Origin of the sequence: Streptomyces sp. NPDC005576, from assembly GCF_042871745.1 — a bacterium.
Lineage (GTDB): Bacteria > Actinomycetota > Actinomycetes > Streptomycetales > Streptomycetaceae > Streptomyces.
Genome location: NZ_JBIAJC010000005.1, coordinates 112,292 through 166,452 on the forward strand (window position 1 = coordinate 112,292; position 54,161 = coordinate 166,452).

General features: G+C 68.7%; 61 protein-coding genes and 3 tRNA genes (1 of these 64 cut by a window edge). 13 read left to right on the plus strand and 51 right to left on the minus strand.

All coding sequences use genetic code 11. From position 1 onward, the window contains the following. The 22 genes from secY to rpsJ form a co-directional block, all read right to left on the minus strand. Window positions 1–66: the start of a preprotein translocase subunit SecY gene (secY, locus tag ACFYPN_RS10540; protein ID WP_358755906.1), read on the minus strand. 1,254 nt of this gene lie to the left of the window's left edge; the window shows 66 of its 1,320 coding nt (coding positions 1–66); it begins with the start codon at window positions 64–66; its stop codon lies beyond the left edge, outside the window. Window positions 67–299: 233 nt separating this feature from the next. After that, window positions 300–755 carry a 50S ribosomal protein L15 gene (gene rplO, locus ACFYPN_RS10545; RefSeq protein ID WP_358755904.1) on the minus strand — a complete coding sequence of 152 codons (456 nt, stop codon included), beginning with the start codon at window positions 753–755 and terminating at the stop codon, window positions 300–302. Between the two features lies 1 nt (window position 756). Next, window positions 757–939, minus strand: coding sequence for a 50S ribosomal protein L30 (rpmD, locus tag ACFYPN_RS10550; RefSeq protein WP_219611742.1), 183 nt, complete (start codon window positions 937–939; stop codon window positions 757–759). Then, window positions 939–1,544 carry a 30S ribosomal protein S5 gene (gene rpsE / locus ACFYPN_RS10555; RefSeq protein ID WP_266705207.1) on the minus strand — a complete coding sequence of 202 codons (606 nt, stop codon included), beginning with the start codon at window positions 1,542–1,544 and terminating at the stop codon, window positions 939–941. Before rpsE ends, rpmD begins: the two co-directional genes overlap by 1 nt. Window positions 1,545–1,591: 47 nt before the next feature. Continuing rightward, window positions 1,592–1,975 (minus strand): 50S ribosomal protein L18, encoded by a 384-nt coding sequence (gene rplR, locus ACFYPN_RS10560; protein WP_358755902.1) that lies wholly within the window; start codon window positions 1,973–1,975, stop codon window positions 1,592–1,594. A gap of 2 nt (window positions 1,976–1,977) precedes the next feature. Continuing rightward, a complete protein-coding gene (rplF, locus tag ACFYPN_RS10565) occupies window positions 1,978–2,517 on the minus strand; it encodes a 50S ribosomal protein L6 (protein ID WP_275493830.1) in 540 nt (179 codons plus the stop codon). 22 nt (window positions 2,518–2,539) lie between these two features. Continuing rightward, window positions 2,540–2,938: a 30S ribosomal protein S8 gene (gene rpsH, locus ACFYPN_RS10570; protein ID WP_266705211.1), complete on the minus strand. Its 399-nt coding sequence runs from the start codon at window positions 2,936–2,938 to the stop codon at window positions 2,540–2,542. A 223-nt stretch (window positions 2,939–3,161) separates the two neighbouring features. Next, window positions 3,162–3,347: a type Z 30S ribosomal protein S14 gene (locus ACFYPN_RS10575; protein ID WP_024491590.1), complete on the minus strand. Its 186-nt coding sequence runs from the start codon at window positions 3,345–3,347 to the stop codon at window positions 3,162–3,164. Window positions 3,348–3,349: 2 nt separating this feature from the next. Beyond that, on the minus strand, window positions 3,350–3,907 hold the full coding sequence (gene rplE, locus ACFYPN_RS10580; protein ID WP_037688009.1) for a 50S ribosomal protein L5: 558 nt from the start codon (window positions 3,905–3,907) through the stop codon (window positions 3,350–3,352). After that, window positions 3,907–4,230, minus strand: coding sequence for a 50S ribosomal protein L24 (gene rplX / locus ACFYPN_RS10585; RefSeq protein ID WP_275493828.1), 324 nt, complete (start codon window positions 4,228–4,230; stop codon window positions 3,907–3,909). The genes rplE and rplX overlap by 1 nt, the downstream gene beginning before the upstream one ends. Window positions 4,231–4,232: 2 nt before the next feature. Next, window positions 4,233–4,601: a 50S ribosomal protein L14 gene (gene rplN, locus ACFYPN_RS10590; RefSeq protein ID WP_003966950.1), complete on the minus strand. Its 369-nt coding sequence runs from the start codon at window positions 4,599–4,601 to the stop codon at window positions 4,233–4,235. Window positions 4,602–4,709: 108 nt separating this feature from the next. Next, window positions 4,710–4,994: a 30S ribosomal protein S17 gene (rpsQ, locus tag ACFYPN_RS10595; RefSeq protein ID WP_275493827.1), complete on the minus strand. Its 285-nt coding sequence runs from the start codon at window positions 4,992–4,994 to the stop codon at window positions 4,710–4,712. Then, on the minus strand, window positions 4,994–5,218 hold the full coding sequence (gene rpmC, locus ACFYPN_RS10600) for a 50S ribosomal protein L29 (protein WP_275493826.1): 225 nt from the start codon (window positions 5,216–5,218) through the stop codon (window positions 4,994–4,996). Before rpmC ends, rpsQ begins: the two co-directional genes overlap by 1 nt. Next, window positions 5,218–5,637, minus strand: a complete 420-nt coding sequence (gene rplP / locus ACFYPN_RS10605) for a 50S ribosomal protein L16 (protein WP_014047785.1) — start codon at window positions 5,635–5,637, stop codon at window positions 5,218–5,220. The genes rpmC and rplP overlap by 1 nt, the downstream gene beginning before the upstream one ends. 5 nt (window positions 5,638–5,642) lie before the next feature. Then, on the minus strand, window positions 5,643–6,485 hold the full coding sequence (rpsC, locus tag ACFYPN_RS10610; RefSeq protein WP_358755897.1) for a 30S ribosomal protein S3: 843 nt from the start codon (window positions 6,483–6,485) through the stop codon (window positions 5,643–5,645). After that, entirely contained in the window at window positions 6,485–6,832 is a 348-nt protein-coding gene (rplV, locus tag ACFYPN_RS10615; protein WP_026290933.1) for a 50S ribosomal protein L22, read from the minus strand. Before rplV ends, rpsC begins: the two co-directional genes overlap by 1 nt. Window positions 6,833–6,874: 42 nt before the next feature. Next, entirely contained in the window at window positions 6,875–7,156 is a 282-nt protein-coding gene (gene rpsS / locus ACFYPN_RS10620; RefSeq protein WP_023539342.1) for a 30S ribosomal protein S19, read from the minus strand. 12 nt (window positions 7,157–7,168) lie between these two features. Continuing rightward, window positions 7,169–8,005: a 50S ribosomal protein L2 gene (gene rplB, locus ACFYPN_RS10625; RefSeq protein ID WP_358755895.1), complete on the minus strand. Its 837-nt coding sequence runs from the start codon at window positions 8,003–8,005 to the stop codon at window positions 7,169–7,171. A 50-nt stretch (window positions 8,006–8,055) separates the two neighbouring features. After that, entirely contained in the window at window positions 8,056–8,379 is a 324-nt protein-coding gene (gene rplW, locus ACFYPN_RS10630; protein WP_275493822.1) for a 50S ribosomal protein L23, read from the minus strand. Beyond that, the gene (rplD, locus tag ACFYPN_RS10635) at window positions 8,379–9,029 is read right to left on the minus strand and encodes a 50S ribosomal protein L4 (RefSeq protein WP_358755892.1); all 651 of its coding nucleotides are present in this window, start codon (window positions 9,027–9,029) and stop codon (window positions 8,379–8,381) included. The genes rplW and rplD overlap by 1 nt, the downstream gene beginning before the upstream one ends. A gap of 4 nt (window positions 9,030–9,033) precedes the next feature. Beyond that, window positions 9,034–9,678, minus strand: a complete 645-nt coding sequence (rplC, locus tag ACFYPN_RS10640) for a 50S ribosomal protein L3 (RefSeq protein WP_266705248.1) — start codon at window positions 9,676–9,678, stop codon at window positions 9,034–9,036. A 13-nt stretch (window positions 9,679–9,691) separates the two neighbouring features. Continuing rightward, window positions 9,692–10,000, minus strand: a complete 309-nt coding sequence (gene rpsJ / locus ACFYPN_RS10645; protein WP_003948644.1) for a 30S ribosomal protein S10 — start codon at window positions 9,998–10,000, stop codon at window positions 9,692–9,694. Between the two features lie 542 nt (window positions 10,001–10,542). Here rpsJ and ACFYPN_RS10650 point away from each other — a divergent pair. Beyond that, window positions 10,543–10,935 (plus strand): hypothetical protein, encoded by a 393-nt coding sequence (locus ACFYPN_RS10650; RefSeq protein WP_358755890.1) that lies wholly within the window; start codon window positions 10,543–10,545, stop codon window positions 10,933–10,935. A 52-nt stretch (window positions 10,936–10,987) separates the two neighbouring features. Here ACFYPN_RS10650 and ACFYPN_RS10655 read toward each other — a convergent pair whose 3' ends face one another. From ACFYPN_RS10655 to ACFYPN_RS10670, 4 genes are all read right to left on the minus strand, one after another. After that, complete coding sequence (locus ACFYPN_RS10655) at window positions 10,988–11,302, minus strand: hypothetical protein (protein ID WP_358755888.1); 315 nt, start codon at window positions 11,300–11,302, stop codon at window positions 10,988–10,990. A gap of 137 nt (window positions 11,303–11,439) precedes the next feature. Further along, the gene (locus tag ACFYPN_RS10660) at window positions 11,440–12,174 is read right to left on the minus strand and encodes a helix-turn-helix domain-containing protein (RefSeq protein WP_358755886.1); all 735 of its coding nucleotides are present in this window, start codon (window positions 12,172–12,174) and stop codon (window positions 11,440–11,442) included. Next, entirely contained in the window at window positions 12,171–12,905 is a 735-nt protein-coding gene (locus ACFYPN_RS10665) for an NUDIX domain-containing protein (RefSeq protein WP_358755884.1), read from the minus strand. The genes ACFYPN_RS10660 and ACFYPN_RS10665 overlap by 4 nt, the downstream gene beginning before the upstream one ends. Then, the gene (locus ACFYPN_RS10670) at window positions 12,902–13,276 is read right to left on the minus strand and encodes a DUF4406 domain-containing protein (RefSeq protein ID WP_358756095.1); all 375 of its coding nucleotides are present in this window, start codon (window positions 13,274–13,276) and stop codon (window positions 12,902–12,904) included. The genes ACFYPN_RS10665 and ACFYPN_RS10670 overlap by 4 nt, the downstream gene beginning before the upstream one ends. Window positions 13,277–13,445: 169 nt before the next feature. On the opposite strand from ACFYPN_RS10670, the gene ACFYPN_RS10675 reads away from it, so the two are divergent. Beyond that, on the plus strand, window positions 13,446–14,207 hold the full coding sequence (locus tag ACFYPN_RS10675; protein WP_358755882.1) for a DeoR/GlpR family DNA-binding transcription regulator: 762 nt from the start codon (window positions 13,446–13,448) through the stop codon (window positions 14,205–14,207). A 187-nt stretch (window positions 14,208–14,394) separates the two neighbouring features. On the opposite strand, the gene ACFYPN_RS10680 is transcribed toward ACFYPN_RS10675, so the two are convergent. Genes ACFYPN_RS10680 through ACFYPN_RS10690 form a run of 3 tightly spaced genes read right to left on the minus strand, consistent with a single transcriptional unit; the run spans window position 14,395 to window position 15,698 of the window. Then, window positions 14,395–14,601, minus strand: coding sequence for a DUF397 domain-containing protein (locus ACFYPN_RS10680; protein WP_358755881.1), 207 nt, complete (start codon window positions 14,599–14,601; stop codon window positions 14,395–14,397). 18 nt (window positions 14,602–14,619) lie between these two features. Next, entirely contained in the window at window positions 14,620–14,823 is a 204-nt protein-coding gene (locus ACFYPN_RS10685) for a DUF397 domain-containing protein (protein ID WP_358755880.1), read from the minus strand. Next, window positions 14,820–15,698: a helix-turn-helix transcriptional regulator gene (locus ACFYPN_RS10690; protein ID WP_358755879.1), complete on the minus strand. Its 879-nt coding sequence runs from the start codon at window positions 15,696–15,698 to the stop codon at window positions 14,820–14,822. The genes ACFYPN_RS10685 and ACFYPN_RS10690 overlap by 4 nt, the downstream gene beginning before the upstream one ends. Window positions 15,699–15,841: 143 nt before the next feature. Here ACFYPN_RS10690 and ACFYPN_RS10695 point away from each other — a divergent pair, with 143 nt between their 5' ends. From ACFYPN_RS10695 to ACFYPN_RS10725, 7 genes are all read left to right on the plus strand, one after another. Next, window positions 15,842–16,261 carry an ATP-binding protein gene (locus tag ACFYPN_RS10695; protein WP_358755877.1) on the plus strand — a complete coding sequence of 140 codons (420 nt, stop codon included), beginning with the start codon at window positions 15,842–15,844 and terminating at the stop codon, window positions 16,259–16,261. 377 nt (window positions 16,262–16,638) lie between these two features. Continuing rightward, window positions 16,639–18,075 (plus strand): hypothetical protein, encoded by a 1,437-nt coding sequence (locus ACFYPN_RS10700; RefSeq protein WP_358755876.1) that lies wholly within the window; start codon window positions 16,639–16,641, stop codon window positions 18,073–18,075. A gap of 289 nt (window positions 18,076–18,364) precedes the next feature. Then, window positions 18,365–20,071, plus strand: a complete 1,707-nt coding sequence (locus ACFYPN_RS10705; RefSeq protein WP_358755874.1) for an RNA ligase family protein — start codon at window positions 18,365–18,367, stop codon at window positions 20,069–20,071. Next, window positions 20,071–22,590, plus strand: coding sequence for an RNA repair domain-containing protein (locus ACFYPN_RS10710; protein WP_358755872.1), 2,520 nt, complete (start codon window positions 20,071–20,073; stop codon window positions 22,588–22,590). The genes ACFYPN_RS10705 and ACFYPN_RS10710 overlap by 1 nt, the downstream gene beginning before the upstream one ends. Before the next feature lie 106 nt (window positions 22,591–22,696). Beyond that, entirely contained in the window at window positions 22,697–23,104 is a 408-nt protein-coding gene (locus ACFYPN_RS10715) for an SHOCT domain-containing protein (RefSeq protein WP_358755870.1), read from the plus strand. Window positions 23,105–23,209: 105 nt separating this feature from the next. Then, window positions 23,210–23,704, plus strand: coding sequence for a GNAT family N-acetyltransferase (locus tag ACFYPN_RS10720; protein ID WP_358755868.1), 495 nt, complete (start codon window positions 23,210–23,212; stop codon window positions 23,702–23,704). A gap of 250 nt (window positions 23,705–23,954) precedes the next feature. Beyond that, complete coding sequence (locus ACFYPN_RS10725; protein ID WP_358755866.1) at window positions 23,955–24,926, plus strand: ABC transporter substrate-binding protein; 972 nt, start codon at window positions 23,955–23,957, stop codon at window positions 24,924–24,926. Window positions 24,927–25,121: 195 nt separating this feature from the next. Here ACFYPN_RS10725 and tuf read toward each other — a convergent pair whose 3' ends face one another. The 14 genes from tuf to ACFYPN_RS10795 form a co-directional block, all read right to left on the minus strand. Further along, on the minus strand, window positions 25,122–26,315 hold the full coding sequence (gene tuf, locus ACFYPN_RS10730; protein WP_266705279.1) for an elongation factor Tu: 1,194 nt from the start codon (window positions 26,313–26,315) through the stop codon (window positions 25,122–25,124). A gap of 160 nt (window positions 26,316–26,475) precedes the next feature. After that, a complete protein-coding gene (gene fusA / locus ACFYPN_RS10735; protein ID WP_358755864.1) occupies window positions 26,476–28,602 on the minus strand; it encodes an elongation factor G in 2,127 nt (708 codons plus the stop codon). A 39-nt stretch (window positions 28,603–28,641) separates the two neighbouring features. Further along, window positions 28,642–29,112 carry a 30S ribosomal protein S7 gene (gene rpsG, locus ACFYPN_RS10740; RefSeq protein WP_358755862.1) on the minus strand — a complete coding sequence of 157 codons (471 nt, stop codon included), beginning with the start codon at window positions 29,110–29,112 and terminating at the stop codon, window positions 28,642–28,644. A gap of 2 nt (window positions 29,113–29,114) precedes the next feature. Further along, complete coding sequence (gene rpsL / locus ACFYPN_RS10745) at window positions 29,115–29,486, minus strand: 30S ribosomal protein S12 (RefSeq protein ID WP_003948652.1); 372 nt, start codon at window positions 29,484–29,486, stop codon at window positions 29,115–29,117. A 573-nt stretch (window positions 29,487–30,059) separates the two neighbouring features. After that, on the minus strand, window positions 30,060–33,959 hold the full coding sequence (locus ACFYPN_RS10750; protein ID WP_275493793.1) for a DNA-directed RNA polymerase subunit beta': 3,900 nt from the start codon (window positions 33,957–33,959) through the stop codon (window positions 30,060–30,062). Between the two features lie 129 nt (window positions 33,960–34,088). Continuing rightward, window positions 34,089–37,574 (minus strand): DNA-directed RNA polymerase subunit beta, encoded by a 3,486-nt coding sequence (gene rpoB, locus ACFYPN_RS10755; protein ID WP_358755860.1) that lies wholly within the window; start codon window positions 37,572–37,574, stop codon window positions 34,089–34,091. A gap of 600 nt (window positions 37,575–38,174) precedes the next feature. Continuing rightward, on the minus strand, window positions 38,175–38,555 hold the full coding sequence (gene rplL / locus ACFYPN_RS10760; protein ID WP_358755858.1) for a 50S ribosomal protein L7/L12: 381 nt from the start codon (window positions 38,553–38,555) through the stop codon (window positions 38,175–38,177). Window positions 38,556–38,637: 82 nt separating this feature from the next. Continuing rightward, window positions 38,638–39,195, minus strand: a complete 558-nt coding sequence (rplJ, locus tag ACFYPN_RS10765; RefSeq protein ID WP_358755856.1) for a 50S ribosomal protein L10 — start codon at window positions 39,193–39,195, stop codon at window positions 38,638–38,640. 325 nt (window positions 39,196–39,520) lie between these two features. Next, complete coding sequence (locus ACFYPN_RS10770) at window positions 39,521–40,435, minus strand: LppX_LprAFG lipoprotein (protein ID WP_358755854.1); 915 nt, start codon at window positions 40,433–40,435, stop codon at window positions 39,521–39,523. 176 nt (window positions 40,436–40,611) lie between these two features. Next, window positions 40,612–41,334: a 50S ribosomal protein L1 gene (rplA, locus tag ACFYPN_RS10775; RefSeq protein ID WP_358755852.1), complete on the minus strand. Its 723-nt coding sequence runs from the start codon at window positions 41,332–41,334 to the stop codon at window positions 40,612–40,614. An 83-nt stretch (window positions 41,335–41,417) separates the two neighbouring features. Next, window positions 41,418–41,852 (minus strand): 50S ribosomal protein L11, encoded by a 435-nt coding sequence (rplK, locus tag ACFYPN_RS10780; protein WP_073740413.1) that lies wholly within the window; start codon window positions 41,850–41,852, stop codon window positions 41,418–41,420. Between the two features lie 176 nt (window positions 41,853–42,028). Further along, window positions 42,029–42,952 (minus strand): transcription termination/antitermination protein NusG, encoded by a 924-nt coding sequence (gene nusG / locus ACFYPN_RS10785; RefSeq protein ID WP_358755850.1) that lies wholly within the window; start codon window positions 42,950–42,952, stop codon window positions 42,029–42,031. Window positions 42,953–43,025: 73 nt separating this feature from the next. Further along, window positions 43,026–43,310, minus strand: coding sequence for a preprotein translocase subunit SecE (gene secE / locus ACFYPN_RS10790; protein WP_327176216.1), 285 nt, complete (start codon window positions 43,308–43,310; stop codon window positions 43,026–43,028). A 108-nt stretch (window positions 43,311–43,418) separates the two neighbouring features. Further along, window positions 43,419–43,491 (minus strand) — tRNA-Trp (locus tag ACFYPN_RS10795). Between the two features lie 278 nt (window positions 43,492–43,769). Between ACFYPN_RS10795 and ACFYPN_RS10800 the strand changes: the two genes are divergently transcribed. The 3 genes from ACFYPN_RS10800 to ACFYPN_RS10810 all read left to right on the plus strand — a co-directional run bounded on the left by ACFYPN_RS10800 (window position 43,770) and on the right by ACFYPN_RS10810 (window position 47,365). Continuing rightward, entirely contained in the window at window positions 43,770–44,996 is a 1,227-nt protein-coding gene (locus ACFYPN_RS10800; protein ID WP_358755847.1) for a pyridoxal phosphate-dependent aminotransferase, read from the plus strand. Window positions 44,997–45,132: 136 nt separating this feature from the next. Then, on the plus strand, window positions 45,133–46,155 hold the full coding sequence (locus tag ACFYPN_RS10805; protein WP_389297715.1) for an adenosine deaminase: 1,023 nt from the start codon (window positions 45,133–45,135) through the stop codon (window positions 46,153–46,155). Between the two features lie 610 nt (window positions 46,156–46,765). Further along, window positions 46,766–47,365: an SRPBCC family protein gene (locus tag ACFYPN_RS10810; protein ID WP_389297717.1), complete on the plus strand. Its 600-nt coding sequence runs from the start codon at window positions 46,766–46,768 to the stop codon at window positions 47,363–47,365. 72 nt (window positions 47,366–47,437) lie between these two features. Here the strand turns inward: ACFYPN_RS10810 and ACFYPN_RS10815 are convergent, their stop codons facing one another. The 8 genes from ACFYPN_RS10815 to ACFYPN_RS10850 all read right to left on the minus strand — a co-directional run bounded on the left by ACFYPN_RS10815 (window position 47,438) and on the right by ACFYPN_RS10850 (window position 52,397). Beyond that, complete coding sequence (locus ACFYPN_RS10815) at window positions 47,438–48,493, minus strand: UDP-N-acetylmuramate dehydrogenase (RefSeq protein WP_389297719.1); 1,056 nt, start codon at window positions 48,491–48,493, stop codon at window positions 47,438–47,440. Window positions 48,494–48,576: 83 nt separating this feature from the next. Next, window positions 48,577–50,022: an MFS transporter gene (locus ACFYPN_RS10820; protein ID WP_389297721.1), complete on the minus strand. Its 1,446-nt coding sequence runs from the start codon at window positions 50,020–50,022 to the stop codon at window positions 48,577–48,579. Between the two features lie 173 nt (window positions 50,023–50,195). Then, the gene (locus tag ACFYPN_RS10825) at window positions 50,196–50,762 is read right to left on the minus strand and encodes a TetR/AcrR family transcriptional regulator (RefSeq protein ID WP_389297917.1); all 567 of its coding nucleotides are present in this window, start codon (window positions 50,760–50,762) and stop codon (window positions 50,196–50,198) included. 184 nt (window positions 50,763–50,946) lie between these two features. Further along, window positions 50,947–51,375: a MaoC family dehydratase gene (locus tag ACFYPN_RS10830; RefSeq protein ID WP_389297723.1), complete on the minus strand. Its 429-nt coding sequence runs from the start codon at window positions 51,373–51,375 to the stop codon at window positions 50,947–50,949. Beyond that, complete coding sequence (locus tag ACFYPN_RS10835; protein ID WP_389297725.1) at window positions 51,375–51,827, minus strand: MaoC family dehydratase N-terminal domain-containing protein; 453 nt, start codon at window positions 51,825–51,827, stop codon at window positions 51,375–51,377. Before ACFYPN_RS10835 ends, ACFYPN_RS10830 begins: the two co-directional genes overlap by 1 nt. 124 nt (window positions 51,828–51,951) lie before the next feature. Continuing rightward, a complete protein-coding gene (gene rpmG, locus ACFYPN_RS10840; protein ID WP_003956487.1) occupies window positions 51,952–52,116 on the minus strand; it encodes a 50S ribosomal protein L33 in 165 nt (54 codons plus the stop codon). 89 nt (window positions 52,117–52,205) lie between these two features. Next, window positions 52,206–52,278: transfer RNA gene (locus ACFYPN_RS10845), tRNA-Met, on the minus strand. Between the two features lie 46 nt (window positions 52,279–52,324). Next, window positions 52,325–52,397 (minus strand) — tRNA-Thr (locus ACFYPN_RS10850). A 395-nt stretch (window positions 52,398–52,792) separates the two neighbouring features. Between ACFYPN_RS10850 and ACFYPN_RS10855 the strand changes: the two genes are divergently transcribed. Further along, window positions 52,793–54,160, plus strand: a complete 1,368-nt coding sequence (locus tag ACFYPN_RS10855) for an amidohydrolase family protein (protein ID WP_389297727.1) — start codon at window positions 52,793–52,795, stop codon at window positions 54,158–54,160. Window position 54,161: the final 1 nt, after the last annotated feature.

Sequence of the window (54,161 nt, forward strand, 5' to 3'; positions counted from 1 at the left end):
GAGCGTGAAGAGCAGCTTCTTGCGCAGGTCGGGCGTCTTGAACGCCCGGGCGAACGCGGTGAGCACGGTGCCTCCTGCGACCCCCGCGCTATGCGTAGAGGTGACGGTCTTGAGGTTCGACGGATAAGACGGGATACAAAAAAGTCAGCGTGTCCCCGGGGGAGTGCCCGCGGGTTTAGCACACACGACGCACGCCACCTTACCGGCGACCATGCCCCCCTAGGAACGACCAACCGGGGATGCCTCTTGAAGAGGCATCCCCGGTCGGGTGTTCAGACCATCGAGTTGTCCGAGTTGTCTCAGACGAGCTCGGTGACGCTGCCGCCGGCGGCGGCAATCTTCTCCTTGGCGGAGCCGGAGACGGCGTCAACCGAAACCTGCAGCGCCACGGAGATCTCGCCCTGTCCGAGGACCTTGACGAGGTGGTTGTTGCGCACGGCGCCCTTGGCGACCAGGTCGGCCACCGTGACCTCTCCACCCTCGGGGTAGAGCGTCGCGAGCTTGTCCAGGTTCACGACCTGGTACTCCGTGCGGAACGGGTTCTTGAAGCCCTTGAGCTTCGGCAGGCGCATGTGGAGGGGCATCTGGCCACCCTCGAAGCGCTGCGGAACCTGGTAACGAGCCTTCGTTCCCTTGGTACCACGACCTGCGGTCTTACCCTTGGACGCCTCACCACGACCCACACGGGTCTTGGCGGTCTTGGCGCCCGGGGCAGGCCGGAGGTTGTGGGCCTTCAGCGGGCTGTTCTCCGCCATGTCAGTCAACCTCCTCAACCGTCACGAGGTGGCGGACGGTGTGAACCATTCCGCGGAACTCGGGGCGGTCCTCCTTGACAACCACGTCGTGCAGGCGCTTGAGCCCGAGCGAACGCAGGGTGTCGCGGTGGTTCTGCTTGCTACCGATGTACGACTTCGTCTGCGTGATCTTGAGGCTGGCCATTACGCACCAGCCCCGGCACGTGCACGGAGCAGAGCCGCGGGGGCGACGTCCTCGAGGGGCAGACCGCGGCGGGCCGCGATCTCCTCGGGACGCTGCAGGCCCTGGAGGGCCGCCACGGTCGCGTGCACGATGTTGATCGCGTTGGAAGAACCGAGCGACTTCGACAGGATGTCGTGGACGCCGGCGCACTCGAGCACGGCACGCACCGGACCACCGGCGATAACGCCGGTACCGGGGGAAGCAGGCTTGAGCAGAACGACGCCCGCAGCCTTCTCGCCCGTGATCGGGTGAGGAATCGTGCCCTGGATGCGCGGAACCTTGAAGAAGGACTTCTTGGCTTCCTCGACACCCTTGGCGATGGCCGCGGGAACTTCCTTGGCCTTGCCGTAACCGACACCTACGGTGCCGTCACCATCGCCCACCACGACCAGCGCGGTGAAGCTGAAGCGACGACCACCCTTCACAACCTTGGCGACGCGGTTGATCGCGACAACGCGCTCAACGTACGCGGTCTTCTCGGCGGCGCTGGGGCCACCGTCACGGCCCTTCCGGTCCCGCCGCTCGCCGCCACCGGCACCGCTTCCGCGGCGCTGGGGTCCAGCCATTGGAATTACCTCTCTCTGTTACGTCCGCTGTGCGTAGGAACCGGGGCTTAGAACTTCAGCCCGGCTTCACGGGCGGCGTCAGCCAGAGCGGCAATCCGCCCGGCGTACTGGTTACCACCGCGGTCAAACACGACGGCCTCGACGCCTGCGGCCTTGGCGCGCTCGGCGACCAGGGCCCCGACCTGCTGGGCAAGGGCGCTCTTGTCGCCCTCACCGTTGCGGATCGAGACGTCCAGGGTCGACGCCGACGCGAGCGTGTGGCCCGCGATGTCGTCGATGACCTGGGCCACGATGTGACGGTTGGAACGCGTCACGACCAGGCGGGGACGCTCCGGCGAACCGGAGACGTGCTTGCGGACGCGGATGTGGCGCCGCTTGCGGGCAGCGCGCTTGTACGCGTCGCCCTTGGCGATCTTCACGCCGTATGCCATGGCTACTTACCAGCCTTTCCGACCTTGCGGCGGATGACCTCGCCCGCGTACTTGACGCCCTTGGCCTTGTACGGGTCGGGCTTCCGCAGCTTGCGGATGTTGGCGGCTACCTCGCCGACCTTCTGCTTGTCGATGCCCTCGACGCTGAGCTTCGTGGGCGACTCGACCTTGAAGGTGATGCCATCCGGAGCCTCGATGAGGATCGGGTGGCTGTAGCCCAGGGCGAACTCCAGGTTGGAGCCCTTCGCCTGGACGCGGTAACCGACACCGCTGATTTCGAGCGCCTTGCTGTATCCCTGGGTCACGCCGGTGATCATGTTCGCCACCAGCGTGCGGGACAGGCCGTGAAGGGCCTTGTTCTGACGCTCGTCGTTCGGGCGGACGACGTTCAGAACGCCGTCCTCACCCTTGGTGACCTCGATCGGCGCGGCAACGGTGTGCGAGAGGGAGCCCTTGGGCCCCTTCACCGCGACCGTGCGGCCATCGATGGTGACGTCCACACCGGCGGGAACCTGGATGGGGAGCTTGCCGATTCGCGACATGAGCTATTCCTCCGATTCCCGACTACCAGACGTAGGCGAGGACTTCCCCACCTACGCCCTTCTTGCTGGCCTGCTGGCCGGTCAGGAGACCGTGGGACGTGGAGATGATCGCCACGCCCAGGCCGCCGAGGACCTTCGGCAGGTTGGTGGACTTTGCGTACACACGCAGACCCGGCTTCGAGATTCGCTTGATGCCGGCGATCGAGCGCTCGCGGTTCGGACCGAACTTCAGGTCGAGAACGAGGTTCTTGCCAACCTCGGCGTCCTCGACCTTCCAGCCGGTGATGAAGCCCTCCTGCTGGAGGATCTCCGCGATGTGCGACTTGATCTTGCTGTGCGGCATCACGACGGAGTCGTGGTACGCCGAGTTCGCGTTACGCAGACGCGTGAGCATGTCTGCGATCGGATCAGTCATGGTCATGAGTTGGCCTTCGGCCTCTCTCGCCGGGGTTTCCTGTATGCGCCATCCCTCTCCCCACTCAGTGGCGGGACGGGTGCGGTGCGGGGACCTACGGCGTAGTAAGTCGGTCTTGGGCGGCAGGCGCCCAACCCTTCTAGCCTACGGCATGAAAGGAGGGGCTCCTGCCGCTCAGATGCTTACCGAGAGTCTCCGGGTTTCCCAACGCCCAAAGGGCGAGGGGAAATTACCAGGAGCTCTTGGTCACGCCCGGCAGCTCGCCACGGTGAGCCATCTCACGAAGGCACACGCGGCACAGGCCGAACTTGCGGTAGACGGAGTGGGGCCGGCCGCAGCGCTGGCAGCGGGTGTACCCGCGGACGCCGAACTTCGGCTTGCGGGCGGCCTTAGCGATCAGGGACTTCTTCGCCACGGTCAGTTCTCCTTGAACGGGAAGCCGAGGTGACGAAGGAGGGCACGACCCTCGTCGTCGTTGGTCGCCGTGGTGACCACGGTGATGTCCATGCCCCGGACCCGGTCGATCTTGTCCTGGTCGATCTCGTGGAACATGACCTGCTCCGTGAGACCGAAGGTGTAGTTACCACGGCCGTCGAACTGCTTCGGCGACAGACCACGGAAGTCACGGATACGCGGCAGCGCGAGCGACAGCGTACGGTCCAGGAACTCCCACATCCGGTCACCACGAAGGGTGACGTGGCAGCCGATCGGCTGGCCCTCGCGCAGCTTGAACTGCGCGATGGACTTGCGGGCCTTGGTAACGGCAGGCTTCTGGCCGGTGATCGTGGTGAGGTCGCGCACGGCGCCGTCGATCAGCTTGGAGTCGCGGGCGGCGTCGCCCACACCCATGTTGACCACGATCTTGACCAGGCCGGGAATCTGCATGACGTTCTCGTAGGAGAACTCCTCACGCAGCTTGCCGGCGATTTCCTCGCGGTAGCGCGTCTTGAGACGCGGCGCAGTGGTGGCAGTCATCAGATGTCCTCACCAGTCCGCTTGGCAACGCGGACCTTGTTGCCCTCGTCGTCAAAGCGGTAGCCGACGCGGGTGACGACCTTGTTGCCGTCCTTCTCCACAACCAGCTGAACGTTGCTGACGTGAATCGGGGCCTCAGTGGTGACGATGCCGCCGGTCTGCGAACCGCGAGCCGTCTGACCGGCCTTGGTGTGCTTCTTGACCCGGTTGACACCCTCGACGAGGACGCGGTCCTGAGCAGGGTAGGCAACGATGACCTTGCCCTGCTTGCCCTTGTCCTTACCGGTGATGACCTGAACCAGGTCGCCCTTCTTGATCTTCATGCTTACAGCACCTCCGGCGCGAGCGAGATGATCTTCATGAACTTCTTCTCGCGCAGCTCCCGGCCCACCGGGCCGAAGATGCGGGTGCCGCGGGGGTCGCCGTCGTTCTTCAGAATGACGGCTGCGTTCTCGTCGAAGCGGATGTACGAGCCATCCTGACGACGACGCTCCTTGACGGTGCGAACGATGACGGCCTTGACGACGTCACCCTTCTTCACGTTACCGCCGGGGATCGCGTCCTTGACGGTGGCGACGATGACGTCACCGATGCCCGCGTAGCGGCGACCCGAACCACCGAGAACACGGATGGTGAGGATTTCCTTCGCACCCGTGTTGTCGGCGACGCGAAGTCGCGACTCCTGCTGGATCACGTCTATCTCCTGATCGTCTGCCGGTTCCCGGCGGGGAGCTCCGTAAGTGTCTTACGGAGCTCCCTCACCGAGCCTGGCGGAACCGACCTGAGGGGAACCCCTCAGGAATTACTTGGCCTTCTCGAGGATCTCGACGATGCGCCACCGCTTCGAGGCGGACAGCGGACGCGTCTCCATGATGATGACGCGGTCGCCGACGCCGGCAGTGTTCTGCTCGTCGTGAGCCTTGAGCTTGTTCGTACGGCGGATGACCTTGCCGTACAGGGCGTGCTTCACGCGGTCCTCGACGGCGACGACGACGGTCTTGTCCATCTTGTCGCTGACGACGAGACCCTCACGGGTCTTGCGGAAGCCGCGGTCGGTGTTGGTCTCAGTCACAGTCTTCTCGCTCATCAGGCGCTCTCCACCGTTTCGATGCCCAGCTCGCGCTCACGCATCAGGGTGTAGATCCGCGCGATGTCCTTACGGACGGACTTGAGCCGACCGTGGTTCTCGAGCTGACCAGTTGCCGCCTGGAAGCGGAGGTTGAACAGCTCTTCCTTGGCTTCGCGGAGCTTGTTGAGGAGCTCCTCGTCGCCCAGTTCGCGCAGCTCGGACGCCTTGGTACCGACCGACATCACGACTCACCTGCCTCGCGCCGAACAATCCGGCACTTCATCGGAAGCTTGTGAGCAGCGCGGGTAAGCGCCTCACGAGCAATCTTCTCGTTCGGGTAGGACAGCTCGAACATCACCCGTCCGGGCTTGACGTTCGCGATCCACCACTCGGGAGAACCCTTACCGGAACCCATGCGGGTTTCGGCGGGCTTCTTCGTCAGGGGACGGTCCGGGTAGATGTTGATCCAGACCTTGCCGCCACGCTTGATGTGGCGGGTCATCGCGATACGAGCTGCCTCGATCTGGCGGTTCGTCACGTACGCCGGGGTCAGCGCCTGGATGCCGTACTCGCCGAACGCAACCTGCGTGCCACCCTTGGACATACCGCTGCGCTTCGGGTGGTGCTGCTTGCGGTGCTTGACCCTACGGGGGATCAGCATTTCGGTCAGGCCTCCGTTCCGGTGCTCTCAGCAGCCGGAGCAGCGGCGGCGGGAGCGTCAGCCTTGGGGGCCTCCGCTACCGAACCGGGCTGCTGCGGCTTGCGTCCACGACCGCCACGCTCGCCACCACGGGCGCCACCGCGGCCGGCCGGGCGGTCAGTGCCGCCACGGGCCGGGCGGTTGCCTGCGCGGGCAGCAGCGTTCTCGGCGCGGACCTCGGCGATGTTCTTGACGTCGCCCTTGTAGATCCAGACCTTCACGCCGATGCGGCCGAAGGTCGTCTTGGCCTCGAAGAAGCCGTAGTCGACGTTCGCACGGAGCGTGTGCAGGGGCACGCGGCCCTCGCGGTAGAACTCCGAGCGGGACATCTCGGCGCCGCCGAGGCGGCCACCGCACTGGATCTTGATGCCCTTGGCGCCGGCCTTCATCGAGCTCTGCATGCTCTTACGCATGGCGCGACGGAAGGAGACGCGGGAGGAGAGCTGCTCGGCGACGGCCTGGGCCACCAGCTGAGCGTCCACCTCGGGGTTCTTGACCTCGAGGATGTTCAGCTGGACCTGCTTGCCGGTCAGCTTCTCCAGCTCGCCGCGGATGCGGTCCGCCTCGGCGCCGCGGCGGCCGATGACGATGCCCGGACGAGCGGTGTGGATGTCGACGCGGACGCGGTCACGGGTGCGCTCGATCTCCACCTTCGAGATGCCGGCGCGCTCCATGCCCTTCGTCATCATGCGACGAATGGCGACGTCTTCCTTGACGTAGTCGCTGTACAGCTTGTCGGCATACCAACGGGACTTGAAGTCCGTGGTAATGCCGAGTCGGAACCCGTGCGGGTTTACCTTCTGGCCCATTACCGGGTTCCTTCCTTGCTGCTGACGACCACGGTGATGTGGCTGGTCCGCTTACGGATCCGGTAGGCACGGCCCTGAGCACGCGGACGGAACCGCTTCAGGGTCGGGCCCTCGTCCACGTACGCCTCGCTGATGACCAGCGAAGAGGCGTCAGGGTGGTCGTAGTTGTGTGCAGCGTTGGCGATGGCGCTGTCGAGCACCTTGCCAACCGGCACGCTCGCGGCCTGCGGGGCGAAACGCAGGACCGCCTGAGCCTCCGTGGCATCCATGCCACGGATGAGGTCCACCACTCGGCGGGCCTTCATGGGCGTGACGCGGATGTACCGCGCCTGGGCCCTGGCTTCCATGGTTGTCCCTTCGGTGTGAGTCATAGTCGTTTCCACCCCGCGTTAGCGGCGCTTCGACTTCCGGTCGTCCTTGACGTGGCCGCGGAAGGTGCGAGTCGGCGAGAACTCGCCGAGCTTGTGGCCGACCATCGACTCGGTGACGAACACCGGGACGTGGATCTTGCCGTTGTGCACCGCGATGGTGTGACCCAGCATGGCCGGGATGATCATCGAGCGACGGGACCAGGTCTTGATGACGTTCTTGGTGCCTGCTTCGTTCTGTACGTCCACCTTCTTGATGAGGTGTCCGTCGACGAAAGGCCCCTTCTTGAGACTGCGCGGCATCTAAACCCGCTCCTAGCGCTTCTTGTTCGTCTTGCGGCGGCGGACGATGTACTTGCTCGATGCCTTCTTCGGCGAGCGAGTACGACCTTCCTTCTGACCCCACGGCGAGACCGGGTGACGACCACCGGAGGTCTTGCCTTCACCACCACCGTGCGGGTGGTCAACCGGGTTCATCGCGACACCGCGGACGGTCGGGCGTACGCCCTTCCAGCGCATACGGCCGGCCTTGCCCCAGTTGATGTTCGACTGCTCGGCGTTGCCGACCTCACCGATGGTGGCGCGGCAGCGTGCGTCGACCAGCCGGATTTCGCCGGAAGGCATACGAAGGTGGGCCATCGTGCCCTCCTTCGCCAGCAGCTGCACGGAGGCACCTGCGGAACGGGCGAACTTCGCGCCGCCGCCGGGCCGCAGCTCGATGGCGTGGATGGTCGTACCGACCGGGATGTTGCGCAGCGCCAGGTTGTTACCGGGCTTGATGTCGGCGGCCGGGCCGTTCTCGACACGGTCGCCCTGCTTCAGGCCCTTCGGGGCGACGATGTAACGCTTCTCGCCGTCCGCGTAGTGCAGGAGCGCGATGCGCGCGGTGCGGTTGGGGTCGTACTCGATGTGCGCGACCTTGGCCGGCACGCCGTCCTTGTCGTGACGACGGAAGTCGATCACGCGGTAGGCGCGCTTGTGGCCACCACCCTGGTGGCGAACGGTCACACGACCGGCGTTGTTACGGCCGCCCTTGCTGTGCAGGGGGCGGACCAGCGACTTCTCCGGCGTGGACCGCGTGATCTCGACAAAGTCGGCAACGCTGGAGCCACGACGGCCCGGCGTCGTCGGCTTGTACTTGCGGATACCCATGTTTTCTCAGTCCTCGGAAATATTCCGGATCCTGGACGTCCCTACCTCCGTCAGGAGGTCGGGCCGCCGAAGATGTCGATACGGTCGCCCTCGGCGAGGGTCACGATGGCGCGCTTCGTGTCGGAGCGCTTGCCGAAGCCGGTCTTGGTCCGCTTGCGCTTACCCTGCCGGTTGATCGTGTTGACCCCGGTGACCTTGACCGAGAAGACCGCTTCGACGGCCTGCTTGATCTGGGTCTTGTTGGAGCCCGGCGCGACGATGAACGTGTACTTGTTCTCGTCGAGCAGCGCGTAGCTCTTCTCGGACACGACCGGCTTCACGAGGATGTCGCGCGGGTCCGAGTACGTCTTGCTGGTAACGGTCGCCTCGCTCATCAGGCGTCGCTCCCTTCGGTCTCAGCGGTCTGGGGGCCAGACACGAAGGACTCGAAAGCGGCCTGGGTGAAGACCACGTCGTCAGAGACGATCACGTCGTACGTGTTGAGCTGGCCCGGGTCCAGGATGTGCACCTGGGGCAGGTTGCGCGCGGAGAACCACGCGGCCTCGTCGGCGCGGTCGACGACCAGGAGCAGGTTGGGGCGCTCCGAGATCTTGCCGAACAGCGTCTTGGCGGCCTTGGTGGAGATCCCACCCTCGACCACGCCGGTGATGACGTGGATGCGGGAGTGACGCGCCCGGTCCGAGAGGGCACCGCGGAGGGCGGCGACCTTCATCTTCTTCGGGGTGCGCTGCGAGTAGTCACGCGGCTGCGGGCCGTGGACGACGCCACCGCCGGCGAACTGCGGTGCGCGGGTCGAACCCTGGCGGGCGCGGCCGGTGCCCTTCTGGCGGTACGGCTTGCGGCCACCACCACGGACTTCGCCGCGACGCTTGGTCTTGTGCGTGCCCTGACGGGCAGCAGCCAGCTGTGCGACAACGACCTGGTGGATCAGCGGAACGCTGGTCTTCGCGTCGAAGATCTCCGCGGGGAGCTCGACGGTACCGGCCTTGTCGCCTGCCGGCGAAAGGATGTCAATGGTGCTCATTACCTCAAGCCCCCTTGGCCGCGGTACGGACCAGTACGAGGCCGCCGTTCGGACCGGGGACCGCGCCCTTGATGAGGAGCAGACCCTTCTCCGCGTCAACCGCGTGGATGGTCAGGTTCTGGGTGGTGACGCGCTCGTTACCCATGCGACCGGCCATGCGCATGCCCTTGAAGACACGCCCAGGGGTGGCACAGCCACCGATCGAACCGGGGGAACGGTGCTTGCGCTGGACGCCGTGACCGGCGCCGAGGCCCTTGAAGTTGTGACGCTTCATGACACCGGCGAAGCCCTTGCCCTTGCTCTTGCCCGTGACGTCAACCTTGACGCCGGACTCGAACACCTCGGCAGTGACCTCCTGGCCCAGCGTGTACTCGCTGGCGTCAGGGGTGCGGAGCTCCACCAGGTGGCGGCGGGGGGTCACGTCGGCCTTGGCGAAGTGGCCCTTGAGGGGCTTGTTCACCTTGCGCGGGTCGATCTCGCCGAAGGCGATCTGGACCGACTCGTAGCCGTCGTTGTCGTTGGTGCGGACCTGGGTGACGACACAGGGCCCGGCCTTGACGACGGTCACCGGGACAACCCGGTTGTTCTCGTCCCAGACCTGGGTCATGCCGAGCTTCTCGCCCAGGACGCCCTTAATGTTCTTAGCCATCTCGCGCGTCACCTCAGAGCTTGATCTCGATGTCGACGCCGGCCGGCAGGTCGAGACGCATCAGCGAGTCAACCGTCTTCGGCGTGGGGTCGAGAATGTCGATGAGGCGCTTGTGCGTGCGCATCTCGAAGTGCTCGCGCGAGTCCTTGTACTTGTGCGGCGACTTGATGACGCAGTACACGTTCTTCTCAGTGGGCAGCGGCACCGGGCCCGCGACCGACGCACCAGTGCGGGTCACCGTCTCGACGATCTTCTTCGCCGAGGAGTCGATGACCTCGTGGTCGTAGGCCTTGAGCCGGATGCGGATCTTCTGTCCCGCCATGGCTACTAGTAGTCCTGTCTCTCGAAACGCTCTGGAACCCGGGGGTTCTCCTGACCTCCGCATCCGACCCACGCGGTCGGGCGTGTCGCATCCCCTCTACGAACATCTCCCGAAGGAGATCCCAACCAAGGGGGTGCGGGCCCGAGGACCGCGCTGCGCTCAATGAAGAGCAGATCGGGGGCGGAACGCCCACCGGGTGCCTGGTCTATGCCCCTCTGACGCTTCCCGGAAGATTCCCGTACTTCCGACCCATTCAGGGCCGACGAGTACTGTGGGACTCGCTTCCGGTCCTCCCGGCGGGAGGCGCGCAGCATTGACACTCAACCGAGCAACCTGGCCAGTGTGCCATACGGGGCGCGAGCCTGGCCAATCGGCGGAGGATCTTACCCCCCACGGGCGATTGCTCAAACGCGAGCACACCCCACGGGGCCGCCGCCGCCGCACGGGGTCCCGTCAATCCCGCTGTGGTGCAGGTCACCCACGCGAGGGAACGGGACCCGTACGCGCCGGGGCGCGGGGCTTGCGCACGTACCGTGCGCCTCATGGTGAATTCCCCCCATGAGGCGATGCACCGCATCTTCCAGGAGGACCCGGGCAAGACCGTGGCTCCGGACACCGCGCTGATCCTCGGCGAGCTGACCGAACTCGGTCTGGGAGGAACCCCGGCCGCCAAGATCTGGAGGGACCTGATGGGAGCCGATCTCTCATTCTTCCGCTCGGAGACCAGCCAGCGGCTGCGGGAGGAGGGCCGGGTGGAAGGCCGCCTTGAAGCGCAGGCCGAGGCTGTGCTGCTGGCCCTGGAGAAGCGCGGCATCGCGGTCGGCCCCGAAGACCGGCGCCGGATCGCTCGCTGCACGGACCCCGGCACCCTCCGGCTCTGGCTCGACCGCGCCTTCACCGTCTCCACCACGCGGGAACTCTTCGCGGAGGTGTGAGCGGAGGTCTGAGACGGGCGCGGGTCCCGGACCGGGGGCTTCGGGGCCCCGCTCAGCCGTCCTGACCCGTCGCTGTCGCTTCGCGTGCTGCGGCGAGGGCTCGCTGCCTGATGTCGCCGAACAACTGGATCCCGGTGGCGGCCAGGACGTCGTCCCTGTCGATGGTCCGCCCTGCTCTCGTGCGGGTGGCCGGGGCCGGGACGGACTCCGGCTCGGACGGGCGTGGGTCGGTCAGCCCGCCCGGATTCACCGGGACGACCGTGCCGAACCGGTGGGTCCCGCCCTTCCGGGCGACCCCGACCGCGGCCGCGTCCCGGGCGAGGTCCGTCAGGAAGACGCTCGCCACCCCGTCCAATTCGCGGACCATCGCCGGAAGGCTTGAACGGCAGTCCGTCCGCGCCTGCGGCGGACGCGGAACCGGTGCGCGCGGTAGGTAGGGGAGGTGCGGGCCGTGCGGGTCGTGGGGGCTCTGCGGGCAGCGGAGGGGACGCTCCCCTGCTTGTGTCAGTACGCCGGTGTGTGTCCGGGGTCACCGGGCAGCCCCAGGTGGTCCCGGAAGGCGCTGCGGCCGGTGTCGGTGACGGAGACGGCCCGGCCGGTGCCGATACGGGTGATCCACCCCGCGTCGAACGCGTGCCGGCAGACCGCGACGCCGACCGTCCCTGCCAAGTGGGGGCGGCGTTCCGTCCAGTCCAGGCAGGAGCGTACGGGCGGCCGCCGCGTCCCGGTAGGCGGCGGCAGCACGATGCCGAGCCCGTCCAGCCAGGCGGTGCCCTCGTCGGTGAGCGTGAGCCCCTGCTCCCAGTCGAGCAGCCCCCGGTCGGTCATGGCGGTGGTGATAGCGACCCCGAGTGCTCCGGCGAGGTGGTCGTAGCAAGTACGGGCACGGGCCAGGGCCCGGCTGCGGTTGACGGCGGGGAGGGAGACGGCGACGGGTGCGGTGCGGCGGGGAGCCATGGCGGCGAGGCTCTCGATGAGCTCCGCCGTGGCGGGGTCGGCCAGCCGTACGTAACGGTGGCGGCCCTGCCGCTCCTCCGCCAGCAGTCCGCCGGCGACCAGGCGGTTCAGGTGCTCGGTCGCCGTCGAGGCGGCCACCCCGGCGTGCCGGGCCAGCTCGATCGCGGTCCAGGCCCGGCCGTCCAGCAGCGCCAGGCAGAAACCGGCGCGGGTGTTGTCGGCGAGGAGTCCGGCCAGGGCTGCCAGGTCCGGGCCCTCCGGGTGTGCGTCGTGGCGGTTCATCGCCATCCAGTGTCCCTCGCGGACCGTTCGGCGGGGGCCGAAGCGTCAACGCCCGCGTCGGGGTTCCGCGGGAAGGCGAACGGTCCGTGCAGGGCCGCCCACTGCAGGAGCAGGATGGTCTTGCCGTCGGCGATGCGCCCGTCGCGGGTCATGGCGAGGGCCTCGGTGAAGGGCAGTTCGAGGACTTCGATGTCCTCCCCTTCCTCCTCCACTCCGCCTCCGGCTCCGGTCCGGTCGGCCGCCGAGTAGGGGGCCGCGAAGAAGTGGAGCCGTTCGGTGACGGAGCCGGGGCTCATGTAGGCGTCGAGGACGTGGGTGAGCGGGCCGAGTGTGATGCCGAGTTCTTCGGCCGCCTCACGCCGGACGGCGGTGAGCGGATCGTCCGCGTCGAGCAGCCCGGCCGCCGCTTCGACGAGCATGCCGTCGGGGTGGTCGTTGACGTAGGCCGGATAACGGAACTGGCGGGTGAGCAGCACGCAGCCCCGTCCGGTGTCGTAGGGCAGCACGACTGCGCCGTTGCCACGGTCGTAGGTCTCCCGTTGCTGGGTCTCCCAACGCCCGTCGCGGCGGCGGTGGTCGAAGGTGGTGCGGCGCAGGACGTGCCAGCCCTGAGAGGTGAGTTCGACGTCCCGGACCACGACGTCCGGGTTGCGGTCCAGGTCGCGCCCGGCCCGGTCGAGGCCGGTGCGGCCACGGTGGTCGGGGGCGTCGACGCCGGGGCGGGTGGTCACGCCGCCTCCTGCTCAGCAGGGGTGCGGCGGGGGATCTCCCTCACCTCGTAGTAGACGGGCAGGCCACGGCCTCGGGCGGTGGCGACGTCCTGATCGGCTCCGGCGGACTCGCCGGGCAGACGCAGTACGGCGTGGCAGTGGGCGAGCAGGCGGTGAGCCGTGGGGTAGAGGACCTCCTCCGCCAGGGGATCGGTGGGGCCCGCACCGGCCGAGCGCAGGACGGGCAGGGCGATCCACTCGCCGATGACCGGGACGTGCCCGGCGGCGAAGACCGGCCAGGCGGCGGCTTCGAGGCGGCCGAGGTTGTCGGCCATGGCCTGCGGGTTGCCGTCCGTGCCGGAGCGGTAGGGGCCGGCGATCAGGATGAGCATGGGCTCGCCGGTCGTGGGTCCACTGGTCACGAATTCGTTGGTCGCGGGTTCGTGGGGCACGGGTTCATGGGTCACGGGCTGGTCGGTGAGGGGTTCATCGGGCAGGGGTTCATCGGTCATGGCGGGTTACACTACATGCAGAATCGTGCACGAACAGGAGAGAATGCGCATGCTGGCTGCTGAACGACGCGATCATCTACTCGGTCTGCTCGCCCGCGAGGGCAAGATCGTCGCCAAGAACGTCGCCACCGAACTGGGCATCTCCGAGGACAGCGTCCGGCGTGATCTGCGCGACCTGGCGGCCGAGGGACTGTGCCAGCGGGTCTACGGCGGCGCGCTGCCCGCGTCCCCCGCGGTGGTCGACTACGCCGCCCGGCAGGGTGTGGCCTCCGACGGCAAGCAGCGGGTGGCCGCGGTCGCCGCCGCCCTGGTGCGGCCGGGCGGCTCGCTGATCCTCGACGGCGGAACCACCGCTCTCGCCGTCGCCCGTGCGCTCCCACAGAATCTCGCCTGCACCGTGATCACCCACAGCCCCACGATCGCCGTGGCTCTGCTCGACCACCCGCGGGCGGAGCTCTTCCTGCTCGGGGGGCGCGTCTTCAAGCACTCGGCGGTCACGTGCGGTGCGGCAGCGGTCGAGGCCGCCCAGAACGTCTCCGCCGACCTCTGCCTGCTCGGCGTCACCGGCGTCCACCCCGAGGCCGGACTGACGACCGGGGATGCCGAAGAGGCGGCCATGAAGCGCGCCCTCTCCGCACGAGCGGCGGACACCTACGTCCTGGCCTCCTCCGAGAAGATCGGTACCGCCTCGCAGTTCCGCGTCCTCCCCTGGGACAGGATCACCGGGCTGATCACCGACACCGATCCCGGCAACGCGGTCATCGAGCAGATCGCGGCGGAGACCGGGGTGGAGGTCTTGGCGGCCGGCTGACGGTCACACGAGCCGGCCGCGGAGCGGTGGCCGGCGTCCGGCGCTCCCGGGCCGCTCCCTAGACCACGCCGGACAACATCAGACACCCGGGCACCCGGACACCCGGACACCCGGACACCCGGACACCCGGGCACCCGGACACCCGGGCACCCGGACACGGACGCACTCGCAAATGTCGGGGTGGTTGTCAGCGTCCGGCCGCGAACCCCACGAATGCGGCCCAGGCGGGCGGTTGGAAGCCGAGCTGGGGGCCGGGGGTGTTCTTGGAGTCCCGTACGAGGACGGCGGAAGCGGCCGCAGCGACTTCAGCGCAGTCGGGGCCGTCGTTCGTGCTGTAGCTGCTCTTGAACCACGTCAGGCCGGGTGCACCTTCGGCGGAGGCCGGCATGCTCATCTGTCCCCCAAGTAGTTGTCAGTTCTCGGCGGCGAACCCCACGAACGCCGTCCAGGTGGCGGACCGGAACCCGAGCTGCGGGCCACGGACATTCTTGGAGTCCCGTACGAGTACGGCGGAGGCGGCCGCAGCGACTTCAATGCAGTCGGAGTTGGCGTCACTGCTGCTGTAGCTGCTCTTGAACCACACCCAGGCTTCTCCGCCCGTTGGCTTGATGCTCATGTCTCTCCCAGCAGTTTTTCGATGAAGGCCAATGACTCCCTCGGAGTGAGCGCCTGCGCCCGGATGCTCCCGTACTGCATTTCCAGCATCTGCACCTCGCGAGGTTCGGTGATCAGCATCGAAAGGTGCTGAACTTCCGTGTATCCCAAGGTAGTACCGCTGCGAAGCCGAAGGATACGGAAGCCACCCATCAGACCTGCGTGGTCCTCCAGATCGGTCGGCATCACCTGGACCTCCACATTGCGCAGGTGACCCAGTTCAAGGAGGCGCTCAAGTTGCCTCTTCTGCACCCCCCTACCCCCCAGCGGCCGGCGGAGTGTTGCCTCGTCCTGGACGAAGCTGAAAACGGGCACGGTCTCTGACTTGCCGATGACCTCCTGCCGCGCCGTTCTGGCCGCAACTGCCCTTTCGATGACCTCAGCGGAGTACAGAGGGCGGCGAGTTGCGAAAAGGGCTGTGGCGTACTCGTGGGTCTGCAGGAGGGCGTGAAGCGTCTGGTGTGTGTACGCACCCATCTCCACCGCGTCCGCTTCCAACCGGGCCATGTCCCGTACCTTCTTCGGGTACCTCGCCTCCGCCACGTCCTGCTTCATCGCCGCGATCTTGCCGCCCGCGCCCAGAACCTCGTCCGTCCTGTCCAGGAACTCCGGCTTGGGGATGCGCTTGCCGGATTCGACCTTGTACACCTGGTTCTCGCCGTAACCGATGGCCCGGCCGAGGTCGGCCGCGCGCAGGCCCGCAGCCTCCCGCCAGAGGCGGATCTGCCTGCCCACGGCGGCGATCACCGCGCCCGAGTCGTCCTCCAGGCCGAAGTCACCGACGTCCGGCTCGTCCAGGCCGTCCGCCGTACCGTCCCTGCCGTCTTCCTCCAGCATCGGAGAATCCCCGCCTTCTCGACCCATCACTCAGGCATGCGGTGTCGGACGAGGTGGACAGGAGAGGGCCACGACTGGACAGTCACCGTCCGTACCCGCGTCGACACTTCTCAGCGTAGTGACCTGCGGCCACGCTGAGTGACATGAACCAAGAAATCATCCAACCGCGCTCCACCTCGGGGAAGTTCACGCTTCAGCTTTCAGCCACCCCTCGGGGCGCCCGGCTGGCCCGGCTGCTGGCGACGGAGCAGCTGCGTTCCTGGGGGCTGCCGTTGGACGTGCCAGCCCTGGTGGTGGCGGAACTGGCCGCGAACGCGGTGGTACACGGGTACGTCCAGGGGCGTGACTTCCGCCTCGGGCTCACTCTTTCCGGCGACACGCTCCGTATCGAGGCGGTCGATACGCGCCAGGACCGGTTGCCGCGCGTACGGGCCTCCGGGGCGGACTCCGAGTCGGGGCGGGGGCTGCTGCTCGTGGAGGCGTTGGCGGCGCGCTGGGGCGTGGAGCACGGACCGTTCCCCCGAAAAACCGTGTGGGCGGAGGTGACGCTCACCGGGGCCTGACCCTTGGTCCTTCGCCCGCACTCTGAACCATTCCCAGGTCCGGGTCCCGGCTGCCGGGACCCGGTGGAGTGGGACCCGGTCCGCCGTGTCCTGGCCAGTGGGGACACGGCGCTTCGGGACCCCAAAGACGTGAAAGGACGTGGGAAAGAACCAAACCAACCCCCCTCCCCCACCTACTGGTTCGAGGGCCGACCCGCGCTCGTCGGCGAGTCCTCACCCGGATGGGTGAGGTTTGGTAACTCAGCTAGATTTTCGTCCGGTTGGCAGGCATATGCTCCCCCCAGCATCCGCTACCCAACTTAAAACATAAGGCGGCCCCCGCCGGGACTGGCATCCCGATCGAGGGCCTGACCAACTAGGAAGAAGAGAGCTTCCCAATGGATACCCAGCAGGTTAGCGCGCGCCCGCGCGCCCAGACAGTGGTCGTCGACCGCAGTCGTGCCCGGACCTCCGGGCTCTCGCACGTGACCGTGCCGCTCACCCGCGAGTTCGTGGTGGTCGGAAACCACTTGGCGCAGCACCCCGAGCTGTCGCTCGTCGCGATCGGCATCTCGGTCCACATCCAGTCGCTGCCGCCCGGCAGGCGGGTGGGCATTAAGGCGCTCGCCGAGCGTTTCCAGGAAGGCGCTGAGACCATCGCAGGCGCCATGCGCGAGCTGGAGCGGTGCGGGTACCTGGACCGCCCCCGGGAGCGGGTCGGCCAGGGCCGGTTCATGACACGGACGATCGCGTACAACCACCCCGACGCCGCCCGCCAGGACCGGGCCGCACGGGAAGCCGTGGCCGAGCTCAGGGCCGCCGAGCGGAAGGCCTCCACCCGGACGGCCCTCGGGCGACGGGCCGCCGGAGTGCCTCGGCAGCGGACGGGGTCCCCGGCCGCCGCCCGGCATAACGGCACCGGCCGGGCCGCGCGTGGACGGCACGGCGGGGAGCGGTCCGTACGGGCGATGTGCACGGCTGCGGACGCCCTGCGGGAGCTGTGGGAGCCGGAGGACGTTGCGGCTGCGGCTGCGGCTGCGGACGCGTCTGCCGACGTGCTCCCCCGGCAGCCCGCCGAAGCATCCGCCGCAGCGCGCCCGGACACAGCCCCGGACGCAGCACTGCCCCCGGCCACCGAACCGGACGCAGCAGCCGCCACGGACGCAGCTGCGGACGCCCCGGACGCGCCGTCCGGCGAGGACGTACGCCAGGAGCCGGACGCGCCGCCGCAGCCGCAGCCGCCCGACTCGCCCGGGCCGACGGACCAGCAAGAGGCGAACCAGCAGCGGACGAACCAGCAGCCGGCGGAACCCGGAGCCGCACCCGCCGAGCCTGCGGCACCCACCGAACCCTCCGTGCACAACGCCGCGTCCATCCGCGCCTCCCTCCCGCAGCCGGTGCAGCCTGCCGCGCCCACGTCCGCCGAGCTGGCGCGGCATGCCGTCGCCGTCGAGCTGCTCAGCGGGCTGCGGGGCGAGGACAAGCGGCTCCGGCTCAGCGAGGAGGACGTGCGGAAGCTCGCGCCGTCCGTGGTGGCCTGGCTGGAGCGGGGTGTGGAGGCGGACGACGTGCGCAGGGCTCTCCTCAGCGATCTGCCCACGCAGGTGAAGTACCCGGCGAAGTTCCTCGCCAAGAGACTGACCGGCCAGTTGCCCCCGCCGCTCCCGCTCCCCGGCGAGCGGGGGCGCCGCACAGCACCGCGAGGTCCGGCGCCCATCCCCATGCAGAACTGCGACGGCTGCGACCGGGGGTTCCGCTCCCCCGATCCGGGCCGCTGCCGCGACTGCCGAACGGACGGCACGGGTGATCCGGGAGCGGAACCGCCGACGAGCTGACCTGCTCCGGCACTGCGGCAGTGGAACCGGAGGTACAACCGGCAGGGGAACTGGAGTTCCGCCCGTCGCGTGCCATCCGGACGACGACCAGTACGCCGAGCACCAGGCAGATCGCGACCGTGACCCGGAGCAGGCCGCTTCCTTCGGTGGCCGGCGATCCGGTCGTCGACGCGGCGGCGCCTCCGCCTGATGGTCACCGGCCCTGCCGGGGGGAAATCCTGTCGCTCCCCCGCCCGGCCGCCGCCTACTGTGACGGGCTGATCATCATCAAAACGGGGGCCCGACCGCTATGCATACGCACTATCCGCGCACCCCGCACCTGCCCTGGTCGCCCGGCGCCACCTCCGACGACGTGCGGGTGGCGGATCTGGCGGCGCTCGCCGGGCGCGAGGTCGTCGTGACGGAGAAGCTCGACGGCGAGAACACCACGCTCTACACGGACGGGCTGCACGCCCGTTCGCTGGACTCCGCCCACCACCCGTCGCGGGGATGGGTGAAGGCGCTCCAGGGGCGGGTGGGTTCCCGCATCCCGGCGGGGTGGCGGGTGTGTGGCGAGAACATGTTCGCGCGGCACTCGATCCCGTACGACCGGCTGGACGGCTTCTTCTACGGGTTCTCCGTCTGGGACGGCGACCGCTGTCTCGGCTGGGACGACACCACCGCGTTCCTGCGCGGGCTGGGCATCCCCGTGCCGCCGGTGCTCTGGCGCGGGGTGTTCGACGCGCGGGCGGAGAAGGCACTGCGGAAGCTCGCGCTCGACACCGGGCGGCAGGAGGGGTACGTCGTACGTCCGGCGGATGCCTTCGGAGCCGCCGAGTTCGGGCGGGCGGTCGCCAAGTGGGTGCGGCCCGGGCACGTGACGACCGGCACCCACTGGATGCACACGGCAGTCGTCCCGAACACGCTTGGCCCGTCCGCAGCCCTGTGGAACGTACGCTCCGGCGGCACCATCGACGCGGACGCCCTGTGCGAGGCACTCTCCCTCCCGATCCCGACCCCGGCCCCGATCCCGACCCCGGCCCCGCAGGGCGACCAGCCGGACGCCCGTACCGCGAGGACCATGGGCGAGACCTCCGGTGCCTTCGGTGACGAGCGGCTGGCCGGGGTTCTGGCGGGCCTGCTCCACCGCGAACGCCGGGCCTCCCTCGTACCCCGGCTCGCCCCGGTCGTCGGCCTGGCGACTGCCGTCCGGGCCGCCGATCTGGTGGGGCTCCACCGGTCGTTGCACCGGCCGTACCCGGACGAGGACCGCAGGACCGGCCTGACCCGCATGTCCTGGGCGGCCGATCTGCCGACGCTGCACGCGCTCGCGGCGGCCACCGCCGGTACGGACGAGGCGCGCGAACAGGTCGCGTGGTCGGCGCTCCACGCCGAGGAGATCCGCGAGCCCGCCGGCCTGCGCGAAGTGTTCGACGGGCTGGAGCCGGACGCGGCCGACCGCTGCCGGGCGGAGGCCCGCGAGGCGTACGCGCTGGGGCGGATCTCCACCGCCGAGGAGGCGGTGGCCGCCACCTGGCGCCGGCGGTCGGGCGACTTCCCGCGCCTGGTGCTTCTGTGCGGGCCGTCCGGCAGCGGGAAGAGCACGTACGCCCGCACGCTGTCCGACGTCACCACGTACATCGCCCTCGACGATCTGCGGGAGGCGCGGGGTGACCGGGCCGACCAGAGCGCCGACGCCGAGGTGGTGCGGGAGGCGGTCGAGCGGCTGGACCGCGCGCTGCTGCCCCGTACGACCACGGTCTGGGACGCCACCTCGCTCACCCCCAGGCAGCGCGCCCTGGTGCACACCACCGCTGCGCGCCGGGACGCGATGGTCACGCACGCGGTGGCATTGGTGGGCGCGGAGGAGCTGGCCCGGCGCAACACCGACCGCGTCCATCCCGTACCGCCCCGGGTGCAGGAGGCGCAGCTGCGGCGGTACGTCCCGCCCTACCCCGGCGAGGCGCACCGGACCTGGTACCTGGGCACGAGCGGAACGGTGGAGGCGAGGGCCTGATGCGGACGAGCGACGAGATCTACCACCGGATCCGCTGGGACGCCCGCTTCGATCCGGCGCGCTTTGTGATCGGGGTGGCGCAGCGCGGCCGGGAGCCGAAGCGGGTGCCGTTGCCGCGCTTCACGCCGGGCGGGGACGTGCCCTGGCACCGGGTGCTGTTCTTCGAGGCGGACGGCGAGACGGTGTGGGACCGCGCCTCCGGGCTGGACCGGGTGGACACGGCCGAGGCCGGGCGGGTCCGCCAGACGCGGCTGCTGCCGTCGCCGTACTTCGCGGCCCGGACCCCGCACACCTTCGACGGCCGGGAGTGGAACCCCACAACTGGAGCCGCGCAACCCGACCCGCCCGCAGGCGGCTTGAGCGTGCTGACCTGGAACACGCTCTGGGACCGGTACGACTCCGAGCGCATCGACACCGCCCGCCGCCGCCCTCTCCTGTTGGACGCGTTGCGGGCGGCCGACGCGGACGTCATCGCCCTCCAGGAGGTCGAACCTGCGCTGCTGGACCTGCTGGCAGGCTCTCCGTGGGTCCGGGAGGAGTACACGTTCGGCGCCGCCCTGGACGGGCGGGAGGTCGCCGACTGCGGGCTGCTGCTGCTCAGCCGGCTTCCGGTGCGCGAGGCGGGGTGGCACCCGCTGGGGCGGCACAAGGCGGTCGCGGCGGTCGTCGTGGAGACGGCGGACGGGCCCGTCACCGTCGCGGTGACCCACCTCAGCAGCGACCACTCCGCCGAGGGAGCCGCCCGGCGTGACCGCGAACTCGCCGATCAAGCATCGGGGTTGGCGGGACTGGCGGGCGACCTGCTGGTGGTCGGGGACTTCAACGACGGCGGCCCCAACCCGCAGTCCCGGCTCGGCCTCCCGGACGCTTGGACGGAGGTCCACGGCCCGGACGACCACACCCCCACCTTCGACCCGTCGGTGAACCCGCTGGCCGCCGTGGGCTCGCTGACCGGACGGGCCTCCCGCCTGGACCGCGTGCTGTACCGCTCGCAGCGCCGGCGCCCGGTGGCGGCCGGGCTGGTGGGCGCCGTGCCGGACGCGACCGGGCTGTACGCCTCGGACCACTTCGGCGTACGCGTGGAGCTGTCCGCCGCGGACGGGCCGGGGGCCGAAGAGTCGCCGGGGGGCGGAGAGTTGGCGGAGGCCGGGGAGTCGGCTGAGGCCGAGGAGCTGGTGATCGTCGAGGAGCTGGTGGACCGGGTGGCGCGGGCCCTCCCCGGCGCGAGCGTCCACCTCGTCGGCTCGCGGCGGATGGGCGGTGCCCTGCCGGGGGCGGACGTGGACCTGGTGGCGGCGCTCCCCGCTCCGCCAGGCGGTGTTTTGGAAGTAGCGCCGTCCGCCCGGAGGGCGGGGCCGGTGGTGTCTGGTGCGTGTGATCGCAAGGCGGAGGGTCGCCCCGATACTGGATGTATCGGGGGGATCCCGACAACGCGGCGAGCGTGCGTGCCAGACACCGCCGGACAGGCGGGACTTTCAAAACACGGCCTGGGCGCCCGAGCGCTGGGGCGTCGGCTCCCGGACGCCGAGGAGGTGCGTGAGGTGGTCGGGGCCCGGGTCCCGGGACTGCGCTTCCGGCTCAACGGGGTGCGGGTGGATTTGGTGACGGTCGTCCCGGTCGGCGTTCCCCCGTCGGAGGCGGTCGAGCGGCGCGGGGAGCTGGGCGACGAGGCCGCAGCGGCGGCGCTGAGCGCGGTGAGTGACGCGGTGGCGGTGCTGGCGGCCACGGCCCCGTACCGCGTCGCCTTCACCGAGCTGGCCCACGACGTGAAGGCGTGGGCGCGGGCCCGCGGACTCGACTCGGCGCCGGGCGGCGGGCTCCCGGGCCTGGCGTGGACGGTCCTCGCGGCACGGACGGTCCTGGCGGAGGGCGCGTCCCTCGCGGAAGGGACGGCTCTCGCGCAGGGCGCGGCCCGGCCGACGCGTACCGCCTTGCTGCGGCGGTTCTTCGCACGGTGGGCCGAGTGGGAGTGGGACCGGCCGGTGGCCCTCTCCTCCCTTCCGGCCGCCCGCGAGACGGACGGCGCCGTCACGATCCTGACCCCGACCGCCCCCGTACGTTCCTGCTCCACGCAGGTGTCCCCGGCCGGCCGGGACCTGCTCGCCGAGGAGCTCTTCCGCGGGTGGGAGGTGCTGGACGCGGTGGCGGACGCCGCGCCCGTCCCGTACGCCCTGCTCTGCGCCCCGCCGCCCTTCCACCTGCGCCACACCGCCTGGGCTCTGGTCTCCGTACGCGAAGGTGGTGACGAGGGCCGCTTCCGGGGCCGCCTCCTGGCGCTCCTCGACGCCCTCGCCCGGTCCGGGTCCCCGGACACCCACGCGTGGCCGCGCCCGGTACCCGGCAGTGCGGGGAGAGGCACGGAGAGCACCGGGGGCGGCGTGGCATTCGTCCAGTACGCCGTCGGGCTCGGCGCCACGCCCCCGGACGCGCAGCGCCTCACGGAGATCGGCGCGGAGATCCTGCGCGGGCTGCCGGGAGCCCGGGTGAGCCGGGTGGCGGCGGCGCCCCCGCTGGGCTGAGGGAGACCCGCCGCTCCGCGCTCGCGTGGCCGACTTCTCCGACCGGACGCAGGATGGAGGCTCCCGGGGGGAGTGGCGCGGCTACGGCTCCGACAGGAGAAGAACGATGAGCAACGGTGTGTACTTGGCCTACGACTATCCGGTCCTGGGAGCCTTCTGGACCGCGATGTGGGTCTTCATCTGGGTCCTGTGGCTGGTGCTCCTCTTCCGGATCATCGCCGACATCTTCCGCGACGACGACATGAGCGGCATCGCCAAAACGCTCTGGCTCCTGATCGTGATCGTGCTGCCGTACATCGGCGTCTTCGCCTACGTCATCGCGCGCGGACGGGGCATGGGCCGCCGGGAGCACCGGCACGCGAAGGAGCAGCAGAACGCCTTCGAGACGTACATCCGGGAGACCGCCGGCGGCACGACCCCGGCCGAGCAGCTCGCCAAGCTCTCCGAGGTCCGCGCGCGCGGCGACATCTCGGACGAGGAGTTCCAGCGGGCCAAGGCGAAGATCCTCGGCTGACGGCAGAACGAGGCGACGGTGTGACGGTGTGACAGCGTGACGGCGGGCCCGAGACCCATCACGGGCCCGCCGTCAGGCCGTGAACGACTCCTGGATACTTGACGGATGGACAACAGCACCACGCTCACCGCTGCGGCCGTGTGGGCCCTGCGCCCCGCCCTCCCCGGCGACCTCGAAACCATCGCGGAGCTGCGCGCCGTCGTCATGCGTCCGGACCTCGAGCGCCTCGGTCGGTACGACGAGCACCGCGTACGTCAGCGGCTGCGCGACACCTTCGCGCCGGAGCACACCTCCGTCATCGAGGTCGACGGCACCTTCGCCGGGAGCGTGACCCTGCGCCCCACCGAGCAGGGCCGCGTGCTGGAGAACTTCTACCTCACCCCCGCCCTCCAGGGCCTCGGGGTGGGCTCCGCCGTCCTGCGCACGCTGCTCGTCCGCGCCGACGAGGCGGGCACCGAGGTCCGGCTGAACGTGCTCCAGGGCAGCGCCGCCCGCGCCCTGTACGAGCGGCACGGCTTCGTCGAGGAGAGCCAGGACCCGATCGACGTGTTCATGGTCCGCCGGCCGGTCCGCAACGCTTTGGCTGCGGTCACCGACTGAGGACGGTCCGCGGGCGATCACCGGACGAGCACCGGGCGCGGCCAGGCGCCTCCGGTACGCGGTCAAGCGCTCCCGGTAGGCGGTCAGGCGCTCCCGTAGGCGGTTGGAGGCGCCCGGATCATGGGCAGGCTCCCGCCGCCAACGCTTCCGGCCCGGGTGGCCCGGGCAACCGGAATCACACATTCCAGGAACGTACGTGCGAACGAATCGGGCTACTGTCGCGGGGAGCGAGAGCGAGTCAAGGAGAAGCATGAACACCCGCATCCGGACCGGTGCACTCGTCGGCATGGCCTCCACTCTGCTGCTGGCCACCGCCTGCGCGGCCGACGTCACCGCCCCCGCCATCTCGGTCGAGGGCAAGCTCGGCACTGCGGAGATACAGGGAAAGCCCCGTACCGTCGTCGCACTCGACAGCGCCAGCGCCGACATAGCACTCTCCCTCGGCTTCAAGCCGGCGGCCATGCCGCCGGCCGCCGAGGGAGTCTCCGGCGGCATCGCGCCCTGGACGGAGACCGCCCTCACCGGAAAGCGGCCCCACCTGCTCCGGGCCGACGGCGACCTGGTCGCCCAGGTCGCCTCGTACAAACCGGATGTGATCCTGGCGACCCGGGACCGCACCCTCGACCCGGTGTACGCCAAGCTCTCCGCCATCGCGCCCGTCGTGCACTACATCAAGGGCCCCGACGCGGACCCCTGGCAGACCAGCACCCGCATCATCGCGCAGGCGCTCGACGTCGAGGACCAGGGCGAGCAGCTGATCAGCGCCGCCGAACAGACCGCGCTCGACGCCCGCGCCACCTTCCCCGCCATGACCGGAACTCGCTTCAACCTGCTGGTCTCGCCCATGCCCCACGGTGTCGGCGCGGTCAGATCGCGCGAGGACACCTCCGCGCGCGTCCTGCGGAAGCTCGGGATGAAGCTGAACGAACTCATGTCCCTGCTCCCCGGCGCCAGCAACCCGGCACGCACCTACCTCGACTACGCCCAGGTCGGGCAGGCCGACACCGACATCGTCTTCGCGACCGGCACGACGGACGCCCTCTCCACCCTGGAGAAGACCCCTGCCTTCCGGGCGATGCCGGCGGTCACCGACGGCCGGTACATCCCCCTCGACCCCGCCCTGGGCCAGGCCCTCGCGGAGCCCACCCCGCACAGCGTCGAATGGGTCGTCGAAGAGCTGGCCCCGAAGATCGGCGCGGCAGCCCAGGCGGCCCGGAAGTAGGGGGTGCGGATGGTCCCCCGCTCGCCGAGACACTCGCCGAGACGCTTGGCGGGACGCTCGGCGGGACGCTCGCCGAGACGCTTGCCGAGACGCTTGCCGAGACACAGAAAGAAGGGCCCCGTCCCACCGCTCGCGCGGCGGGACGGGGCCCTTCTCGGTGCTCAGTGAGGAGCAACCAGGTCAGACCTCAAGCAATTACTTGATGATCTTGGTGACCTGGCCGGCGCCCACGGTCCGGCCACCCTCACGGATGGCGAACTTCAGGCCCTCTTCCATGGCGACCGGCTGGATCAGCACGACGTTCATGATGGTGTTGTCACCAGGCATGACCATCTCGGTGCCCTCGGGAAGGGTCACAACGCCCGTTACGTCCGTGGTACGGAAGTAGAACTGCGGGCGGTAGTTGTTGAAGAACGGGGTGTGACGGCCACCCTCGTCCTTCGACAGGATGTAGGACTGGGCCTCGAACTCGGTGTGCGGCGTGACCGAACCGGGCTTGATGATGACCTGGCCGCGCTCGACGTCCTCGCGCTTGATGCCACGGAGGAGCAGACCGACGTTCTCACCGGCCTGGCCCTCGTCGAGCAGCTTGCGGAACATCTCGATGCCGGTGACCGTGGTGGTGGTCTTCTCCTGCTTGATGCCCACGATGTCAACGGTCTCGTTGACCTTCAGGACACCACGCTCGATACGACCGGTGACGACGGTGCCACGACCGGTGATCGTGAAGACGTCCTCGATCGGCATCAGGAACGGCTTGTCGACGTCGCGCTCGGGCTGCGGGATCGACTCGTCGACGGCGGCCATCAGGTTCAGGACCGACTGGCCCCACTCCTTGTCGCCCTCGAGCGCCTTGAGCGCCGAGACCTTGACGACCGGCAGGTCGTCGCCCGGGAACTCGTACTCGGAGAGGAGCTCACGAACCTCGAGCTCGACGAGCTCCAGGATCTCCTCGTCGTCCACCATGTCGGCCTTGTTCAGGGCGACGACGATGTACGGAACGCCGACCTGGCGGGCCAGGAGCACGTGCTCCTTGGTCTGCGGCATCGGGCCGTCGGTGGCGGCGACCACGAGGATGGCGCCGTCCATCTGCGCCGCACCCGTGATCATGTTCTTGATGTAGTCAGCGTGACCCGGGCAGTCGACGTGCGCGTAGTGACGCGACTCCGTCTGGTACTCGACGTGCGCGATGGAGATCGTGATTCCACGCTGACGCTCTTCGGGAGCCTTGTCGATCTGGTCGAAGGCCGAGGCCTCGTTCAGGTCGGGGAACGCGTCGTGCAGCACCTTGGTAATGGCGGCCGTGAGGGTCGTCTTACCGTGGTCGATGTGACCAATGGTGCCGATGTTGACGTGGGGCTTAGTCCGCTCGAACTTCGCCTTCGCCACTGGGTCCTCCTGGGGAGTGGTTCTGTACGCCTTGCTTCATCGGCGCCAGGTGATCTTTGCTGGGATGCCGGAGCCCGGGGCACCCACCGCCACCGCTCGCGCGTTGACGGTGATGCCCAGCAGGCTCCGGTGACAAGCCTAAAGCGTGAGCTCGGGAGAGTTACTCGCCCTTGGCCTTCGCGATGATCTCCTCGGCGACGTTCCGCGGAACCTCGGCGTAGGAGTCGAACTGCATCGAGTAGCTTGCGCGACCCGAAGTCTTGCTACGGAGGTCTCCGACATAGCCGAACATCTCCGAGAGGGGCACGAGGCCCTTCACGATGCGAGCACCGCTGCGCTCCTCCATGGCCTGAATCTGGCCACGGCGGGAGTTGATGTCGCCGATGACCTCACCCATGTAGTCCTCGGGCGTGGTGACCTCAACGGCCATCATGGGCTCGAGAATGACGGGAGAAGCCTTGCGCGCGGCCTCCTTGAAGGCCTGCGAACCGGCGATCTTGAACGCGAGCTCGGAAGAGTCGACCTCGTGGTAACCACCGTCGAGAAGAATGACGCGAACGCCGGTCATCTCGTAGCCGGCCAGGATGCCGAACTGCATGGCCTCCTGCGCGCCCGCGTCCACCGACGGGATGTACTCCCGGGGGATACGGCCACCGGTGACCTTGTTCACGAACTCGTACGAAGCGTCGCCGCCCTCGATCGGCTCGATCGCGATCTGCACCTTGGCGAACTGACCGGTACCACCGGTCTGCTTCTTGTGGGTGTAGTCATGACGCTCGACGGCCTTGCGGATCGTCTCGCGGTACGCGACCTGCGGCTTGCCGACGTTCGCCTCGACCTTGAACTCGCGACGCATACGGTCGACGAGGACGTCGAGGTGGAGCTCGCCCATACCACCGATGATGGTCTGGCCGGTCTCCTCGTCCGAGTGAACCTGGAAGGAGGGGTCCTCCTCCGCGAGACGCTGGATGGCTACACCCAGCTTCTCCTGGTCACCCTTGGACTTGGGCTCGATGGCGACCTGAATGACCGGCGCCGGGAAGTCCATGGACTCCAGGATGACCGGGTTCTTGTCGTCACACAGCGTCTCACCGGTGGTGGTCTGCTTCAGGCCCATGACGGCGACGATGTCACCGGCACCCACCGACTCGATCTCCTCACGCTTGTTCGCGTGCATACGGTAGATCTTGCCGATGCGCTCCTTCTTGCCCTTGACGGAGTTCAGCACCGCGGTGCCGGCCTCCAGGCGACCCGAATAAATCCGGATGAAGGTGAGCTTGCCGAGGTGCGGGTCGCTCGCGATCTTGAAGGCGAGCGCGGCGAGCGGCTCGTCCTCAGAAGGCTTGCGCACGACGACCTTGTCGGGGTCGGAGACCGCGTGGCCCTCGATGCCCTCGACGTCGATCGGCGACGGCAGGTAACGCACGACCGCGTCGAGCAGGGGCTGAACGCCCTTGTTCTTGAACGCGGTGCCACAGAACACGGGGCTGACCGTGGTCTCCCCACCCTTGCCGGAGGCAATGGTGATGCGGCGGACGGCGGCGTAGAGCTGCTCCTCGGTGGGCTCGGTGCCCTCCAGGTACAGCTCCATCATCTGGTCGTCGTTCTCGGCGACGGTCTCGACGAGCTTGCCGCGGTACTCCTCGGCGAGCTCGGTGAGGTTCGCCGGGATGTCGACGACCTCGTACATCTCGCCCTTGGACGCTTCGGCCGTCCAGACGAGGGCCTTCATGCGGACCAGGTCCACAACGCCCTCGAAGTCGGCCTCTGCACCGATCGGCAGCTGCATCACGATCGGGGTGGCGCCGAGGCGGTCCACGATCATGTCGACGCAGCGCAGGAAGTCGGCACCGGTCCGGTCGAGCTTGTTGACGAAACAGATGCGCGGGACGCCGTAGCGGTCCGCCTGACGCCAAACGGTCTCGGACTGCGGCTCGACGCCGGCAACGCCGTCGAACACGGTCACAGCGCCGTCGAGGACGCGGAGCGAACGCTCCACCTCGACGGTGAAGTCCACGTGGCCGGGGGTGTCGATGATGTTGATCGTGTGATCGACATCTTCGAGGGGCCAGTGGCAGGTCGTCGCGGCAGACGTGATCGTGATGCCGCGCTCCTGCTCCTGCTCCATCCAGTCCATCGTGGCAGCGCCGTCGTGGACTTCACCGATCTTGTACGAGACACCGGTGTAGAACAGGATCCGCTCGGTGGTGGTCGTCTTGCCCGCGTCGATGTGGGCCATGATCCCAATGTTGCGGACCTTGGCCAGGTCAAGCGAAGTGGTAGCCATAAGGCTTCAGTCTTCTCTCGGTCTCGATGTGGGTAACGACTACCAGCGGTAGTGCGCGAAGGCCTTGTTGGACTCGGCCATCTTGTGGGTGTCCTCGCGCTTCTTGACGGCCGCACCGAGGCCGTTGGAGGCGTCGAGCAGCTCGTTCATGAGGCGCTCGGTCATGGTCTTCTCACGACGGGCACGGGAGTAACCGACGACCCAGCGCAGGGCGAGGGTGGCAGCGCGACCGGGCTTGACCTCGATCGGCACCTGGTAGGTGGCGCCACCGACACGGCGGGACTTGACCTCGAGGGCGGGCTTGACGTTCTCAAGCGCGCGCTTCAGCGTGATGACCGGGTCGTTGCCGGTCTTCTCGCGGAGGCCTTCCATGGCGCCGTACACGATCCGCTCGGCGGTGGAACGCTTGCCGTCGAGGAGGATCTTGTTGATCAGCGACGTGACAAGAGGAGAGCTGTAGACCGGGTCGATGATGACCGGGCGCTTCGGGGCGGGGCCCTTACGAGGCATTCTTACTTCTCCTTCTTGGCGCCGTAGCGGCTGCGGGCCTGCTTGCGGTTCTTGACACCCTGGGTGTCGAGCGAGCCGCGGATGATCTTGTAACGAACACCCGGCAGGTCCTTCACACGGCCACCACGCACGAGCACGATGGAGTGCTCCTGCAGGTTGTGTCCCTCACCCGGGATGTAGGCCGTGACCTCGATGCCGGAGGTCAGACGCACACGCGCGACCTTACGGAGGGCCGAGTTCGGCTTCTTCGGGGTGGTCGTGAAGACACGCGTGCAGACGCCGCGGCGCTGGGGCGAACCCTCGAGCGCGGGCGTCTTGTTCTTCTCGACCTTGTCCTGCCGGCCCTTCCGGACCAGCTGCTGGATCGTAGGCACTACTTCTCCGGTTTCTGTGTGCCGTTCGTTGAAACTAACCTGGAACATCACCGACCCACGCGGTCGGGTGTGTCGAATACTGCAAGCCTCTGCCGGAAAACAACGGATGAAGCGCAGATTGCGGTGGCCCTTTGACGGACCCGGCCTGCGGCTGAGGACACGCACGCCGAGCCCAGGCACACCCCAGGCACAAGGCTTGAGCGTACCTACCTCATCGACTTGGGTCAAAACAAATGGAACGCTGCCGGACGCGCCTCGCCCCGCCCCCCGGCCGGGACCCCCCGGCGGGCACGCCGAGGTGCCGGCACCCGGAGTGCCCGCGCACAGGTCTCCGTTCCGCCGGGGGCGGGGAAACCGCTGGTGGGACGGGTGGGGAGCCCGCTCCCGGTCTCCTGGCCGCCACCTCCGCGGCGTCACCGTCGGCGCCCGCGTCGGCCTTGCGGGCCCGCCGGACATGAGTTTCCTCACGGCCCGCGCCCGGGGCGCCGCACGAGGGCGATCCAACGCCGCAGGGCGGCCACCCCTCACGGGATGGCCGCCCTGCGGACCGGTCAAGCGACTCGCTCGACTCGCTTACTGGTTGTACGGACCGTAGTCGTAGTCCTCCAGCGGGACGGCCTGGCCGGAGCCGGTGCCGAACGGCGAGTAGTCGATGTCGTCGTAGCCGACGGCCGAGTACATCGCGGCCTTGGCTTCCTCGGTCGGCTCGACCCGGATGTTGCGGTAGCGGGCGAGGCCCGTACCGGCCGGGATGAGCTTACCGATGATGACGTTCTCCTTGAGGCCGATCAGGGAGTCCGACTTGGCGTTGATCGCCGCGTCGGTCAGGACCCTGGTGGTCTCCTGGAAGGACGCCGCCGACAGCCACGACTCGGTGGCCAGCGAGGCCTTGGTGATACCCATCAGCTGCGGACGGCCGGAGGCGGGGTGTCCGCCCTCGGTGACCACACGACGGTTCTCGGTCTCGAACTTCGAGCGCTCGACGAGCTCGCCCGGCAGGAGTTCCGCGTCGCCGGACTCGATGATCGTCACGCGGCGGAGCATCTGCCGGATGATGATCTCGATGTGCTTGTCGTGGATCGACACGCCCTGCGAGTTGTAGACCTTCTGGACTTCGCCGACCAGGTGGACCTGGACCGCACGCTGGCCGAGGATGCGCAGCACGTCGTGCGGGTTGGTCGCACCGAAGGTCAGCTTCTGGCCGACCTCCACGTGGTCGCCCTCGCGGACGAGCACCTTGGAGCGCTTCGAGATCGGGAAGGGAGTCTCTTCGCTGCCGTCGTCCGGCGTGACGATGATCTTCTTGGTCTTCTCGGTCTCTTCGATCCGGATGCGGCCTGCGGCCTCGGAGATCGGAGCGACACCCTTCGGCGTACGGGCTTCGAAGAGCTCGACGACACGGGGCAGACCCTGGGTGATGTCGTCACCGGCCACACCACCGGTGTGGAAGGTACGCATCGTCAGCTGGGTACCGGGCTCACCGATGGACTGGGCGGCGATGATGCCGACCGCCTCACCGATGTCGACCAGCTTGCCGGTGGCGAGCGAGCGTCCGTAGCAGAAGGCACAGGTGCCGACCGCGGACTCACAGGTCAGGACCGAACGCGTCTTGACCTCCTCGACACCCGCGTTGACGAGGGCGTCGATGAGCACGTCACCGAGGTCCACGTTGGCCGGCGCGATGACCTTGCCGTCGATGACGACGTCCTCGGCCAGCATGCGGGCGTACACCGAGGTCTCGACGTCGTCCGTCTTGCGCAGGACACCGTCCTCGCCCTTGACGGCGATCTTCAGCTTGAGGCCGCGGTCGGTGCCGCAGTCCTCCTCGCGGATGATCACGTCCTGCGAGACGTCCACCAGACGACGGGTCAGGTAACCCGAGTCGGCGGTACGCAGCGCGGTGTCGGCCAGACCCTTACGGGCACCGTGCGTGGAGATGAAGTACTCGAGGACGGTGAGGCCCTCACGGAACGACGCCTTGATGGGACGGGGGATCGTCTCGTTCTTGGCGTTGGACACCAGACCACGCATACCGGCGATCTGACGCATCTGCATCATGTTTCCTCGGGCACCCGAGTCAACCATCATGAAGATGGGGTTCACCTTGGGGAAGTTCGCGTTCATCGCCTCGGCAACCTCGTTGGTCGCCTTGGTCCAGATCGCGATGAGCTCCTGCGTGCGCTCGTCCTTGGTGATCAGACCGCGCTCGTACTGCTTCTGGACCTTCTCGTCCTGCTCCTCGTAGCCGCGCACGATGGCCTTCTTGGCCTCGGGCACGACGATGTCGGAGACCGCGACGGTCACACCGGAGCGGGTCGCCCAGTGGAAACCGGCCGCCTTCAGGTTGTCGAGCGTCGCCGCCACGATGACCTTGGGGTAGCGCTCGGCCAGATCGTTGACGATCTCGGAGAGCTGCTTCTTGCCCACCGAGTAGTCGACGAACGGGTAGTCCTCGGGCAGCAGCTCGTTGAAGAGCGCGCGGCCCAGGCTGGTACGCAGACGGAAGGTGTCACCCGGCTGGTACTCGGGCTCGCCCTCCTCGGCGACCGGCGGCACCCAGCCACGCGGCGGAATGGTGCCCACCGGGAAGCGGATGTCGACCTTCGCCTGAAGCGACAGCTCGCGGGCGTCGAAGGCCATGGTGGCCTCGGCCGTGGAGCCGAACGCGCGGTCCGTGCCCTTGACGTTGCGGCCCTCTTCGTCCGTGGTGAGGAAGAAGAGACCCAGCACCATGTCCTGGGTCGGCATGGTGACGGGGCGACCGTCGGCCGGCTTCAGGATGTTGTTCGAGGACAGCATCAGGATGCGGGCCTCGGCCTGCGCCTCCGCGGAGAGCGGCAGGTGCACGGCCATCTGGTCACCGTCGAAGTCCGCGTTGAACGCGGTGCAGACGAGCGGGTGGATCTGGATGGCCTTGCCCTCGACCAGCTGGGGCTCGAAGGCCTGGATGCCGAGGCGGTGCAGGGTGGGCGCACGGTTCAGCAGCACCGGGTGCTCGGCGATGACCTCTTCGAGGACGTCGTACACGACGGTGCGGCCACGCTCGACCATGCGCTTCGCCGACTTGATGTTCTGCGCGTGGTTCAGGTCCACCAGGCGCTTCATCACGAACGGCTTGAAGAGCTCCAGCGCCATGGCCTTCGGCAGACCGCACTGGTGCAGCTTGAGCTGCGGGCCGACGACGATCACGGAACGCGCGGAGTAGTCCACGCGCTTGCCGAGGAGGTTCTGGCGGAATCGACCCTGCTTGCCCTTGAGCATGTCGCTCAGGGACTTCAGCGGACGGTTGCCGGGGCCCGTGACCGGGCGACCACGACGGCCGTTGTCGAACAGCGCGTCGACGGCCTCCTGGAGCATGCGCTTCTCGTTGTTCACGATGATCTCGGGGGCACCGAGGTCGAGAAGGCGCTTCAGGCGGTTGTTGCGGTTGATCACGCGGCGGTACAGGTCGTTCAGGTCGGAGGTCGCGAAGCGGCCACCGTCCAGCTGCACCATCGGACGCAGGTCCGGCGGGATGACCGGCACGCAGTCGAGCACCATGCCCTTGGGCTTGTTGCTGGTCTGCAGGAACGCGGAGACGACCTTGAGGCGCTTGAGCGCACGGGTCTTCTTCTGGCCCTTGCCGGAGCGGATGATCTCGCGGAGGCGCTCGGCCTCCTCGTCGAGGTCGAAGGACTCCAGGCGCTTCTGCAGCGCGGCGGCGCCCATGCAGCCGTCGAAGTACGTGCCGAAGCGGTCACGCAGCTCACGGTAGAGCAGCTCGTCGCCCTCGAGGTCCTGGACCTTGAGGTTCTTGAAGCGGCTCCACACCTCGTCGAGACGGTCGATCTCGCGCTGCGCACGGTCGCGCAGCTGCTTCATCTCGCGCTCGGCACCTTCGCGCACCTTGCGGCGCACGTCGGCCTTGGCGCCCTCGGCCTCCAGCTCGCCGAGGTCGGTCTCGAGCTTCTTGGCGCGGTTCTCCAGGTCGGAGTCGCGGCGGTTCTCGACCTGCTGACGCTCGACGGAGACGTGCGCCTCCAGCGACGGGAGGTCGCGGGTGCGGCGCTCTTCGTCGACGAACGTGATCATGTACGCGGCGAAGTAGATGACCTTCTCGAGGTCCTTCGGCGCGAGGTCCAGTAGGTAGCCGAGGCGCGACGGGACGCCCTTGAAGTACCAGATGTGGGTGACGGGAGCGGCAAGCTCGATGTGGCCCATGCGCTCACGGCGCACCTTGGCGCGGGTTACCTCGACGCCACAGCGCTCACAGATGATGCCCTTGAAGCGGACACGCTTGTACTTGCCGCAGTAGCACTCCCAGTCCCGGGTCGGACCGAAGATCTTCTCGCAGAAGAGTCCGTCCTTTTCGGGCTTGAGCGTGCGGTAGTTGATGGTCTCCGGCTTCTTCACTTCGCCGTGGGACCAGGTCCGGATGTCGTCCGCGGTGGCAAGGCCGATCCGCAGCTCGTCGAAGAAGTTGACGTCGAGCACTTGTCGTCAATCCCTCTTTCGGGGGTTCGAGCCCCTCGCCGTCAAGCGAAAAGATGGGGCACTTCAGTAATGGTCTGAACGGGTCCCGGGAGGGCCGGCCGGATCACGTGGATCCGGCCGGCCTACCCGTCAGACCTCTTCGACGCTGCTCGGCTCGCGCCGGGACAGGTCGATACCGAGTTCCTCCGCCGCGCGGAAGACGTCCTCGTCCGTGTCGCGCATCTCGATGGACATGCCGTCCGAGGACAGGACCTCCACGTTGAGGCAGAGCGACTGCATTTCCTTGATGAGCACCTTGAAGGACTCAGGGATGCCCGGCTCAGGGATGTTCTCGCCCTTGACGATGGCCTCGTAGACCTTCACGCGGCCGGTCACGTCGTCGGACTTGATCGTCAGCAGCTCCTGGAGTGCGTACGCGGCGCCATAAGCCTCCAGCGCCCACACCTCCATCTCACCGAAGCGCTGACCACCGAACTGAGCCTTACCACCGAGCGGCTGCTGGGTGATCATGGAGTACGGGCCGGTCGAACGAGCGTGGAGCTTGTCGTCGACCAGGTGGTGCAGCTTGAGGATGTACATGTAACCGACCGAGACCGGCTCCGGGAACGGCTCTCCGGAACGGCCGTCGAACAGGTTGGCCTTTCCGGTGGGCTGCACCAGGCGGTCGCCGTCGCGGTTCGGGATCGTGAAGTTGAAGAGACCGGAGATCTCGTCCTCGCGCGCACCGTCGAAGACGGGCGTGGCGACGTTGGTGCCGGGCTCGACCTGGTCGGCGCCGATGGCCTGGAGCCGCTTGGCCCACTCGTCACCGAGGCCGGAGACGTCCCAGCCGCGGCTGGCGAGCCAGCCGAGGTGGATCTCCAGGACCTGTCCCGGGTTCATTCGGGACGGCACACCCAGCGGGTTGAGGATGATGTCGACCGGGGTGCCGTCCTCCAGGAACGGCATGTCCTCGATCGGCAGGATCTTCGAGATGACGCCCTTGTTGCCGTGACGGCCGGCGAGCTTGTCACCATCGGTGATCTTGCGCTTCTGCGCGACGTAGACGCGGACCAGCTGGTTCACGCCCGGCGGCAGCTCGTCGCCCTCTTCGCGGTCGAAGACGCGGACGCCGATGATCTTGCCGATCTCGCCGTGCGGCACCTTCAGCGAGGTGTCGCGCACCTCGCGCGCCTTCTCACCGAAGATCGCGCGGAGCAGGCGCTCCTCGGGGGTCAGCTCGGTCTCGCCCTTGGGCGTGACCTTGCCGACGAGGATGTCACCGGCCGTGACCTCGGCACCGATCCGGATGATGCCGCGCTCGTCGAGGTCCGCGAGGACCTCTTCGGAGACGTTCGGGATGTCCCGGGTGATCTCCTCCGGACCGAGCTTGGTGTCACGGGCGTCGACCTCGTGCTCCTCGATGTGGATCGAGGAGAGGACGTCGTCCTGCACGAGGCGCTGCGACAGGATGATCGCGTCCTCGTAGTTGTGACCTTCCCACGGCATGAACGCCACGAGCAGGTTCTTACCGAGGGCCATCTCACCGTTCTCGGTGGCCGGACCGTCGGCGAGCACCTGGTCGGCGACGACCCGGTCGCCCTCGGAGACGACGACCTTCTGGTTCACCGAGGTGCCCTGGTTGGAGCGCATGAACTTCGCGATCCGGTACGTGGTGTACGTGCCGTCGTCGTTCGTGACGGTGATGTAGTCCGCGGAGACCTCCTGGACCACACCGTCCTTCTCGGCCTTCAGCACGTCACCGGCGTCGGTGGCGCAGCGGTACTCCATGCCGGTGCCGACGAGCGGCGCCTCGGACTTGATGAGCGGCACCGCCTGCCGCATCATGTTCGCGCCCATGAGGGCACGGTTGGCGTCGTCGTGCTCCAGGAACGGGATCATCGCGGTGGCGACGGACACCATCTGGCGCGGCGAGACGTCCATGTAGTCGACTTCGGTGCCGGGCACGTAGTCGACTTCTCCGCCACGACGGCGGACCAGGACGCGGGGCTCGGTGAAGCGCAGCTCCTCCGAGAGGGTCGCGTTCGCCTGGGCGATGACGTAACGGTCTTCCTCGTCGGCCGTGATGTAGTCGACCTCGTCGGTGACCTGACCGTCGGTGACCTTGCGGTACGGCGTCTCGATGAAACCGAACGCGTTGACGCGGCCGTACGAGGCGAGCGAACCGATCAGACCGATGTTCGGGCCTTCGGGGGTCTCGATCGGGCACATGCGTCCGTAGTGGGACGGGTGCACGTCTCGGACCTCGAAGCCGGCCCGCTCACGGGAGAGACCACCCGGGCCAAGAGCCGACAGGCGGCGCTTGTGGGTGAGACCCGACAGCGGGTTGTTCTGGTCCATGAACTGCGACAACTGGCTGGTGCCGAAGAACTCCTTGATGGAGGCGACGACCGGCCGGATGTTGATCAGGGTCTGCGGCGTGATCGCCTCGACGTCCTGGGTCGTCATGCGCTCACGCACGACGCGCTCCATACGGGCGAGACCCGTACGGACCTGGTTCTGGATCAGCTCGCCGACGTTGCGCAGGCGGCGGTTGCCGAAGTGGTCGATGTCGTCGGTCTCGACGACGATCGAACGTCCGGACTCGCCGACCGTCTCCAGCTCACCGGCGTGCAGCTTCACCAGGTACTTGATGGTCGCGATGATGTCGTCGCTGGTGAGGACACCGGCGTTCAGCGGCTCGTCCGCGCCGAGCTTCTTGTTCACCTTGTAGCGGCCGACCTTCGCGAGGTCGTAGCGCTTCGGGTTGAAGTAGAGGTTCTCGAGCAGCGTCTGAGCGGCCTCACGGGTCGGCGGCTCGCCCGGGCGCAGCTTGCGGTAGATGTCGAGCAGCGCGTCGTCCTGGCCCTGGGTGTGGTCCTTCTCCAGGGTGGCGCGCATCGACTCGTACTCGCCGAACTCCTCCAGGATCTGCTCGGTCGTCCAGCCGAGAGCCTTCAGGAGGACGGTGACCGACTGCTTGCGCTTGCGGTCGATGCGGACACCGACCATGTCGCGCTTGTCGATCTCCATCTCCAGCCAGGCACCCCGGGAGGGGATGATCTTGGCGGAGTAGATGTCCTTGTCGGACGTCTTGTCGATCGACGAGTCGAAGTAGACGCCGGGGGAACGGACGAGCTGCGACACCACGACACGCTCGGTGCCGTTGATGACGAAGGTGCCCTTGTTGGTCATGAGCGGGAAATCGCCCATGAAGACCGTCTGGGACTTGATCTCGCCGGTCTCGTTGTTGGTGAACTCGGCCGTGACGAAGAGCGGGGCGGCGAAGGTGAAGTCGCGCTCCTTGCACTCGTCGATCGAGTTCTTCGGGGGCTCGAATCGGTGGTCGCGGAACGTGAGCGACATCGACCCGGAGAAGTCTTCGATCGGGGAGATCTCTTCGAAGATTTCCTCGAGTCCGGACTTCGTGGGGACGTCTTGTCCACTGTCCAGAGCAGCCTCGACGCGAGCCTTCCAAGCGGCGTTGCCGAGGAGCCAGTCAAAGCTCTCGGTCTGCAGCGCGAGGAGGTTCGGAACCTCGAGGGGCTCCTTGATTTTTGCAAAGGAGATGCGCAGCGGGGCGGTGCTGGCACCGTGGTTCGTATTCGCGGTCGAGGCGTTGCGCGAGGCGGCCAAGAGGGGGTCCTTCCGAGGGCTCGGACTCACTACGCGCGTACCGGTCCCATGCCGACACGAAGACGGAAATCCCAGTTCAAGGAGATCTGTCGTCGATGCTCAAGCGTGGGTATGCCCCTGGTGACGGGCAGGAGGCAGCTAACAGGCAGCGCAAAGGGACAGTGTAGCCAAACGGCACACTGATGTCCAGTCGGGGTTCTCAGAGACCCGCGTCGCTGTCAACAGCTGTTCTCAACACCTTTTCAGCCCTCGCGCGGCTCGTGCCACGCGCTTCTTTACTTCCCGCTTCGCGCCCGATCCATGCCTCGGATGCGGACCGAGATGAAGACGCGTCCTGAGAATTGCGCGCCGCGTGCGGTTCGTCAAGGCCCCCCGGCCCGCTCGCGGTCCCTGCAACCGCATCCGCGGCTGCGAGGCCCTCTCCGACGCCCTCAGGAGGCGTACGGCGATGATCACCCTACTCCCCGCCCGCGGAAGAGCAAGGTGACCGACTCGGGTACGCCGAAGGGCGACCACCCGGTCGGGTGATCGCCCTTCGCGTTCGCGACGGACCCCGCCTCACGGCAGGGGCGTCACAGGTGAGTCAGAAGACTCGTGAAGTCACTTGACCTCGACGGACGCGCCGGCGGCCTTGAGGGACTCGGCAGCCTTCTCGGCGGCCTCCTTGGCGACCTTCTCGAGGACGGGCTTCGGAGCGCCGTCGACGAGGTCCTTGGCCTCCTTCAGGCCGAGGGAGGTCAGCTCGCGCACGACCTTGATGACCTGGATCTTCTTCTCGCCGGCACCCGTGAGGATGACGTCGAACTCGTCCTGCTCCTCGACGGCCTCGACGGCGGCAGCGCCACCACCGGCGGCAACGGCGACCGGGGCGGCGGCCGTGACGTCGAACTTCTCCTCGAACGCCTTGACGAACTCGGAGAGCTCGATGAGGGTCAGGGTCTCGAACTGCTCGAGCAGCTCTTCCTGGGACAGCTTCGCCATGATGGCGTCCTTCCACTAAGTCGGCAGGTGCCGGATGTATATGTCGGCGGGCGTACGAAGGGCCCGCTGGACCGCTGAGTGATTACTCGGCAGCCTCGGCGGGCGCCGGCGTACCGGCACCGCCCTGCTCTTCCTTCTTGGCACGAAGCGCTTCCGCGGTGCGGATGAACTTCGAGGGGAGCGCCTGGAAGAGTGCGGCAGTCTGCGACTGCTTGCCCTTCATGGCACCTGCCAGCTTGGCGAGCAGAACCTCGCGGGACTCAAGGTCCGCGAGCTTCTTGAACTCATCGGCGGACAGCGCCTTACCGTCAAGGACACCGCCCTTGATGATGAGGTTGGGGTTGTCCTTGGCGAAGTCACGAAGACCCTTCGCCGACTCCACCGGGTCACCGGTGACGAAGGCAACCGCCGTCGGACCTGCGAAGAGGTCGTCCAGCGTGTCGATCCCGGCCTCGTTGGCCGCGATCTTGGTCAGCGTGTTCTTCACCACGGCGTACTGGGCGTTCTCACCGAGCGAACGGCGCAGCTGCTTGAGCTGGGCCACGGTGAGACCCCGGTACTCGGTCAGCACGGCGGCGTTCGAGCTGCGGAACTGGTCCGCGAGCTCGGCTACCGCGGCAGCCTTGTCGGGCCTTGCCATGAGCGTCGGCCTCCTTCCGGGTGATGAGGACCGCTCAGAAGGGGCCGGGAAAGACGAAACGCCCCAGCACAAGTGCCAGGGCGCGGCTCGACCGGACGAGTCCGGGAGCGTTCCACAGTCACCTGCGCAGGTCGTCCGTCCGTACGGAACCTTCGGTTGATGCCCCTTCTTGCGAAGGCACACCAACGACCAGCGGTCTTTGGCTTCTTCAGGAGAGTACGCGACCAGGAGCACGCGGAGCAAATCCGTCCGCAATCCGTGGGGTGCGGGAGGTTTGCACCCGCACCCCACGGGTCACGGGAGGCGTCGAACAGTCGAGCAGCGGTCAGGAAGCGGCCTTCGCGGCCTGGCCGGCGATCTCCTTGAAGTCGGCCGTGTCCCCGGCAGCGGGCGGCCGGACGCTCACCGGAGTGCCGTAGTCGCTGTAGAAGATGGTGGTGTTCACCGCGCCGGCGGCGCTCTCCCCACGCTCGGTCTTCTTGACGAGCAGGTCGTCCTTGTCGACCCACACGTCGACCGTCTCCGTCTTCAGGCCCGCCTTGTCGAGCTGGTCCTTGAGCTCCTGGAGCTGGTCGGCGTCGAGGCCGCCGCTCTTCGCGGTGAGCGCGGCCACGTCGACGACACCGGAGTAGTGCGTGGTGGCGACGCCACGGACGTCCTCCTCACCGACCTTCTTCACGTCACCCGACGCCAGGAGGGCCTTCACGCCCTCCTGGGGCGTGCTGTTCTTGATCTGGTTCTGCGCCGCCTCACCGGAGGCACCGGTGAGGGCGGCGAGATCGGCGTAGGCGTACCGGAGCCAGTGCTTGCCCCCGAGGGCGGACGCGAAGGCGTCGCCCATGTTCATGTAGTAGGCGTCCTTGAGGTACAGCGCCCGCATCGTGCCGTCGCCGCCCATCTTCGCCATGGCCTCGCCCATGGTGCCGCCGGTGTACTTGATGCTGACGTCCCCGGACATGCCGTCCGACCAGTCCATGACCCCCGACATCGTCATCGACATGGCGGCGCCCATGGCCATGGTGCTCTCCACCTTGGCTGAGTGGACGCTGTCGTTCTTCGTCTGCACCTTCTTGAGCGCGGCGATCGGCGACACGGCGACCGCGGCGGCGGCCGGGCTCCTGTCGCCGTTCTTGCCGCCCGAGCCGCCCGCCTCGTCCGACCCCCCGCACGCCGCCACCGACGACAGCGCCGCCACCGTCACGACCGACACGCACACACGCCGCAGTGCCCTGCTCTTCATCACTCGAATCCCACCCCTCGCACGAACTGTCGCCTCACCCTCGCACAGGGGGCTGACAGCAACCGGCACGGCCCGTTCCGTACGGCCCGCCTCCGGATACGAAGACGGGCCCCGCAACCAAAAGGTTGCAGGGCCCATCTACACGCGTGACGCGACTACCCGGTGAGCGCGGAGGCTCAGAGGGAGGCCGGGTCCTCCTCGACGAGGAGGTTACGGGTGCGGTTCGAGTCCAGCGGGATGCCGGGGCCCATCGTGGTGGCCAGTGCGGCCTTCTTGATGTAGCGGCCCTTGGCGGCCGACGGCTTCAGACGAAGGATCTCGTCCAGCGCGGCGGCGTAGTTCTCGACCAGCTTCGTCTCGTCGAAGGAGACCTTGCCGATGATGAAGTGCAGGTTCGAGTGCTTGTCGACGCGGAACTCGATCTTGCCGCCCTTGATGTCGTTGACAGCCTTGACGACATCGGGGGTGACGGTGCCGGTCTTCGGGTTCGGCATCAGACCACGCGGACCGAGCACGCGGCCGAGGCGGCCGACCTTGCCCATGAGGTCCGGGGTGGCGACGACGGCGTCGAAGTCCAGGCGGCCCTTCGCGACCTCGTCGATGAGCTCGTCGGAGCCGACGATGTCGGCGCCCGCGGCTTCCGCGGCCGCAGCACGGTCACCGGTCGCGAAGACCAGGACCCGGGCGGTCTTGCCGGTGCCGTGCGGGAGGTTCACGGTGCCACGGACCATCTGGTCGGCCTTGCGAGGGTCGACACCCAGGCGGAAGGCGACCTCGACGGTGCCGTCGAACTTGGTGGTCGCGGTCTCCTTGGCGAGACGGACGGCTTCGAGCGGGGCGTAGACGCGCTCCCGGTCGATCTTCGCGTCCGCAGCGCGGAGGTTCTTGCTGCGCTTCACTGCTGCTCCTGTGTGTTCAGAGAGTGGAGTCGTGGTGCGGACCAGCGCCTGGTCCTACCACTTGAGGCCGTGGGGGGCTGGACTCAGCCTTCGACCGTGATGCCCATGGAACGGGCGGTGCCAGCGATGATCTTCGACGCGGCGTCGAGGTCGTTGGCGTTCAGGTCGGGGAGCTTCGTCGTGGCGATCTCGCGGACCTGGGCAGCCGTCAGCTTGGCGACCTTCGTCTTGTGCGGCTCGCCGGAGCCCTTGTCCACACCAGCGGCCTTGAGGATCAGCTTCGCGGCCGGCGGAGTCTTGGTGATGAAGGTGAAGGAACGGTCGTCGTAGACCGTGATCTCCACCGGCACGACCATGCCACGCTGCGACTCGGTCGCGGCGTTGTAGGCCTTGCAGAACTCCATGATGTTGACGCCGTGCTGACCCAGTGCGGGGCCGACCGGCGGGGCCGGGTTGGCCGCACCGGCGTTGATCTGGAGCTTGATAAGCCCCGTGATCTTCTTCTTCTTGGGAGGCATTGCTCTCTCCGGGTCCTAGTGAGAGTGTTTCGCCGCCATTCCGGTCATCCGGACGGAGGCATACCGCACAACGATAACGGGTATAGCTGCGCGACCAAAAACCGAGCAGGTCAGACCGGCTGCGAAGCCTGTCTGACCTGCTCGGTAAGCATGTGCCCAGAAGGAGGCGGAAGCCGTCAGTTCTTCTGGATCTGGTCGAAGCTGAGCTCGACCGGGGTCTCGCGACCGAAGATCTCGACGAGGCCCTTGACCTTCTTCGAGTCGGCGTTGATCTCGTTGATCGTCGCCTGCAGCGTCGCGAACGGGCCGTCGGTGACGGTGACCGAGTCGCCCACCTCGAAGTCGAGCACCTGGACCTCGACCCGACGGGACGGAGCCGGCTTGCCCGCGGCCTCGGCGGCCTCGCGAGCGGCCTTCTCCTCGGCCTCGGGAGCGAGCATCTTGACGATCTCGTCCAGGGTCAGCGGGTACGGGTCGTAGGCGTTGCCCACGAAGCCGGTGACGCCGGGCGTGTTGCGGACGACGCCCCAGGACTCGTTCGTCAGATCCATGCGCACCAGGACGTAACCCGGGAGCTTGTTCTGGCGAACGTTCTTGCGCTCGCCGTTCTTGATCTGGACGATCTCTTCCTCGGGGACTTCGGCCTGGTAGACGAACTCCTCGACGTTGAGCGAGACGGCACGCTGTTCGAGGTTGGCCTTCACGCGCTTCTCGTACCCGGCGTACGTGTGGATGACGTACCACTCGCCGGGCAGGGTGCGGAGTTCCTCGCGCAGGGCGGCGACGGGGTCGACGGGGGCGGCCGGCTCGGCGGCTTCCTCGGACTCCTCGTCGGCGTCGTCCGCGGACTCGTCGTCTGCATCGTCCGCAGACTCAGCGGCGAGCTCTGCGTCTTCGTCGGACTCGGCGTCTTCGTCGGACGCGTCGGCGGAAACGTCCTCGTCAGGCTCGGCGTCGGCGCTCTCGTCAGCAGCTTCGACCTGGTCCGAGGACTCGGAGGACTCGGACTCCGAGGCCTCAACGATGTCGTGCTGGTCCTCGGCGGACTCGACTGCGTCCGTCCCGGACTCGGCGGCGTCGTTCAGGTTCGGGTCAGACACGATGGCTGCTTCTTCCTGGATACAAATGGGTGGAACATGCGAAAGGGGCGCCGGTGAGGCGCCCTCCGCGGGATCAGCCGAAGACGTACTTGATGACCCGCTGGAATCCGAAGTCAATCACGGTAACGAGACCAATCATGACGACTACGAACACAATCACCACGGTGGTGTACGTGCTCAGCTGCTTGCGCGTGGGCCAGACGACCTTGCGCAGCTCGGCGATGATCTGGCGGTAGAAGAGCGCCAGACGGCCGAAGGGGCCCTTCTTGCCGCGCTTGCCGCCCTTCCGAGCCTTCTTGGACTCGGGCGCTTCATCCTCAGCATCAGGCATGTCGATGGAGCCCACGGCGTCCGTCACGCTACTCACCTGATTCCGGGTCGTGGCCGTGCCGCGCCCGTTGGAGCCGCGCACGGCTGTGCAATGAAGTACGTACATGCGCACACATCCCGGCGAAGGAGTGTGTAGCAGGGCCGGAGGGACTTGAACCCCCAACCGCTGGTTTTGGAGACCAGTGCTCTACCAATTGAGCTACGACCCTTTGTGGTTTCCCCAACCTACCGCATGTTCCCCGGTGACCAGGAAGTCATTTCGGTGCGGCTGGTGAAGGCCAACGACAGGTGAGTGTACGTGTTCACGGGCCCGGCGTCGAACAGAAGTTGAGCGGGCCATCCGGACGGGGGTGCACAGGGCGTGTCCCGGGGCCTGCCCGGACCCCGGCTCCGCCGCTGGCCAGGGCCCGCACGACGGGCTCGGGCGCCCCTTCCACCCGCTGGAACGGTCGCGCCGAGGGGGCCGGTGGTCAGGCACCATGGGGATATGAGCTCTGCAACTTCTCCGACCGAACGCCGGGTCTCCGTCCGCGTCGGTGCGATCTCCGAGTCCGCCACCCTTGCCGTCGACGCCAAGGCGAAGGCCCTCAAGGCCGCCGGCCGTCCGGTGATCGGGTTCGGTGCCGGTGAGCCCGATTTCCCGACGCCCGACTACATCGTCGAGGCCGCGATCGAGGCGTGCCGCAACCCGAAGTACCACCGCTACACCCCGGCCGGCGGGCTGCCGGAGCTCAAGGCAGCCATCGCGGCGAAGACGCTGCGCGACTCCGGCTACGCGGTGGACGCCTCGCAGATCCTGGTGACCAACGGCGGCAAGCAGGCCATCTACGAGGCCTTCGCCGCGGTCCTCGACCCGGGTGACGAGGTCATCGTGCCCGCGCCCTACTGGACCACCTACCCGGAGTCGATCCGGCTGGCAGGCGGCGTCCCGGTGGACGTCGTCGCCGACGAGACCACCGGGTACAAGGTGACGGTCGAGCAGCTGGAGGCCGCCCGCACCGAGCGGACGAAGGTCGTCCTCTTCGTCTCGCCGTCGAACCCGACCGGCGCCGTGTACGGCGAGGCCGAGGCGGAGGCGATCGGCCGCTGGGCCGTCGAGCACGGGCTGTGGGTGCTGACCGACGAGATCTATGAGCACCTCGTCTACGGCGACGCGAAGTTCACCTCGCTGCCGGCCCTCCTGCCGGAGCTGCGGGACAAGTGCATCGTCGTCAACGGGGTCGCCAAGACGTACGCCATGACCGGCTGGCGGGTGGGCTGGATCGTCGGCCCGAAGGACATCGTGAAGGCGGCGACCAACCTGCAGTCGCACGCCACCTCCAACGTCTCCAACGTCGCCCAGGTCGCCGCGCTGGCCGCCGTCTCCGGGCCGCTGGACGCGGTCGCCGAGATGCGGACCGCCTTCGACCGGCGCCGCAGGACGATCGTGCGGATGCTCAACGAGATCGACGGCGTCCTCTGCCCCGAGCCCGAGGGCGCGTTCTACGCCTACCCCTCGGTGAAGGGGCTGCTCGGCAAGGAGATCCGCGGCAGGCGCCCGGCGACCTCGGTCGAGCTGGCGGCGCTGATCCTGGACGAGGCCGAGGTCGCCGTCGTCCCGGGTGAGGCGTTCGGTACGCCGGGATACCTGCGGCTGTCGTACGCGCTGGGCGACGACGACCTGGCCGAGGGCGTCTCGCGCATCCAGAAGCTGCTCGCGGAGGCGCGCGACTGACCGCGCACGAAACCCGGGAGGTTGCCCCCGGCCCACGGACTCCATGTCCCGGGCCGGGGGCGCTTTTTTGTTCGCCCCCCGCCCCAAAAGGGAAAGCGGCTTCCGCTCGGGGCCGCGGGTGCGGCAGGATCTTCCAATGGAGCGTGATGTACGTCTGTTGCCCAAGGCCCACCTGCACCTGCACTTCACCGGGTCGATGCGGCCCACCACCCTGCTCGAACTCGCCGACAAGTACGGTGTGCGCCTGCCCGAGGCCCTCACCGGCGGTGAGCCCCCCGAACTGCGGGCGACCGACGAGCGTGGCTGGTTCCGCTTCCAGCGGCTCTACGACATCGCCCGGTCCTGCCTGCGGGAGCCGGAGGACATCCAGCGCCTGGTGCGGGAGACCGCGCGGGAGGACGTCGCGGACGGCTCGCGCTGGCTGGAGATCCAGGTCGACCCCACCTCGTACGCCCCGCTGCTCGGCGGGCTGATCCCGGCGATCGAGATCATCCTGGACGCCGTGGACAGCGCCTCCCGCGAGACCGGTCTGGGGATGCGGGTGGTGATCGCGGCGAACCGGATGAAGCACCCCCTGGACGCCCGCACACTGGCCCGTCTCGCGGTGCGGTACGCGGACCGGGGGGTCGTCGGCTTCGGCCTCTCCAACGACGAACGCCGGGGCATGGCAAGGGACTTCGACCGCGCGTTCGCCATCGCCCGCGAGGGCGGCCTGATCGCGGCCCCGCACGGCGGCGAGCTGGCCGGCCCGTCCAGCGTCCGCGACTGCCTGGACGACCTGGACGCGTACCGGATCGGGCACGGGGTGCGGGCGGCCGAGGACCCCCGGCTGATGCGCAGGCTCGCGGAGCGCGGGATCACCTGCGAGGTCTGCCCGGCGTCGAACGTGGCACTCGGGGTCTACGAGAAGCCCGGGGACGTGCCGCTGCGGACCCTGTTCGACGCGGGGGTGCCGATGGCGCTCGGGGCGGACGACCCGCTGCTCTTCGGCGCCCGGCTGGCGGACCAGTACGACCTGGTGCGCGAGCACCACGCCTTCACCGACGCGGAACTGGCGGAGCTCGCCCGGCAGTCGGTGCGCGGCTCGGTGGCCCCGGAGGACGTGCGGCGCACCATGCTGGACGGGATCGACGACTGGCTGGCGGCACCGGCGGCCTGAGCACGCCCGTACGGGGCGGACCCGCCCACCCGACCGTCCCGACCCGCGACGGTGCGGGGCAACGGCTGAACACGCGCCGCGGTGGGCGGGCGCCCTCGGCGAGGAGCACCCGCCCACCGCCCGCTCAGCTTCCTCAGCACCCGGCAGGAACGCACTCTGCGCCCTGCCCTCTCCTGTGCGCGCCCCGGACCGCCTTCCGCCCCTCGTTACCTCGGCACCTCGACGCGTGGCGCATCAGCGGACACGGGCGCCCTGTGGTCGCCACCCGGGGCATCCACCCGGTAACAGCAGGTAGTGCCATCTCGCGGCCGTGACGCACCGGCCGCCCCTCTCTCCACGACGGACCCCCTGCTCCACGCGCATCCCACCCCCGTGCCGCCCGGCGGCCCGACGCCCCCGCACGCCCCGCACGCCGCAGTCGGAGCGGTCGCGACCGGGGTGATCGATGCCGACTGGCGCAGCCCCGGAAGAGCGAAAGAAGAGAAGGATTGCTCTGTCTTATAACTTTGGTTACAGTCTCTAACAGAAGCGAGCAACACTAACTTTCGTTCGGTTCTCACCCGCGTCCCGCAGGTGGCCACTCCGCCCTCCCCCGTGAAGGAACTTCGCCATGCGCGCTGCCATCGCCATCCCCCTCGCCGTCGTCGCCACCGCTCTGCTCGTCGGTGCCGGCCTGGACGACGACCACCAGCACAGCCCCTCGCACGGATCGCCCAAGGCGAAGTCCAAGGCGGCGTCCAGTCAGTCGCTCACCTGCGACGGCGTACACGTCGACGAGGCGGCACCGGTGATCACCCGCGAGAGCACCGTGATCCACGCACCGCTGAAGACGGTCTGGAACGTGCAGACGGACGTGGCGAAGTGGCCCGACTGGCAGCCGGACGTCACCTCGCTGGTCAAGAGCACGTCGGGCCCGTTGCGGGCGGGCTCGGTGTTCCGCTGGAAGACCCAGGGCCTGGACATCACGTCCACCGTCAAGCACGTCGAGCACGAGAAGTGCCTGGTCTGGGGAGGTCCCGCTCAGGGCATCGACGCCGTCCACGTCTGGACCTTCGAGGAGCACGACGGCGGGGTGACCGTCCGGACCGAGGAGTCCTGGAGCGGCGCCCCGGTCGAAGCCCAGCCCGTCGCGCTCAGGCAGGCGCTGGAACAGTCCCTGACCGGCTGGCTGAACGCGCTCAAGGCCGAGGCGGAGTTCGGGAAGCGGTAGCGGTGGCAGACCGAGCGCGCAGACGGAGAAACCCCGGGCCACGGAAGGTGGCCCGGGGTTTCCCGTACCGGCTCAGAGACTGACGCCGACCGTCACCGGTTCGTTGACCAGGGTCACGCCGAACGCCTCGCGCACCCCGGCCACCACCTCGCGGGCGAGGGCGAGGAGGTCCTCGGTGGTGGCCTCCCCCCGGTTGGTGAGGGCGAGGGTGTGCTTGGTGGAGATGCGGGCGGGACCGGTGCCGTACCCCTTGGTGAAACCGGCCTTGTCGATCAGCCAGGCGGCCGAGGTCTTGGTCCGTACGCCGTCCGCCGGGTAGGCGGGCGGGGTGACGTCCGGGCCCAGGCGCTCCGCGACGCGGAAGAGGAAGTCCGCGTACTCCCGCTCGTCGAGCACCGGGTTGGTGAAGAAGGAGCCGGCGGACCAGGTGTCGTGGTCCTCGGGGTCCAGCACCATGCCCTTGGCCGCGCGGAGCGCGAGGACGGTCTCCCTGGCGAGGGCGGCGGGAACCCGGTCGCCGGCGCTCACACCGAGGACGCGGGCGGTCTCCGGATACTTGACGGGCGCCGACAGGCCGCCCGCGTCCTCGAGATCGAAGCGGACGCGGAGGACGACGTACCGGTCGGGGTGCTGCTTGAAAGCGCTGTGCCGGTAGGAGAAACCGCACGCGGCGTTGGGGAGGGTGACCGTCTCGCCGGAGCGCCGGTCGTAGGCCACGACCTCGCTGATGGTGGTGGATACCTCCTGGCCGTACGCGCCCACGTTCTGGATCGGCGTGGCACCGGCGCTACCCGGGATGCCGGCGAGGCACTCGATGCCCGCGAGTCCGGCCTCGACGGTACGGGCGACGGCGTCGGTCCAGACCTCGCCCGCCGCTAGTTCGAGGCGGGTTCCGGTGAGCTGGAAGCCGGTGGTGGCGATGCGCAGGGCGGTGCCGTCGAAGCCCTTGTCGCCGATGACCAGATTGGAGCCGCCACCGACGACCAGGAGCGGGGTACCCGCGTCGTCGGCCGCGCGGACGGCCGCGATCACCTCCGCGTCGGTCGTCGCGGTGACCAGGCGGGTGGCCGGGCCGCCGAGCCGGAAGGTGGTCAGGGGGGCGAGGGGGGCGTCGTGGAGTACCTGCACGGGTCAAGAGTACGGTCCGCGCCCCCGCCGCTCGGGCGGGGCCACGGACCGTACGGCATGGCGGGCGGGGGGTACGGCGCCGGTCAGGCCGGGATGCGGAGGGCCGGGGTGGTGGGCCCGGACTCCGGCTCCACCACCGGCGAGCCGCCGCGCCGGCCCGGTACCAGCAGCGCGGCCAGCGCGGCGAGAGCGACGACACCGGCCCCGATCCAGACCGCGGGCACGGTCCCGTCGGTGAACTGCTGCGGGGAGCCGAAGCCGCCCCGGGCGGAGAACACGGAGGCCAGTACGGCGACCCCGAGTGCGCCGCCGACCTCGCGGAGCGCGTTGTTGGCGCCGGAGGCGATGCCCAGTTCGCTCGGGGGGACGCTGGACATGACGAGTCCGGAGGCGGGCGCGAAGTACATCGCCATACCGACACCGCCGATGATCAGGCCGGGCAGCTGGGCGGTGTAGGCGACGTCCGGGCTGAGCACCCGGGCGAAGAGCGCGAGGCCCACCGCCTGGAGCGCGAGGCCGGTGACGACGATGGGACGGCCGCCGAACCGGTCGCTGAGGTAGCCGGCGACCGGCGCGACCAGGATCGGCATACCGGTCCAGGGCAGCATCCGCAGCCCGGCCTCGGTGGGCGAGTAGCCGAGCGCGCTCTGGAGGAACTGGCTGAGCAGGAAGATCGAGCCGAACATGCCGAGGAACATCAGCAGGCTCGCGACGTTGATGCCGAAGAAGGCCCGGCTGCGGAAGAGCCGCATCGGCAGCATGGGTCGCTTCGCGGTGAGGCCGTGGCGGACGAAGCCGCCGAGCAGCGCGGTGCCCGCGAGGAGTCCGGTGAGGACGGGCGCGCTGGTCCAGCCCTCGGAGTTGGCGCTGACGAGGGCGTACACGATCCCGAAGAGGCCGCCGCTGACCAGCAGGGTGCCGGGGACGTCGAGCCGGGCGTCCGGGGCGTGCGACTCCGTCAGGCGCAGCCGGGCCAGCGGCAGCAGCACGATGCCGACGGGTACGTTCAGCCAGAAGATCCACTGCCAGGAGATGTGTTCGGTGATGCTGCCGCCGATGAGCGGGCCGCTCGCCACGGCAAGGCCGGTGACCGCGCTGTAGATGCCGAGCACGGCGCCCCGGCGGGCCGCCGGGACGGCCGCCGTGAGCAGGGTGAGGGTGAGCGGCATCATGATCGCTGCCCCGACGCCCTGGACCGCCCGGAAGGCGATGAGTTCGCCGATGCCGGGCGAGAGGGCTGCCGCTGCGGAGGCGCCGGTGAAGACGGTGAGCCCGATGAGGAAGAGCCGGCGGCGGCCGAACCGGTCGCCCAGGGCCGCGCCCATCATCAGGAGCACCGCGAAGGTCAGCGTGTAGGCGTTCACCGTCCATTCGAGCTCCTTCAGTCCGCCGCCGAGACTCACGCGGATGGACGGCAGGGCCGTGGTGACGACCAGGTTGTCGAGCGCCGCCATGAAGCTGGCGAGGCTCGTGACGACGAGGGCCCAGACGGCTCTTCGGCGAAGGGCCGTGGGTGTGGGCGGGTGCATGACTCCCCCTGAGGGTTAGTTATTGATGACTAACTTCTATGAGCAGAAAACGGGCGGACCCCGGTCGCGCTGTTCTCAGTGGGGGGAGCCTGCTCGATCCGGCCCGGTCCGGCTGGAGCCGACTGGATCCGGCTCGATCCGCCTGGAACCGGATCTCGGTTCAGGGAGAGGCGCTAGACGGGCGGCGTTCCGGCCGCCCTCGGGCGGGCGGTCTCCCAGAAGGCCGACCAGACCCGGTGGTCGGCCGAGAAGCCGAGCGAGGAGAGGGTGTTCATGAGCATGCCGTGGGCGAAGTAGTTCTTGGTCGCCTCGATGTCGCCTCCCAGCGCGAGGTGGATCTCGTCCCACATCCGCACCCAGGTGGCCCGCACGGAGGCCCCGAACTCGTGATCACCGGAGGCTTCCGCCGCCGCGACGGCCGCGTACGTCTGCATCTGCATCAGCAGCATGTCGGGGTCGTCCGAGAGCAGGCGCCCGTACGCGACCGCCATGCACTGGGTCACGTCCTCGCCCTCACGGCCCGCACCGGCCTCCACGAGGAGGTCGATGGTGTCGGAGAGGCAGCGCTCCGCGGCCGCGAGGAACATCGCCTGCTTGCTGGGGAAGAGGCGGAAGAGGTACGGCTGCGAGACACCGACGCGCCGGGCGATCGTCTCCGTGGACGTCGCGGCGTACCCACCCCGGGCGAACTCGGTGATCGCCGCCCGGACGACACTCTCGCGCCGCTCCTGTGCGCTCATCCTTGCCATGAAAGTAAGTTATTGCTCAATCACTTACGGGGTCAAGCCCTTGCACTCCCCCGGCCGTCGCGGCCGGGCGGTCACAGCGACCGGGTACGGCGAAGGGGCACCCGACGAAGCGGATGCCCCTTCCCGGGACGCGCGCCACACGCACGGACGCGTGCGGCCCCGTACGAGCGCGGGCTCAGGCGAGGCGGACCACGGCGCGGGACATGCCCAGCACCTTCTGGCCGTCGCACACCGCGATCAGGTCGACGCGGACCTGGTTGTCGTCCAGCTTGGCGGCAACCTTGCCGCTGACCTCGATCAGCGCGCCCTTGTCGTCGTTCGGCACGACGACCGGCTTGGTGAAGCGGACGCCGTACTCCACGACCGCGCCCGGGTCACCGGCCCAGTCCGTGACCACCCGGACCGCCTCGGCCATGGTGAACATGCCGTGCGCGATGACGTCCGGCAGCCCGACCTCGATCGCGAACTTCTCGTTCCAGTGGATCGGGTTGAAGTCGCCGGACGCTCCCGCGTACCGGACCAGCGAGGCCCGGGTGACCGGGAAGGAGCGGGACGGCAGCTCCGTACCGACCTCGACCGACTCGTAAGCGACCTTCGCGGTCATCACGCCTCCTCGGCGGCTCGCGCCACCAGCTTCGTCCAGGCCGTCACGACGTGCGCGCCGGCCTCGTCGTGCACCTCGCCCCGGATGTCCAGGATGTCGTTTCCGGCCATCGACTTGATCTGCTCGATCGTCGAGGTGACCGTCAGCCGGTCCCCCGCCCGTACCGGGCGCGTGTAGGCGAACCTCTGATCTCCGTGCACGACCCGGCTGTAGTCCAGCCCCAGCTGCGGGTCCTCGACGACCTGGCCGGCGGCCTTGAAGGTGATGGAGAAGACAAAGGTGGGCGGTGCGATCACGTCGGGGTGACCGAGCTCACGGGCCGCCTCGGCGTCGAGGTACGCCGGATGGGCATCGCCCACCGCCTCGGCGAACTCGCGGATCTTCTCCCGGCCGACCTCGTACGCCGGGGTGGGCGGATAGGTCCGCCCCACGAAGGACTGGTCGAGCGCCATGAGCTCGCTACCTCCTGATGAAGAGAAAAAGAGGGTCGAGGGAAGGTCGAAGGAACCCACCCACGACCCCATACAACGACACGAGGCCGCCCCCAGTGGGGGCGGCCTCGTGTACGAGCCTGTTTCAGCGGGTTTCGCGGTGCGCAGTGTGCGAGTTGCAGCGCGGGCAGTGCTTCTTCATCTCAAGACGGTCCGGGTTGTTACGCCGGTTCTTCTTGGTGATGTAGTTCCGCTCCTTGCACTCCACGCAGGCCAGCGTGATCTTCGGGCGGACGTCGGTGGCAGCCACGTGAGTGCTCCTAAGACGGACGGATGGACGGATGAACGCATAAAAGAGTAGCCGATCGAAGGACCGACCCCACAATCGGCTACCGTTTGTAGCGGTGACCGGACTTGAACCGGTGACACAGCGATTATGAGCCGCTTGCTCTACCGACTGAGCTACACCGCTTTGATGGAAGGGTCTCCCTGCCGAAGCAGGGCTTCCCGATCACCAGAGCCCCAATGCGGAATCGAACCGCAGACCTTCTCCTTACCATGGAGACGCTCTACCGACTGAGCTATTGGGGCGAGCGAGGAAGACATTACACGGTCCTCCGCCGATCCCCCAAATCCGTTTCCGCGCACCTCCTCCGGAGCCCTCCGCGAGGCGGCCCCGGGGCCCGTTCGCGCCTCTGATCAGGGGCTGAGCACTGAAGAGCGGAACCACAGCCGCCCCACGGAACCCCTCCGTCCGGGGCGTCCCGTCACCCCTCACCGGTATGACTATTTCGCTCCTCCCCGGGACAGGTCGGACTCCGCCCTAGGCTCGGGCCGGTTCGATCTTGAAAACGCCCGTTCCGACGCTTTCCGGGCACCCCGCGGCACCGCTCCCGCGGTTACGCGACCCCGCATTCCCGTGCACCCCGTCCGCCGAACTCGGCGGCCCCTGACGAGCCACCCCCACGACCCCTCTCAGGAGCGCGATGCCCGACAGCCGACCGAGGCGGCCCGACCACGACCCGGCCGACGGCCCGGGCGCGAACCCCGAACCGCTCCTGCTCTGCGGCGCGCGGCTCACCGACGGCCGCCTCGTGGACGTACGCGTGGCCGGCGAGCGGATCGAGGCGGTCGGCGACCCCGGCAGCCTCGGCACCCGGGGCTCGCGGGTCGACCTGCGCGGCTACCTGTTGCTCCCGGCCCCCGCCGAACCTCACGCCCACGGCGACACGGCCCTCACCGCCTCCGACTGCGACGGCGGGCCGCGCGGCCCCCAGGACCTCTGCCGACGCGTCACCGAGGCCACCCTGCTCCAGCTCGGGCACGGCGCGACCGCGCTGCGCACCCACGTCCGGGTGGGCGGCACGCAGGGCCTCGGGCCGCTGGAAGCCGTCCTGCAGGCGCGGCACGCGCTGCGCGGACTCGCCGACCTCACGCCCGTCGCGGTCCCCCGGCGCCTCGCCGGAGCCGCGGGCGGGGACATCACGGCGCTGCTCCGGGACGCCGTCGCGATGGGCGCGGGCGTGATCGGCGGGCGCCCGGACCTGGACCCCGACCCCGACGCGTACGTGGAGAGGGCGCTCTCCGTCGCCGCCGAGCACGGGCTCCCGGTGGACCTGCACACGGACGCGTCCGACCCCGTCCGCCTGGCCCGACTCGCTTCTCGGGCAGCCGAGCTGACGGTCCGGCAGGAGCAGGGGGCGGCGGGGTCAGGGGCGGGGCCGGAGGTGGGGCCGGGAGCCTGGCCGGGGGTCACCATCGGCCCGTGCGGCGGGCTGTCGCGGCTGTCTCCGGAGACCGCGAGGCCGGCGGCCGACCGGCTCGCGGCGGCCGGGGTGACGGTCGTCTGCCTGCCCCAGGGTGGCTGCTCGGCTGCGGAACGCCGACTCGTCGCCCCCGTAGCCCTGTTGCGCGCGGCCGGGGTGCGCGTGGTGGCGGGCAGCGGGGCATTGCGCGACACGGCCAACCCGGTCGGGCGCGGGGATCCGCTGGAGGCGGCGTACCTGCTGGCCTCGCAGCACGGACTGCCCGTCAGAATCGCGTACGACGCCGTCGCGACCACCGCCCGGCAGGCCATGGGGCTGCCCGAAGTGCGGGTGGAGCCGGGCTTCCCGGCCGAGTTGCTCGCGGTGCGCGGGGACGGCCTCGCGGGCGTGCTCTCGCTCGCGTACAGCCGGATCGTGGTGCACCGGGGGCGGATCGTCGCCCGGACGAGCGCAGTGCGCGAGTACTGCGACTCGGAGCTCCCGGAGCCGTACGGGCTGCCGCGCCAGGGCAGGCCCGGCCCAGGACCGGGCCCCGGCCCAGGACCGGGACCGGGACCGGGATCGGGACCGGGATCGGGACCGGGTTGAT

Bases quoted from the DNA above. Each gene is read 5' to 3' on its own strand.
- rplO (WP_358755904.1), bottom strand. From the start codon at position 755: ATGGCGGAGAACAGCCCGCTGAAGGCCCACAACCTCCGGCCTGCCCCG.
- rpmD (WP_219611742.1), bottom strand. From the start codon at position 939: ATGGCCAGCCTCAAGATCACGCAGACGAAGTCGTACATCGGTAGCAAG.
- rpsE (WP_266705207.1), bottom strand. From the start codon at position 1,544: ATGGCTGGACCCCAGCGCCGCGGAAGCGGTGCCGGTGGCGGCGAGCGG.
- rplR (WP_358755902.1), bottom strand. From the start codon at position 1,975: ATGGCATACGGCGTGAAGATCGCCAAGGGCGACGCGTACAAGCGCGCT.
- rplF (WP_275493830.1), bottom strand. From the start codon at position 2,517: ATGTCGCGAATCGGCAAGCTCCCCATCCAGGTTCCCGCCGGTGTGGAC.
- rpsH (WP_266705211.1), bottom strand. From the start codon at position 2,938: ATGACCATGACTGATCCGATCGCAGACATGCTCACGCGTCTGCGTAAC.
- rplE (WP_037688009.1), bottom strand. From the start codon at position 3,907: ATGACTGCCACCACTGCGCCGCGTCTCAAGACGCGCTACCGCGAGGAA.
- rplX (WP_275493828.1), bottom strand. From the start codon at position 4,230: ATGAAGATCAAGAAGGGCGACCTGGTTCAGGTCATCACCGGTAAGGAC.
- rpsQ (WP_275493827.1), bottom strand. From the start codon at position 4,994: ATGAGCGAGAAGACTGTGACTGAGACCAACACCGACCGCGGCTTCCGC.
- rpmC (WP_275493826.1), bottom strand. From the start codon at position 5,218: ATGTCGGTCGGTACCAAGGCGTCCGAGCTGCGCGAACTGGGCGACGAG.
- rplP (WP_014047785.1), bottom strand. From the start codon at position 5,637: ATGCTGATCCCCCGTAGGGTCAAGCACCGCAAGCAGCACCACCCGAAG.
- rpsC (WP_358755897.1), bottom strand. From the start codon at position 6,485: ATGGGCCAGAAGGTAAACCCGCACGGGTTCCGACTCGGCATTACCACG.
- rplV (WP_026290933.1), bottom strand. From the start codon at position 6,832: ATGGAAGCCAGGGCCCAGGCGCGGTACATCCGCGTCACGCCCATGAAG.
- rpsS (WP_023539342.1), bottom strand. From the start codon at position 7,156: ATGCCGCGCAGTCTCAAGAAGGGGCCTTTCGTCGACGGACACCTCATC.
- rplB (WP_358755895.1), bottom strand. From the start codon at position 8,005: ATGGGTATCCGCAAGTACAAGCCGACGACGCCGGGCCGTCGTGGCTCC.
- rplW (WP_275493822.1), bottom strand. From the start codon at position 8,379: ATGAGCGAGGCGACCGTTACCAGCAAGACGTACTCGGACCCGCGCGAC.
- rplD (WP_358755892.1), bottom strand. From the start codon at position 9,029: ATGAGCACCATTGACATCCTTTCGCCGGCAGGCGACAAGGCCGGTACC.
- rplC (WP_266705248.1), bottom strand. From the start codon at position 9,678: ATGGCTAAGAACATTAAGGGCGTCCTGGGCGAGAAGCTCGGCATGACC.
- rpsJ (WP_003948644.1), bottom strand. From the start codon at position 10,000: ATGGCGGGACAGAAGATCCGCATCCGGCTCAAGGCCTACGACCACGAG.
- ACFYPN_RS10650 (WP_358755890.1), top strand. From the start codon at position 10,543: ATGGTGAATTCCCCCCATGAGGCGATGCACCGCATCTTCCAGGAGGAC.
- ACFYPN_RS10655 (WP_358755888.1), bottom strand. From the start codon at position 11,302: ATGGTCCGCGAATTGGACGGGGTGGCGAGCGTCTTCCTGACGGACCTC.
- ACFYPN_RS10660 (WP_358755886.1), bottom strand. From the start codon at position 12,174: ATGAACCGCCACGACGCACACCCGGAGGGCCCGGACCTGGCAGCCCTG.
- ACFYPN_RS10670 (WP_358756095.1), bottom strand. From the start codon at position 13,276: ATGCTCATCCTGATCGCCGGCCCCTACCGCTCCGGCACGGACGGCAAC.
- ACFYPN_RS10675 (WP_358755882.1), top strand. From the start codon at position 13,446: ATGCTGGCTGCTGAACGACGCGATCATCTACTCGGTCTGCTCGCCCGC.
- ACFYPN_RS10680 (WP_358755881.1), bottom strand. From the start codon at position 14,601: ATGAGCATGCCGGCCTCCGCCGAAGGTGCACCCGGCCTGACGTGGTTC.
- ACFYPN_RS10685 (WP_358755880.1), bottom strand. From the start codon at position 14,823: ATGAGCATCAAGCCAACGGGCGGAGAAGCCTGGGTGTGGTTCAAGAGC.
- ACFYPN_RS10690 (WP_358755879.1), bottom strand. From the start codon at position 15,698: ATGCTGGAGGAAGACGGCAGGGACGGTACGGCGGACGGCCTGGACGAG.
- ACFYPN_RS10695 (WP_358755877.1), top strand. From the start codon at position 15,842: ATGAACCAAGAAATCATCCAACCGCGCTCCACCTCGGGGAAGTTCACG.
- ACFYPN_RS10700 (WP_358755876.1), top strand. From the start codon at position 16,639: ATGGATACCCAGCAGGTTAGCGCGCGCCCGCGCGCCCAGACAGTGGTC.
- ACFYPN_RS10705 (WP_358755874.1), top strand. From the start codon at position 18,365: ATGCATACGCACTATCCGCGCACCCCGCACCTGCCCTGGTCGCCCGGC.
- ACFYPN_RS10710 (WP_358755872.1), top strand. From the start codon at position 20,071: ATGCGGACGAGCGACGAGATCTACCACCGGATCCGCTGGGACGCCCGC.
- ACFYPN_RS10715 (WP_358755870.1), top strand. From the start codon at position 22,697: ATGAGCAACGGTGTGTACTTGGCCTACGACTATCCGGTCCTGGGAGCC.
- ACFYPN_RS10720 (WP_358755868.1), top strand. From the start codon at position 23,210: ATGGACAACAGCACCACGCTCACCGCTGCGGCCGTGTGGGCCCTGCGC.
- ACFYPN_RS10725 (WP_358755866.1), top strand. From the start codon at position 23,955: ATGAACACCCGCATCCGGACCGGTGCACTCGTCGGCATGGCCTCCACT.
- fusA (WP_358755864.1), bottom strand. From the start codon at position 28,602: ATGGCTACCACTTCGCTTGACCTGGCCAAGGTCCGCAACATTGGGATC.
- rpsG (WP_358755862.1), bottom strand. From the start codon at position 29,112: ATGCCTCGTAAGGGCCCCGCCCCGAAGCGCCCGGTCATCATCGACCCG.
- rplL (WP_358755858.1), bottom strand. From the start codon at position 38,555: ATGGCGAAGCTGTCCCAGGAAGAGCTGCTCGAGCAGTTCGAGACCCTG.
- rplJ (WP_358755856.1), bottom strand. From the start codon at position 39,195: ATGGCAAGGCCCGACAAGGCTGCCGCGGTAGCCGAGCTCGCGGACCAG.
- ACFYPN_RS10770 (WP_358755854.1), bottom strand. From the start codon at position 40,435: ATGAAGAGCAGGGCACTGCGGCGTGTGTGCGTGTCGGTCGTGACGGTG.
- rplK (WP_073740413.1), bottom strand. From the start codon at position 41,852: ATGCCTCCCAAGAAGAAGAAGATCACGGGGCTTATCAAGCTCCAGATC.
- ACFYPN_RS10800 (WP_358755847.1), top strand. From the start codon at position 43,770: ATGAGCTCTGCAACTTCTCCGACCGAACGCCGGGTCTCCGTCCGCGTC.
- ACFYPN_RS10805 (WP_389297715.1), top strand. From the start codon at position 45,133: ATGGAGCGTGATGTACGTCTGTTGCCCAAGGCCCACCTGCACCTGCAC.
- ACFYPN_RS10810 (WP_389297717.1), top strand. From the start codon at position 46,766: ATGCGCGCTGCCATCGCCATCCCCCTCGCCGTCGTCGCCACCGCTCTG.
- ACFYPN_RS10820 (WP_389297721.1), bottom strand. From the start codon at position 50,022: ATGCACCCGCCCACACCCACGGCCCTTCGCCGAAGAGCCGTCTGGGCC.
- ACFYPN_RS10825 (WP_389297917.1), bottom strand. From the start codon at position 50,762: ATGAGCGCACAGGAGCGGCGCGAGAGTGTCGTCCGGGCGGCGATCACC.
- ACFYPN_RS10830 (WP_389297723.1), bottom strand. From the start codon at position 51,375: ATGACCGCGAAGGTCGCTTACGAGTCGGTCGAGGTCGGTACGGAGCTG.
- ACFYPN_RS10835 (WP_389297725.1), bottom strand. From the start codon at position 51,827: ATGGCGCTCGACCAGTCCTTCGTGGGGCGGACCTATCCGCCCACCCCG.
- ACFYPN_RS10855 (WP_389297727.1), top strand. From the start codon at position 52,793: ATGCCCGACAGCCGACCGAGGCGGCCCGACCACGACCCGGCCGACGGC.